At 71.8% G+C, this 56,127-nt stretch carries 55 protein-coding genes, 2 pseudogenes and 1 riboswitch (1 of these 58 only partly in view); of the genes and pseudogenes, 28 read left to right on the top strand and 29 right to left on the bottom strand.

The features are described 5' to 3' along the window. The 3 genes from IE145_RS29220 to IE145_RS29210 form a co-directional block, all read left to right on the top strand. On the top strand, positions 1 to 672 hold the 3' portion of the coding sequence (locus IE145_RS29220) for an HD domain-containing protein (protein WP_189528433.1). Its footprint begins 21 nt before the window's first position; only the last 672 of its 693 coding nucleotides appear in the window; its start codon lies beyond the left edge, outside the window; the stop codon is at positions 670 to 672. A gap of 174 nt (positions 673 to 846) precedes the next feature. Further along, the gene (locus IE145_RS29215) at positions 847 to 2,091 is read left to right on the top strand and encodes a PQQ-binding-like beta-propeller repeat protein (protein WP_189528432.1); all 1,245 of its coding nucleotides are present in this window, start codon (positions 847 to 849) and stop codon (positions 2,089 to 2,091) included. 119 nt (positions 2,092 to 2,210) lie between these two features. Beyond that, positions 2,211 to 3,506, top strand: a complete 1,296-nt coding sequence (locus tag IE145_RS29210) for a Cmx/CmrA family chloramphenicol efflux MFS transporter (protein WP_189528440.1) — start codon at positions 2,211 to 2,213, stop codon at positions 3,504 to 3,506. Here IE145_RS29210 and IE145_RS29205 read toward each other — a convergent pair. Together IE145_RS29205 and IE145_RS29200 are read right to left on the bottom strand one after the other, a co-directional pair. Then, positions 3,439 to 3,729 carry a DUF4031 domain-containing protein gene (locus IE145_RS29205; RefSeq protein ID WP_189528431.1) on the bottom strand — a complete coding sequence of 97 codons (291 nt, stop codon included), beginning with the start codon at positions 3,727 to 3,729 and terminating at the stop codon, positions 3,439 to 3,441. The genes IE145_RS29210 and IE145_RS29205 overlap by 68 nt on opposite strands. Then, a complete protein-coding gene (locus tag IE145_RS29200; protein WP_189528430.1) occupies positions 3,726 to 4,097 on the bottom strand; it encodes a DUF8819 family protein in 372 nt (123 codons plus the stop codon). The genes IE145_RS29205 and IE145_RS29200 overlap by 4 nt, the downstream gene beginning before the upstream one ends. A 104-nt stretch (positions 4,098 to 4,201) precedes the next feature. Here IE145_RS29200 and IE145_RS29195 point away from each other — a divergent pair, with 104 nt between their 5' ends. The 4 genes and pseudogenes from IE145_RS29195 to IE145_RS29180 all read left to right on the top strand — a co-directional run. Beyond that, on the top strand, positions 4,202 to 5,119 hold the full coding sequence (locus IE145_RS29195; RefSeq protein WP_030718487.1) for a MurR/RpiR family transcriptional regulator: 918 nt from the start codon (positions 4,202 to 4,204) through the stop codon (positions 5,117 to 5,119). Between the two features lie 70 nt (positions 5,120 to 5,189). Continuing rightward, entirely contained in the window at positions 5,190 to 6,170 is a 981-nt protein-coding gene (gene murQ, locus IE145_RS29190) for an N-acetylmuramic acid 6-phosphate etherase (RefSeq protein WP_189528429.1), read from the top strand. 49 nt (positions 6,171 to 6,219) lie between these two features. Further along, on the top strand, positions 6,220 to 7,776 hold the full coding sequence (locus IE145_RS29185; protein WP_189528428.1) for a PTS transporter subunit EIIC: 1,557 nt from the start codon (positions 6,220 to 6,222) through the stop codon (positions 7,774 to 7,776). Positions 7,777 to 7,962: 186 nt separating this feature from the next. Further along, positions 7,963 to 8,586: pseudogene (locus IE145_RS29180) on the top strand (NADPH-dependent F420 reductase); the annotation flags it as partial. 12 nt (positions 8,587 to 8,598) lie between these two features. On the opposite strand, the gene IE145_RS29175 reads toward IE145_RS29180, so the two are convergent. Continuing rightward, positions 8,599 to 9,210, bottom strand: coding sequence for a Uma2 family endonuclease (locus tag IE145_RS29175; RefSeq protein ID WP_189528426.1), 612 nt, complete (start codon positions 9,208 to 9,210; stop codon positions 8,599 to 8,601). Positions 9,211 to 9,463: 253 nt separating this feature from the next. Here IE145_RS29175 and IE145_RS29170 point away from each other — a divergent pair, with 253 nt between their 5' ends. Together IE145_RS29170 and IE145_RS29165 are read left to right on the top strand one after the other, a co-directional pair. Then, the gene (locus tag IE145_RS29170; RefSeq protein ID WP_189528425.1) at positions 9,464 to 11,266 is read left to right on the top strand and encodes a PP2C family protein-serine/threonine phosphatase; all 1,803 of its coding nucleotides are present in this window, start codon (positions 9,464 to 9,466) and stop codon (positions 11,264 to 11,266) included. Beyond that, positions 11,263 to 11,724 carry a response regulator gene (locus IE145_RS29165; protein WP_189528424.1) on the top strand — a complete coding sequence of 154 codons (462 nt, stop codon included), beginning with the start codon at positions 11,263 to 11,265 and terminating at the stop codon, positions 11,722 to 11,724. The genes IE145_RS29170 and IE145_RS29165 overlap by 4 nt, the downstream gene beginning before the upstream one ends. Here the strand turns inward: IE145_RS29165 and IE145_RS29160 are convergent. Continuing rightward, a complete protein-coding gene (locus IE145_RS29160) occupies positions 11,690 to 14,116 on the bottom strand; it encodes an ATP-binding protein (protein WP_189528423.1) in 2,427 nt (808 codons plus the stop codon). The two genes, IE145_RS29165 and IE145_RS29160, sit on opposite strands and share 35 nt — an antisense overlap. A gap of 124 nt (positions 14,117 to 14,240) precedes the next feature. On the opposite strand from IE145_RS29160, the gene IE145_RS29155 reads away from it, so the two are divergent. The 3 genes from IE145_RS29155 (at position 14,241) to IE145_RS29145 (ending at position 16,289) form a co-directional block, all read left to right on the top strand. Further along, the gene (locus IE145_RS29155) at positions 14,241 to 14,411 is read left to right on the top strand and encodes a DUF5670 family protein (protein WP_010071635.1); all 171 of its coding nucleotides are present in this window, start codon (positions 14,241 to 14,243) and stop codon (positions 14,409 to 14,411) included. Between the two features lie 207 nt (positions 14,412 to 14,618). Beyond that, positions 14,619 to 14,972 carry a PRC-barrel domain containing protein gene (locus tag IE145_RS29150; RefSeq protein WP_189528422.1) on the top strand — a complete coding sequence of 118 codons (354 nt, stop codon included), beginning with the start codon at positions 14,619 to 14,621 and terminating at the stop codon, positions 14,970 to 14,972. Positions 14,973 to 15,245: 273 nt separating this feature from the next. After that, entirely contained in the window at positions 15,246 to 16,289 is a 1,044-nt protein-coding gene (locus IE145_RS29145) for a LacI family DNA-binding transcriptional regulator (protein ID WP_189528421.1), read from the top strand. Positions 16,290 to 16,410: 121 nt separating this feature from the next. Here the strand turns inward: IE145_RS29145 and IE145_RS29140 are convergent, their stop codons facing one another. Continuing rightward, positions 16,411 to 19,236 carry a glycosyl hydrolase gene (locus IE145_RS29140; protein ID WP_189528420.1) on the bottom strand — a complete coding sequence of 942 codons (2,826 nt, stop codon included), beginning with the start codon at positions 19,234 to 19,236 and terminating at the stop codon, positions 16,411 to 16,413. A gap of 235 nt (positions 19,237 to 19,471) precedes the next feature. Here IE145_RS29140 and IE145_RS29135 point away from each other — a divergent pair, with 235 nt between their 5' ends. The 7 genes from IE145_RS29135 (at position 19,472) to IE145_RS29110 (ending at position 26,187) form a co-directional block, all read left to right on the top strand. Beyond that, positions 19,472 to 20,776 (top strand): ABC transporter substrate-binding protein, encoded by a 1,305-nt coding sequence (locus tag IE145_RS29135; RefSeq protein ID WP_189528419.1) that lies wholly within the window; start codon positions 19,472 to 19,474, stop codon positions 20,774 to 20,776. Between the two features lie 286 nt (positions 20,777 to 21,062). Further along, positions 21,063 to 22,043 (top strand): carbohydrate ABC transporter permease, encoded by a 981-nt coding sequence (locus IE145_RS29130; protein WP_032781992.1) that lies wholly within the window; start codon positions 21,063 to 21,065, stop codon positions 22,041 to 22,043. Then, positions 22,040 to 22,954: a carbohydrate ABC transporter permease gene (locus tag IE145_RS29125; RefSeq protein WP_189528418.1), complete on the top strand. Its 915-nt coding sequence runs from the start codon at positions 22,040 to 22,042 to the stop codon at positions 22,952 to 22,954. The genes IE145_RS29130 and IE145_RS29125 overlap by 4 nt, the downstream gene beginning before the upstream one ends. 56 nt (positions 22,955 to 23,010) lie before the next feature. Next, entirely contained in the window at positions 23,011 to 24,441 is a 1,431-nt protein-coding gene (locus IE145_RS29120) for a GH1 family beta-glucosidase (protein WP_189528417.1), read from the top strand. A gap of 130 nt (positions 24,442 to 24,571) precedes the next feature. Further along, positions 24,572 to 24,946: a hypothetical protein gene (locus IE145_RS29115; protein WP_189528416.1), complete on the top strand. Its 375-nt coding sequence runs from the start codon at positions 24,572 to 24,574 to the stop codon at positions 24,944 to 24,946. 41 nt (positions 24,947 to 24,987) lie between these two features. Then, the gene (locus IE145_RS33800) at positions 24,988 to 25,110 is read left to right on the top strand and encodes a hypothetical protein (protein ID WP_268246827.1); all 123 of its coding nucleotides are present in this window, start codon (positions 24,988 to 24,990) and stop codon (positions 25,108 to 25,110) included. Between the two features lie 510 nt (positions 25,111 to 25,620). Further along, positions 25,621 to 26,187, top strand: coding sequence for a DoxX family protein (locus tag IE145_RS29110; protein ID WP_189528415.1), 567 nt, complete (start codon positions 25,621 to 25,623; stop codon positions 26,185 to 26,187). A 27-nt stretch (positions 26,188 to 26,214) separates the two neighbouring features. Here the strand turns inward: IE145_RS29110 and IE145_RS33565 are convergent. The 5 genes and pseudogenes from IE145_RS33565 to IE145_RS29090 form a co-directional block, all read right to left on the bottom strand. Continuing rightward, positions 26,215 to 26,388 (bottom strand): annotated as a pseudogene (locus IE145_RS33565) (DinB family protein); the annotation flags it as partial. 43 nt (positions 26,389 to 26,431) lie between these two features. After that, complete coding sequence (locus IE145_RS29105; RefSeq protein ID WP_189528414.1) at positions 26,432 to 26,593, bottom strand: hypothetical protein; 162 nt, start codon at positions 26,591 to 26,593, stop codon at positions 26,432 to 26,434. After that, positions 26,590 to 27,729, bottom strand: coding sequence for a methyltransferase domain-containing protein (locus IE145_RS29100; protein ID WP_189528413.1), 1,140 nt, complete (start codon positions 27,727 to 27,729; stop codon positions 26,590 to 26,592). Before IE145_RS29100 ends, IE145_RS29105 begins: the two co-directional genes overlap by 4 nt. Before the next feature lie 775 nt (positions 27,730 to 28,504). Beyond that, positions 28,505 to 29,365 (bottom strand): helix-turn-helix domain-containing protein, encoded by an 861-nt coding sequence (locus IE145_RS29095; protein WP_189528412.1) that lies wholly within the window; start codon positions 29,363 to 29,365, stop codon positions 28,505 to 28,507. Then, positions 29,362 to 30,105 (bottom strand): DUF6879 family protein, encoded by a 744-nt coding sequence (locus IE145_RS29090; RefSeq protein ID WP_189528411.1) that lies wholly within the window; start codon positions 30,103 to 30,105, stop codon positions 29,362 to 29,364. Before IE145_RS29090 ends, IE145_RS29095 begins: the two co-directional genes overlap by 4 nt. Before the next feature lie 524 nt (positions 30,106 to 30,629). Here IE145_RS29090 and IE145_RS29085 point away from each other — a divergent pair. Both IE145_RS29085 and IE145_RS29080 read left to right on the top strand, forming a co-directional pair. Continuing rightward, entirely contained in the window at positions 30,630 to 31,805 is a 1,176-nt protein-coding gene (locus IE145_RS29085; RefSeq protein WP_189528410.1) for a MarR family transcriptional regulator, read from the top strand. Positions 31,806 to 32,142: 337 nt separating this feature from the next. Continuing rightward, on the top strand, positions 32,143 to 32,607 hold the full coding sequence (locus tag IE145_RS29080) for a MarR family winged helix-turn-helix transcriptional regulator (RefSeq protein ID WP_189528409.1): 465 nt from the start codon (positions 32,143 to 32,145) through the stop codon (positions 32,605 to 32,607). Positions 32,608 to 32,624: 17 nt separating this feature from the next. Here IE145_RS29080 and IE145_RS29075 read toward each other — a convergent pair whose 3' ends face one another. After that, complete coding sequence (locus IE145_RS29075) at positions 32,625 to 33,071, bottom strand: anthrone oxygenase family protein (protein ID WP_189528408.1); 447 nt, start codon at positions 33,069 to 33,071, stop codon at positions 32,625 to 32,627. A 91-nt stretch (positions 33,072 to 33,162) separates the two neighbouring features. Here IE145_RS29075 and IE145_RS29070 point away from each other — a divergent pair, with 91 nt between their 5' ends. Further along, on the top strand, positions 33,163 to 33,741 hold the full coding sequence (locus IE145_RS29070) for a TetR/AcrR family transcriptional regulator (RefSeq protein ID WP_189528407.1): 579 nt from the start codon (positions 33,163 to 33,165) through the stop codon (positions 33,739 to 33,741). Positions 33,742 to 33,823: 82 nt separating this feature from the next. Here IE145_RS29070 and IE145_RS29065 read toward each other — a convergent pair whose 3' ends face one another. The 13 genes from IE145_RS29065 to thrC all read right to left on the bottom strand — a co-directional run bounded on the left by IE145_RS29065 (position 33,824) and on the right by thrC (position 46,610). Further along, a complete protein-coding gene (locus tag IE145_RS29065; protein ID WP_189528406.1) occupies positions 33,824 to 35,056 on the bottom strand; it encodes a mannosyltransferase family protein in 1,233 nt (410 codons plus the stop codon). A 132-nt stretch (positions 35,057 to 35,188) separates the two neighbouring features. Then, positions 35,189 to 35,665, bottom strand: coding sequence for a hypothetical protein (locus IE145_RS29060; protein ID WP_189528405.1), 477 nt, complete (start codon positions 35,663 to 35,665; stop codon positions 35,189 to 35,191). Beyond that, a complete protein-coding gene (locus IE145_RS29055) occupies positions 35,658 to 36,158 on the bottom strand; it encodes a SigE family RNA polymerase sigma factor (RefSeq protein WP_065487879.1) in 501 nt (166 codons plus the stop codon). The genes IE145_RS29060 and IE145_RS29055 overlap by 8 nt, the downstream gene beginning before the upstream one ends. 221 nt (positions 36,159 to 36,379) lie before the next feature. Beyond that, on the bottom strand, positions 36,380 to 38,242 hold the full coding sequence (locus tag IE145_RS29050) for an ABC transporter ATP-binding protein (RefSeq protein WP_373296647.1): 1,863 nt from the start codon (positions 38,240 to 38,242) through the stop codon (positions 36,380 to 36,382). Continuing rightward, a complete protein-coding gene (locus IE145_RS29045; RefSeq protein WP_189528403.1) occupies positions 38,178 to 38,675 on the bottom strand; it encodes a lasso peptide biosynthesis B2 protein in 498 nt (165 codons plus the stop codon). Before IE145_RS29045 ends, IE145_RS29050 begins: the two co-directional genes overlap by 65 nt. Then, entirely contained in the window at positions 38,672 to 38,923 is a 252-nt protein-coding gene (locus tag IE145_RS29040) for a lasso peptide biosynthesis PqqD family chaperone (RefSeq protein WP_189528402.1), read from the bottom strand. Before IE145_RS29040 ends, IE145_RS29045 begins: the two co-directional genes overlap by 4 nt. Further along, positions 38,920 to 40,956: an asparagine synthase-related protein gene (locus IE145_RS29035; RefSeq protein WP_189528401.1), complete on the bottom strand. Its 2,037-nt coding sequence runs from the start codon at positions 40,954 to 40,956 to the stop codon at positions 38,920 to 38,922. Before IE145_RS29035 ends, IE145_RS29040 begins: the two co-directional genes overlap by 4 nt. Positions 40,957 to 41,006: 50 nt before the next feature. Continuing rightward, complete coding sequence (locus IE145_RS29030) at positions 41,007 to 41,138, bottom strand: keywimysin-related RiPP (protein WP_107403431.1); 132 nt, start codon at positions 41,136 to 41,138, stop codon at positions 41,007 to 41,009. A gap of 525 nt (positions 41,139 to 41,663) precedes the next feature. Beyond that, entirely contained in the window at positions 41,664 to 42,173 is a 510-nt protein-coding gene (locus tag IE145_RS29025) for a hypothetical protein (protein ID WP_229825932.1), read from the bottom strand. 180 nt (positions 42,174 to 42,353) lie between these two features. Then, positions 42,354 to 43,976, bottom strand: coding sequence for a chaperonin GroEL (gene groL / locus IE145_RS29020; protein WP_003967345.1), 1,623 nt, complete (start codon positions 43,974 to 43,976; stop codon positions 42,354 to 42,356). 399 nt (positions 43,977 to 44,375) lie between these two features. After that, a complete protein-coding gene (locus IE145_RS29015) occupies positions 44,376 to 44,582 on the bottom strand; it encodes a cold-shock protein (protein WP_003967346.1) in 207 nt (68 codons plus the stop codon). 418 nt (positions 44,583 to 45,000) lie between these two features. After that, on the bottom strand, positions 45,001 to 45,279 hold the full coding sequence (locus IE145_RS29010) for a MoaD/ThiS family protein (RefSeq protein ID WP_189528400.1): 279 nt from the start codon (positions 45,277 to 45,279) through the stop codon (positions 45,001 to 45,003). Positions 45,280 to 45,314: 35 nt separating this feature from the next. Further along, entirely contained in the window at positions 45,315 to 46,610 is a 1,296-nt protein-coding gene (thrC, locus tag IE145_RS29005) for a threonine synthase (protein ID WP_189528399.1), read from the bottom strand. Positions 46,611 to 46,628: 18 nt separating this feature from the next. Continuing rightward, positions 46,629 to 46,756, bottom strand: a riboswitch (SAM riboswitch). A 153-nt stretch (positions 46,757 to 46,909) separates the two neighbouring features. On the opposite strand from thrC, the gene IE145_RS29000 reads away from it, so the two are divergent. Continuing rightward, the gene (locus tag IE145_RS29000) at positions 46,910 to 47,860 is read left to right on the top strand and encodes a glucosyl-3-phosphoglycerate synthase (RefSeq protein WP_189528438.1); all 951 of its coding nucleotides are present in this window, start codon (positions 46,910 to 46,912) and stop codon (positions 47,858 to 47,860) included. Positions 47,861 to 47,952: 92 nt separating this feature from the next. Continuing rightward, positions 47,953 to 49,344: an alpha,alpha-trehalose-phosphate synthase (UDP-forming) gene (locus IE145_RS28995; protein WP_189528398.1), complete on the top strand. Its 1,392-nt coding sequence runs from the start codon at positions 47,953 to 47,955 to the stop codon at positions 49,342 to 49,344. A gap of 88 nt (positions 49,345 to 49,432) precedes the next feature. On the opposite strand, the gene otsB is transcribed toward IE145_RS28995, so the two are convergent. Beyond that, positions 49,433 to 50,284: a trehalose-phosphatase gene (gene otsB, locus IE145_RS28990; protein ID WP_189528397.1), complete on the bottom strand. Its 852-nt coding sequence runs from the start codon at positions 50,282 to 50,284 to the stop codon at positions 49,433 to 49,435. 170 nt (positions 50,285 to 50,454) lie between these two features. On the opposite strand from otsB, the gene IE145_RS28985 reads away from it, so the two are divergent. Genes IE145_RS28985 through IE145_RS28975 form a run of 3 tightly spaced genes read left to right on the top strand, consistent with a single transcriptional unit; the run spans position 50,455 to position 52,844 of the window. Then, a complete protein-coding gene (locus IE145_RS28985; protein ID WP_189528396.1) occupies positions 50,455 to 51,399 on the top strand; it encodes an ABC transporter ATP-binding protein in 945 nt (314 codons plus the stop codon). Next, entirely contained in the window at positions 51,396 to 52,394 is a 999-nt protein-coding gene (locus IE145_RS28980) for an ABC transporter permease (RefSeq protein ID WP_189528395.1), read from the top strand. The genes IE145_RS28985 and IE145_RS28980 overlap by 4 nt, the downstream gene beginning before the upstream one ends. Positions 52,395 to 52,439: 45 nt before the next feature. Then, on the top strand, positions 52,440 to 52,844 hold the full coding sequence (locus tag IE145_RS28975; protein WP_189528437.1) for a GntR family transcriptional regulator: 405 nt from the start codon (positions 52,440 to 52,442) through the stop codon (positions 52,842 to 52,844). A gap of 69 nt (positions 52,845 to 52,913) precedes the next feature. Here IE145_RS28975 and IE145_RS28970 read toward each other — a convergent pair whose 3' ends face one another. Next, the gene (locus IE145_RS28970) at positions 52,914 to 53,225 is read right to left on the bottom strand and encodes an alpha-amylase inhibitor (protein ID WP_189528394.1); all 312 of its coding nucleotides are present in this window, start codon (positions 53,223 to 53,225) and stop codon (positions 52,914 to 52,916) included. Positions 53,226 to 53,481: 256 nt separating this feature from the next. Here IE145_RS28970 and IE145_RS28965 point away from each other — a divergent pair, with 256 nt between their 5' ends. Continuing rightward, the gene (locus IE145_RS28965) at positions 53,482 to 53,691 is read left to right on the top strand and encodes a hypothetical protein (RefSeq protein ID WP_093444886.1); all 210 of its coding nucleotides are present in this window, start codon (positions 53,482 to 53,484) and stop codon (positions 53,689 to 53,691) included. A gap of 14 nt (positions 53,692 to 53,705) precedes the next feature. Here IE145_RS28965 and IE145_RS28960 read toward each other — a convergent pair whose 3' ends face one another. The 3 genes from IE145_RS28960 to IE145_RS28950 all read right to left on the bottom strand — a co-directional run. Then, positions 53,706 to 55,565: an AfsR/SARP family transcriptional regulator gene (locus tag IE145_RS28960; RefSeq protein WP_189528393.1), complete on the bottom strand. Its 1,860-nt coding sequence runs from the start codon at positions 55,563 to 55,565 to the stop codon at positions 53,706 to 53,708. Further along, complete coding sequence (locus IE145_RS28955; protein ID WP_229825931.1) at positions 55,566 to 55,781, bottom strand: acyl-CoA carboxylase subunit epsilon; 216 nt, start codon at positions 55,779 to 55,781, stop codon at positions 55,566 to 55,568. Then, positions 55,778 to 56,127 (bottom strand): carboxyl transferase domain-containing protein (locus IE145_RS28950; protein ID WP_308427839.1); only part of this gene is annotated, 350 nt, incomplete at its 5' end. The genes IE145_RS28950 and IE145_RS28955, both read right to left, overlap by 4 nt.

Genomic DNA, 56,127 nt, shown 5'->3' with positions numbered 1-56,127 from the left:
CCGCCCCACGGCTCCGACGGCGACGACGCCGGTCTCCGGGACCGCTGGCACGACACGCTGGTGGCCGCGCGCGCCGGGGCGGAAGGACCCGATCCGCTGCCGTACGCCGAGAACCTCCTCGCCCGCTGGGCCGAACCGCAGCGCCGCTACCACACGACCGCCCACCTGAGCACGGTCCTGGACCGGGTCGACACCCTGGCCGGCCACGCCGACGACGTGCACGCGGTACGGCTCGCCGCCTGGTTCCACGACGCGGTCTACCGGCCCGACCGGAGCGAGAACGAGGAGCGCAGCGCCGCCCTCGCCGAGCGCGCGCTGGCCGAGGCGGGGGTGCCGGACGCGGCGGTGGCGGAGGTCGCCCGGCTGGTCCGGCTCACCGTCACGCACGACCCGGCCGAGGGCGACCGCAACGGCGAGGTGCTGTGCGACGCCGACCTGGCGATCCTGGCGGGCGGCCCGCAAGAGTACGGGGCGTACGCGGCGCAGGTCCGGGAGGAGTACGGCTTCGTCCCGGACGAGGCGTTCCGGGCGGGCCGCGCGGCGGTGCTGCGGCAACTCCTCGGCCTGCCCCGGCTGTTCCGTACCCCGCACGGCGCGGCGGAGTGGGAGGCGCGGGCCCGGCACAACCTGGCGACGGAGCTGGAGCTGCTGACCTCGTCCGGCACGGCCTGACCACGCGTCCCGCCCCGCAAATGTTCCGGTTCGTTCACGGTGTCGTCCCGGTCGCGCCCTCGCCCGACCGGTGAAGCCGATCGACCGCTAACGTCTCGCATCGCAGATGCACACACTCCACAAAGACAACCCGTTTATCTTTCCGCTCACACAACTCCACGGGGGTAAGGCGAAATGTCCCAGGGACTCGGTATGAAGGTCGGCAGAACTTCCCGGCGGCGAATACTGCGACTGGCCGGGGGCGGTCTCACGATGGCGGTGCTCGGGGCCGGCCTGACCGGCTGCGAGGACGAGCTCGAGACCGGTGGCGAGGGCAGCACGCCGCCGCCGCGCGGCAAGTCCCCCGAGAACGGCGGGGGCGACCAGGGGGGCAAGGACGGCGGGGCCCCCGCACCCCTGTGGACGAAGTCGACCTCGGCGCAGACGTACGGGGACAACGACGAGCTGGTGACCGTGGACGGCGTGGTGATCGCGAGCGGCGATCCGCTGGCCGCGCTCGACGGCGCGACCGGCAAGGAGCGGTGGTCGCTGCCCGGCGGCGCGGTGCCCGGCGCGCCGCTGCTGCTCGGCAACGGCACGCTGTACCTGGCCAGCGGCAGGTACGACGGCAACGTCATCGGCTACGTACCGGGGTCCGGCAAGGAGACCTGGCGCAGCCACCTCGGCAAGGAGTACCGGCAGCCCAGGCCGATCGCGGTGGACGGCGAGCAGGTGTACGTCATCGCCGAGATCCTGGAGGCGGACCACTCCTCCCACTCCAATGTGATCGCCGCGCTCAACAGCACCACGGGCAAGGTCGCCTGGAAGGAACAGCGGGACCTCGGCACCGAGCAGAACGGCATCCACGCCGCCGTACAGGGCCGCTATCTCGTCTACACCGACTTCAAGAACAACCTGACGGTCCGCGACACCGCCACCGGCAGGCAGGTGTGGACGCAGAAGACGACGAAGACGAGTTACGGGCCGTTCGTCGTCCACCAGGACCTGGTGATCGTCCCGCAGGGGCAGCGGCTCCAGGCCTTCGCGCTGGCCGACGGGGCCGAGAAGTGGTCCGTGGAGGCCGGAGAGTTCTCCCTGTTCCGCGAGCCGAGCCTCGTGGAGGACGTGCTGTACATCGCGGACAGCGGCCGCACGCTGTGGGCCCTCCAGCCGGGGACCGGGAAGAAGGTCTGGCAGTCCACGGCCCTCAAGGACGCGGGCGCGCAGGTGCCCCGGCAGTTCGTGAAGGCGGGCGGCACCCTCTACGCGGCCACCGACCTGGACCCGCAGGGCGGCATCCACGCCTTCGACCCGAAGACGGGCGCCCTGCGCTGGACGTTCAACGACAGGACCGGCGACCACCACGCCTGGCTGGTGGCCACCGACGGGAAGCGCGTCTACGCCCTGCACGGCAAGAAGCTGCACGCCCTGCCCGTGTGACACCTGGCCCGTGTGACGGGGGTGTGAACGGGCCGGCCCCCTCCCGGCGCCGGGGAATGCGGAGGCGTTCCCCGGCGTTGGGACGAGTCATGCCCGACTCTCCCTCCCGCCGCGCACCCATGCCCCTGGCCGTATACATTCTCGGCCTCTCGGTCTTCGCTCTCGGCACCAGCGAGTTCATGCTGTCGGGCCTGCTCCCGCCGATCGCCGACGACATGAACGTGTCGATCCCGCAGGCCGGGCTCCTCATATCCGCGTTCGCGATCGGCATGGTGGTCGGCGCCCCGCTGCTGGCCGTCGCCACACTGCGGCTGCCGCGCCGCACCACCCTCATCGCGCTGATCTCGGTGTTCGGCCTGGGCCAGATCGCCGGTGCGCTGGCGCCGACGTACGAGGTCCTCTTCGCCTCCCGCGTCGTGAGCGCGCTGGCCTGTGCGGGATTCTGGGCGGTCGGCGCGGCCGTGGCCATCGCGATGGTCCCGGTGAACCAGCGGGCGCGGGCGATGGCCGTGATGATCGGCGGTCTGTCCGTCGCCAATGTGCTGGGCGTGCCGCTGGGGGCCTTCCTCGGTGAGCACCTCGGCTGGCGCTCGGCGTTCTGGGCGGTGGGCGCGGCCTCCGCGGTGGCCCTGGTCGGCGTGGTCACCCGCATCCCGCACATCCCGCTGCCCGAGAGGAAGCCCGAGCTGAAGCGGGAGCTGACGATCTACCGGGACCGGCAGGTCTGGCTGGCAATCGTGATCACCGCCCTCGCGGCGGGCGGGGTGTTCTGCGCGTTCAGCTATCTCGCACCGCTGCTGACGGACGTGGCGGGTCTCGGTTCGGGCTGGGTGCCGTGGATCCTCGGCCTGTTCGGGGCGGGTGCGCTGATCGGCACGATGATCGGCGGCCGGGTCGCGGACGCGCACCTCTTCGGGGTGCTGCTGAGCGGGATCACGGCGTCCACGGTGTTCCTGGTGGCGCTGGCCCTGCTGGCGTCCAGCCAGGTGGCGGTGGTGGCGCTGTCCTTCCTGCTGGGCCTGTCCGCCTTCTTCACGGCCCCGGCGCTGAACGCCCGGATGTTCAACGTGGCCGGGGCCGCCCCGACGCTGGCCGGGGCCACCACGACGGCCGCGTTCAACCTGGGCAACACGAGCGGCCCGTGGCTCGGCGGCACGGTGATCGACCTGGACTTCGGCTTCGCCTCCACGGCCTGGGCGGGCGCGGCGATGACGGCCCTGGCCCTGGCGGCGGTGGGGGCGGCCCTGCGGCTCCAGCGCGGCGGGACGGGCGGGACCGGCGGGCCGCGGTCGCGGTCCCGGCTGATCGCGAAGAGCACGGCGGCGAAGAAGGCGGGCGCGGGCGGCGCTACCCGGGCGGCGGGGGCCCCGTCGGCGCCGGGCGCCCCTTCGGCCGCCTCAGTCCGGCGGCCGTGAGGCGCCGGACCAGCTCCTTCGAGCCGACCTCCCGGGCCCCGGCCCGTACCGCGTCCGCGTAGTGCGCCTCCGGTACGTCGTAGTGGTCGCGCTCGAAGGCGCGCGGCGGGCAGCCGATCGCGGCGGCGAAGGCGTGCAGCTCCTCGAACGAGACATCGCTCACCAGGTGTGACCAGAGGCGGCCGTGACCGGGCCAGGTGGGCGGGTCGATGTAGAGCGTCACCGCCGCAGCACCTCGCCCAGCGCCCCCACCGGCGCCACCATCACGGCCGCCTTGGTGCAGACCCAGTGCGGGTCGGGCCCGAGCTCCGGTTCGACGTCCAGGGCGTGCGGCTCGTCCTCCGGCGAGCACGCGGGGCACAGCGGCCACCGCCCGTACCGCTCCAGCAGTGCGTCCTGGAGGTCCTGGGCGACCAGACCGGCGACGAACTCCGCGCCCTCGGGCCACTGCTCCACCCACCACCGGCGGTGCGTCACCGCGTCCTCGACCAGCGAGACGATGTCCGCCTCGGCGACGTCGGCCGCCGCCAGGTCGGCCATGACGAGGGCGCGGGCGGTGTGCAGGGACTGCTCCAGGGCGTTCAACTCCATGCACCCATTGTGCGCCCGCGTGCAGCGGGCCCGTCCGAGGATCCCGCCAGAGGTAGGGACCAGAGGGGGTTGACGGCTCACGAGGTTGAAAATATCTTTCAGATGTGACCAGTGATGTGAAGGAAATTTTCAGCAGCGACTCGCCGCCGGCCCCCGCGGCCCTCGCCGCCAAGGTCCGGACCCTCGCCCCCTCCATGACCCGTTCGATGCAGCTGGTGGCCGAAGCCGTGGCGGGCGACCCGGCCGGCTGCGCCGCCCTCACCGTCACCGGCCTCGCCGAGCGCACCGGCACCAGCGAAGCCACCGTCGTCCGCACCGCCCGCCTCCTCGGCTACCCCGGCTACCGGGACCTGCGCCTCGCGCTGGCCGGTCTCGCCGCGCACCAGGAGTCGGGCCGGGCCCCGGCCGTCACCGCCGACATCGCGGTGGACGACCCGATCGCCGACGTGGTCGCCAAGCTCGCCTACGACGAGCAGCAGACCCTCGCCGACACCGCCGCCGGGCTCGACACCGTACAGCTGGGGGCGGCCGTCGCCGCCGCGTCGACCGCCCGCCGCATCGACATCTACGGCGTCGGGGCGTCCTCCCTGGTCGGCCAGGACCTGGCCCAGAAGCTCCTCCGGATCGGGCTGATCGCCCACGCCCACATGGACCCGCACCTCGCGGTGACCAACGCCGTGCAGTTGCGCAGCGGCGACGTGGCCATCGCGATCACCCACTCCGGCTCCACCGGTGACGTGATCGAGCCGCTGCGGGTCGCCTTCGACCGCGGGGCGACGACGATCGCGATCACCGGGCGGCCCGACGGGCCCGTGTCGCAGTACGCGGACCACGTGCTGACCACCTCCACCGCGCGCGAGAGCGAGCTGCGCCCCGCCGCCATGTCCAGCCGGACGAGCCAGCTGCTCGTCGTGGACTGCCTGTTCATAGGCGTCGCGCAGCGGACGTACGAGACCGCCGCGCCCGCCCTGGCCGCCTCCTACGAGGCGCTGGCCCACCGCCACACCCCGCGCACCCGCTGACCGCCCCCGGCCCGCCCCACCCCCGTACGCGTACGAGACCGAGCACCCCGAGAAAGCTGAGCCGCACCTCATGACCTCCACCACCGACGCGAACACCGACACGCCCGGCGCCACCGGGGCCGCCGGGACCTACGGCGAGCTCCGTGCCCAGCTGGCCACCCTCACCACCGAGGCGTTCCGCCCCGAGCTGGCCGAGATCGACCGGCTGTCCACCGAGGAGATCGCGCGGATCATGAACGGCGAGGACGCCACGGTCCCGGCCGCCGTCGCCGAACGGCTGCCGCAGATCGCCGCGGCCATCGACGCCACCGCCGAGCGCATGGCGCGCGGCGGCCGGCTGGTCTACGCGGGCGCGGGCACGGCGGGCCGGCTCGGGGTGCTGGACGCCAGCGAGTGCCCGCCCACCTTCAACACCGACCCGGCCGAGGTCGTCGGACTGATCGCGGGCGGCCCCTCCGCCATGGTCACGGCCGTCGAGGGCGCGGAGGACAGCAAGGAGCTGGCCGCCGCCGACCTGGACGCCCTAAAGCTGACCGCCGACGACACGGTGGTCGGCATCTCCGCCTCCGGCCGCACCCCGTACGCGATCGGCGCGGTCGAGCACGCCCGCACGCGGGGGGCCCTGACGATCGGCCTCTCCTGCAACGCGGACTCGGCGCTCGCGGCGGCGGCCGAACACGGACTGGAGGTCGTCACCGGCCCCGAGCTGCTCACCGGCTCGACCCGGCTGAAGGCGGGCACGGCGCAGAAGCTGGTCCTCAACATGATCTCGACGGTCACGATGATCCGGCTCGGCAAGACGTACGGGAATCTCATGGTCGACGTCCGCGCCTCCAACGAGAAGCTGCGGGCCCGCTCCCGGCACATCGTCTCCCTGGCCACCGGCGCGTCCGACACCGCGATCGAGGCCGCCCTCACCGCCACCGACGGCGAGGTCAAGAACGCGATCCTGGTCATCCTCGGCCAGGTCGACGGCCCCACCGCCGCCCGGCTCCTCACCGAGTCCGCCGGCCACCTCCGCGCCGCGCTCGCGGCCGTACGCACCACCTGACCCACCCGGGTACCCCGCCCCACCCCCCGCACAGCAAGGCACCAGCACCATGGCCACTGAAGACAAGAACCGCGCCACCGCGGCCGCGATCCTGCCGCTCGTCGGCGGGGCCGCGAACGTCGCCTCCATCGCCCACTGCATGACCCGGCTCCGCCTCGGGCTGCGCGACCGGTCCCTCGTCGACGACGAGGCGCTGAAGGCCCTGCCCGCCGTGATGGGCGTCGTCGAGGACGACACGTACCAGATCGTGCTGGGTCCGGGCACGGTCGCCCGGGTCACCCCGGAGTTCGAGCAACTGGTGGAGGAGGCCCGCGAGGCCGCACCCCCGCGGACCGCCGTCTCCGCCGACGACCTGGCGGCGCAGGGCGCGGCGATCAAGGCCCAGCAGAAGGCGAAGAACGCGACCCCCTTCAAGCTGTTCCTGCGGAGGATCGCCAACATCTTCGTGCCGCTGATCCCGGCGCTCATCGGCTGCGGGATCATCGCGGGCCTCAACGGTCTGCTGGTGAACCTCCAGTGGCTGCCCGCCGTGACGCCCGCGCTGGCGGCGATGGCGTCGGGCTTCATGGCGCTGATCGCGGTGTTCGTGGGCTACAACACGGCGAAGGAGTTCGGCGGTACGCCGGTCCTGGGCGGTGCGGTGGCGGCCATCATCGTCTTCCCGGGCGTCGCGGACATCGACGCCTTCGGCCAGACGCTCTCGCCCGGCCAGGGCGGTGTACTGGGCGCCCTGGGCGCGGCGGTCCTCGCCGTGTACGTGGAGAAGTGGTGCCGCCGGTGGGTGCCGGAGGCGCTGGACGTCCTGGTCACCCCGACCCTGACGGTCCTGATCTCCGGTCTGGTGACGATCTTCGGCCTGATGTTCGTGGCCGGGGAGATCTCCTCCGCGATCGGCACGTTCGCCGACTGGCTGCTCTCCAACGGCGGCGCGGGCGCGGGCTTCGTCCTCGGCGGCCTGTTCCTCCCCCTCGTCATGCTGGGCCTGCACCAGGCGCTGATCCCGATCCACACGACCCTCATCGAACAGCAGGGCTACACGGTCCTGCTGCCGATCCTGGCGATGGCCGGGGCGGGCCAGGTCGGCGCGGCGATGGCGGTCTACTTCGGCCTCCCGCGCAACGAGTCGATCCGCCGCACGATCCGGTCGGCGCTCCCGGCGGGTCTGCTGGGCGTCGGCGAGCCCCTGATCTACGGCGTCTCGCTGCCGCTGGGCCGGCCGTTCGTCACGGCGTGCGTGGGCGGGGCCTTCGGCGGCGGCTTCGTCGGCCTGTTCAACCAGCTCGGCGACACGGTCGGCTCGACGGCGATCGGCCCGTCCGGCTGGGCCCTGTTCCCGCTCCTGGACGGCAACCACGGCCTGGGCTCGACGATCGCGATCTACGCGGGCGGCCTGCTCGTGGGGTACGTCGCCGGCTTCCTCGCCACGTACTTCTTCGGCTTCAGCAGGGACCTGCTGACCGAGTTCAACGTCTCCCAGGAACCGGCCCCGTCCACGGTCGCGGCCACGGGCGGCCCGACGTCGGCGACCACGCCCGGCACCCCCGGCGGCCCGGACTCCGGCGGCACGGACCCGGGCTCCCCGGCGAGGACCCCGGCGGGGGTCTGACCTCCGTCCCGAGCCCGCTCCGCGCGTTCCCGGCCCGCCGCCCCACCCCCGGGGCGGCGGGCCGGGGCGCCTTCCGGACCACGCCTTCCGTCCCACGCCCCGCGTCGTGCGGCCTACACCTCAAGGGCCGCCCCACCCCGGTCTCCGGCCCGATCCGCCCCGGGTACCCCGCCGCCTAGCGTCGTCCACATGCGAATCGGACTGCTCGGCACCGGAAATGTCGCCCGCGCCCTCGCCGACGGCTGGCGCGCCGCAGGGCACGACGTCCTCCTCGGATCGCGTCATCCGAAGGAACGGACCGACCTCGGCCTGCCCGTCGCGGGCCTCGACGAGACGGCCGCCCACGCGGAGGTCCTGGTCAACGCGACGCCCGGGGGCGTCTCCGTGGACCTGCTCCGCTCGATCGGGGCCCCGGCGCTGGCCGGCACCCTGCTGATCGACGTGGGGGTCGGCCTCTCCGACGACTTCAGCGCCCTCACCCACCCCAACAGCAGCCTGGGCGAACTGATCCAGGAGGCCTTCCCCCTGACCCCCGTCGTCAAGACGCTCTGCACGATGGACTCGACCACGATGGCCGCCCCGGGCGAACTCACCGAACCGGGCACGGTCTTCCTCTCCGGCGACGACCCCGAGGCCAAGGCCGCCACGGGCCGACTGCTCACGGACCTCGGCTGGCCGGCCTCCTCCCAGCTGGACATCGGCGGCATCACGACCGCGCGCGGCCAGGAGCACTTCGCGTTCCTCTTCATGGGGATCGCGGGCGGGGTGAACTCCCACACCTTCAACATCAAGGTGGTCACCCGTCCGTAGTCGCCCGCCGGCTCACGAGGCGCCCGGGAACTCCCCTGTCGGCAGCTGTACGTCGAACGGGGACGGCACCGTCAGCGGCTTGCCGAACGGCACCGCGTCCGTGTGCTTGAAGGTGCCGTCCTCGTTCGGCTCGGTGAAGAGGGTGACCATCGGCCCCCGGGTGTCGAATCGGTCGATCAGCAGATACATCGGGACGCCGGCCCGGGCGTACGCGCGGTACTTCTTGGTGCGGTCCTCCCGGGCGTTGCCCCGCGAGGTGATCTCGACGACGAGCAGCGCCTCCGAGGCGTCCATCGGGTCGCTGGTCTCCGGATCGGCGGCGGCGATCAACTCGGTGGGCATGACGACCAGATCGGGGACGTACAGCTTGCCGAGCGGCGCGATGTGGATGCCGAGGGTCTGGTAGATCTCCAGATCCTCGGGCAGCGTCGCGTAGAGCCTGCGCTGAACCCTGGCAGCGATCCCGTTGTGGTGTGCGTGCGGCGGCGGTACCAAAACGATCTGCCCCTCGTCGATCTCGGCGCGCCACCCCTCGGGCACGTCCAGCTCACGCCATGTCTGCAGGAGGTAGTCCCACGCGCGCCCATCCGATGCCTGGCCGTTCTCGACAAACGCTGCGGTCATCGCGGGTCCCTTCTTCCGTGGCCTTGCCGAGCAGGCCAGATCGGGGTTTCACGGCCGCCGGCCGTTCCCTCACAGCGTCCCACGAACGAGTGGCCGCGCGCAGGCAGCACGGCCTCGCCGCCCGCTGCCGGCGCCCCCGCCCCCGCCCCCGCCCCCGCCCCCGCCCCCGCCCCAGGCATGAAATCCGGCCCCCCGGTCATACTGGCCCAGGACAGGCAGCAGACAGCACACGACGGCACCGGAGGGCGGGGGCATGGTCGACGACGACACGTGGTCCGGCGCGTTGCACCGGCTCTGGCAGGCCGCTTCGCGGGCGGAGGAGGTCTCCGCGCTGGCGGACGACGTCTACGCCCCGCTCCTCGCCACCCCGGGCGTCCACCTCGTCGTGGGCACGCGATGGGACGAGTACCGGACTCTGCGGTACATGCGGGCCCTCGGGGCGGACGGCGATGCCCCGGTGATCGTCGCGACGGCCCGTTCGATGCCGGGAGCCGCCTCGCGTGAACCGGACGGCGCACCGGTCGTCACCCGGTCCCCGGCCGGCGAGCTCGACGACGCGGCGTGGCCGGAGGCGGAGTTCCTGCGGGAGTCGCCGGGGGCGTCGGTCGTGGCGTGCACGTTCCGGCTCGACCGGAACGGCTGGGCGGGGCTCAGCGTCGCCGTGGACGCCTCGGCGGACACGGAGAGCGTCGCGCGCCGTCTGGAGCAGGCCGTCGACGTCATCGTCGCCTGCCACACCGGCATACTCCAGCGCGGCCGCGAGGCCAGACGGAGCGCCGATGACGCCCTGCTCGCCGAGGCGTCGCTCCAGATGGACTCGTCGCTCGACGTCGAGGACACTCTCAGACGGGTGGCCCGGATCGCCGTCCCGGCCGTCGCGGACGGCTGCCTCGTCCACCTGCTGCGCAAGGACGGACCCGAGTTCGTCGCCGCCACCCATGTCGCCGTCCAGCAGCAGCGCGCGCTGGAGGAGACGGGCCGCGACGACCCGTGGCTGGCCGCGCTCCTCGTCCGCCGCGACGACGGCGACCAGGCCCTGTTTCTGAGCGGCGCCGCGCTCGACGGGTCCCCGTTCGCCGCTTCCGGCCCCGCCGGGGCCGGGCGGCACCCCACGGTGGTCAGCGTCAGCACCCTGCACGCCCGTGGCCGCGTCGTCGGCAGCATCACCTTCATCTACCAGCGCCCCGCGGACCGCCTGCCCGACAGCACCTTCCTCGACAGCCTCGCCACCCGCGCCGCCCTCGCGATCGACAACGCCCTGCTGTACGAGCTGCGCCGGCACGCCGTCCTGTCGCTCCAGGAGCATCTGCTCCCCTCGCGGCTCCCGGCCGCCGCAGGCTGGGACCTGTCGGCGAGTTACGAGGTCGGCGACCCGATGCTCGACGTCGGCGGCGACTTCTACGACGCCGTGCCCCGCCCCGACGGCTCCATCGCCCTCTTGATCGGCGACGTCTGCGGGCGCGGCGCGGAGGCCGCCGCCCTCACCGGCCTGGCCCGGCACACCCTGCGCACGCTCCTGGAGGAGGGCACCGCCCCGGGCACCGCGCTGAGCCGCCTCAACCGGTCCCTGCGCCAGGAGGGGGCGTCCCGCTTCCTCACCGCGGTCGTCGTGACGATGACGCCCCGGACCGACGGCACCGTGCTCCTCACCACGTGCAGCGCGGGCCACCCCCGGCCGTTGGTGCTCCGCGCGGACGGCTCCATCGGCGAGGTGGTCTCGGGCGGGCTGCTCCTCGGCATCCTGGACGACGTCTCGTACGAGAGCCACGAGGACTTCCTCGCCCCGGGCGACACCCTCGTCCTGTTCACCGACGGGCTCACCGAGTCCCGGGAGGCGGACGGCACGTACTTCGAGAGCGTCCTGCCCGGACGCCTCTCCGCCCTGCGCGGCAGCGAAGCCGCCCAGGTCGCGGAGAGCCTGGCCCGGCAGGCCAGGGCCTTCCGCGCCTCCGGGCAGGACGACATCGCCCTGCTCGTGGCCCGCTGGAACGGCATCACGCACTCCGAGGGCCTGCTCCCTCTGGAAACCATGCTCGAACAGGCGGCGTTGCGATGACCGGTGGCGGACTGATCCTGGTGGTCGAGGACTCGGAGGAGGACACCGAGGCCATCCAGCGCGCCCTGTCCCGCTCGCATCCCTCCCTGGACCTGGAGTTCGCCCCGCGCAGCGAGGACGTGCTCCCCCGGCTCCTGGCCCCGGCCGCGCGCACCCCGGACCTGCTGCTCCTCGACCTCAACATGCCGGGCACGGACGGCCTGACGCTGCTGTCGAGTCTGCGCGCCCACCCCGCCTGCGCGTCGCTGACCGTGGTGGTCTTCACCTCCTCCACGGCCTCCGCGGAGGAGGACGCCTGCTACGCGGCGGGCGCGGACAGCTACATCTACAAGCCCGTCAACTTCGAGCTGTTCCAGACCGTTCTGCAGGGCGCGGTCGACTTCTGGCTGCCGGGCGCGACTGACGACTCGGCCGACGCCTCAGTCACGGCCGCCCCTCCGGCGGCTCCTCCAGCGTGAACCAGACAGCAGTGCCGGGACCTCCGCCGCAGTCCGCGTCCGGCGCGGCGGCCGGGCTCTCCAGCCACAGCCTTCCCCCGTGCCGTTCCACGATCCGTTTGACCACGGCGAGACCGACGCCCGAACCGCCGCCCCGCTCGTCGCGGCGGTGCAGCCGGCGGAACAGCTGAAGGACGTCCGCCTGCTGCCCGGCCGGGATCCCGATGCCGTTGTCCCGGACGACGAGAGCCGTCACCGCACTCCCGTCCGCCCCGTCGCCCTCACCCGCGCCCTCCTCAGGAGCCCGGCCCGGCGCGGCGATCCGTACCGCTTCCACCCAGACCCGCCGGTCCCCCGCACCCTCGTCCGCCGCGTACTTCGCCGCGTTCACGAGCAGGTTCTCCAGCACCTCCCGCAGCCGCTCCCGGTCCGCCCGCAGCCGGGGCAGAGCGGCCCGGCGTACCAGCGTCACCCCCTGCTCGGCCAGCCTGCCCCCGGCCACCACCAGAGCGTCGTCCAGCACCTCGTCCACCGACAACACCTCCCGCTCCAGGCCCACCTGCCCCAGGCGCGAGAAGTGCAGCAGCGAGTCCAGCAGCCCGTCCATGCGCTGCGCGAGCCGCCGCACGGTGGTCAGCCGGCGCAGCGACGTCGTGTCCAGTACGGCCCCGGCGTCCTCGACGATGAACGCGGCCGCGTTCGAGATCCCCCGCAACGGCTCCTTGAGGTCGTGCGCCGCCGCGTGCGCGAACGAGTCCAGGTCCTCGTTCGTCCGGGCCAGTTCCGTGTTCCGCGCCTCCAGCGCCACCACCTGGCGGGCCAGCAGCCCCGAAACCTCCCGCCACAGCTCCCCGGCGACCACCCGCTGGACCGGAGTCCAGGGCGCGCTCCGCCCCCGTACGGTCGCCCGGTAGACCGCCGCCGAACCGCGCGGGGTCAGCCGCTCGCCCCCGGGCCCCGTACGCACGGGGCGGGACGGGTCGGCGGCCCACTCCCGGGGCGCGGGGCGCTCACGACGCCACCAGGCCAGCAGATCGCCGTCCCTGTTGAACGGGAGAAGGAGCAGACCGGCCGGGACCCCTTCCGCCTCGGCCTCCTCCGGTCCCAGGCCCAGCACTTCGGGCAGCCGGTCGCTGCTCCACACCTCGCCGACGGCCCCGTCCTGCGCGAGCCGGGCCAGCAGCCCGGGCAGCGCCTCGGGCAGCGGCGCCCCCGCCACCGACATCTCCGTCCCCCGCAGCAGCACCGCTCCGTCCGCGTCGAGCAGTTCGGCAAGCCCGGATCCGGTCCTCATCAGCGCGTCCGGCGCCCAGGACGTCAGCCGGGCCAGCAGGGTCGCGAGCGCCCGCCGGTTCCGGGCCAGCTCGTCCGCCTCCTCGCGCCCGGCGACGGCCGCCAGTTGCAAGGACAGCGCGATCCCGAAGAACTCGCACGCCGCCCGCACTTCGGGCGACAGTCGCCTCGGTTCGTCGCCGTGGCAGGCGATCAGCCCCCACAACTCGCCCTCGTGCAGCAGCGATACGGACATGGACGAGGCCACCCCGATATTGCGCAGGTACTCCAGGTGGTAGCCGGAGACCGTCCGCAGCACGGACGCGGAGAGGTCCAGCGGCTCCCTCGTCTCCTCCCGCACGGCGGGCACGAGCCCCGCAGTGCGGTCGTCCACGTCGCCGATGACCCGGATCCAGTTGCGGGCGTAGAGGCGGCGGGCCTGCGGCGGGATGTCGGTGGCCGGGAACCAGAGCCCCAGCCACGGTTCGCGCCCCTCGCCGCAGGTCTCCGCGATCACCTGGCCGGGTCCGTCGCGGCCGTCGAAGCGGTACGCCACCACGCGGTCGTAGCCGGTGAGCACCCGGATCTCCCGGACGGCGGCCGCACAGCACTCGGTGACATCGTCCGCCCCCTGGAGCTTCTGGAGGGCGCGCCGCACCCGGGGGTAGAAGTTCTGGAACACGAACGGCCCGTCCTCGGACCGGGGTTCGAACTCCAGAACAAGCAGATCCCCGTTCCGGTGCACGGTCACGTCGAACAGCCGGGCCCCGCCCGCACCCTCCAGGGTCAGCGGCAGCACCCCGGAGGACGCGGGCCCTTCCTGCGGGGCGACCCTGCCGGAGTCCGTCACCGCCTCCGCGCTCTTCCGGGCCTGTGCCCACTGCTCGTCACCGATCAATTCCGTGACCGGCCGGCCCAGCAACTGCCCGGCCGCGCGACCCAGCACCTCGGCCGTGTTCCGGCTCACGGTGTCCACGACGGCGTCGTCCCAGCGCGCGGCGATCAGCGCCCCGTACGACTGGACACCGCCGAGCAGATGAATCGGCTCGCGCACGCACTGCGACAGGTCGAACTCCTGGCTGACCCCGGCCTCGGCCGCGACCGCCCTGGGGGTGAGCCACCCCTGTACGTCTTCGGACACCGTCTCTTCTCCGTCCCTCGGCTGCGCCCTTCCTATCACCCGGGCCACGGACAAAAATCACCCGGGAATCCACGCGTGTAGGAAAAGCATCAGCGGGAACCTGAATTTCCGGAGGTTGATAATCATGGTTCCCCTGCTTCTCGTTCTTCTGCTCGCCCTGGTTCTCTTCGGCGCCGGATTCGCGGTCAAGGCTCTCTGGTGGATAGCCGTGATCGTCCTGGTGCTCTGGCTCATAGGGTTCTTTGTCCGCCCCGCCGCGAGTGGCGGCCGACGCGGGCGGTGGTACCGCTGGTAGCCGCACCGGGTGTAGGCCGCCTCGCCCCGGGCACACGAAGCCCAGCGGGAACATCGGCGAAGCGTCGGTGATCCGCCACGGGAAAACCGAAGGATCAGTGAAAGAACGCCGGTAGAACACCGAAGGAACACCGGCGGAGACGTCGGCGGAAACGCCGACAGGAACACTGGAAAGAATGGCCCGGAGACCTTCACGAAAGGAGCCACAATGAGCGACTCCCTGTGGGGCTACCGGCCGTCGTGCGGCCATACCGCGGGAATCGATCTGACCGGCTATTCGGTCGAGGCGACCGACGGCAGCATCGGAAAGGTCGACAAGCATTCCGACGAGGTGGGCTCGGCCCATCTGCTCGTCGACACCGGGGTCTGGATCTTCGGCAGGGACGTCCTGCTGCCCGCCGGCACGGTGAAGCGCATCGACACGGAGGACCGGAAGGTCTACGTCGAGCTCACCAAGGAACAGGTCAAGGACTCCCCGGAGTTCGACCGCCACCGGCAGACCGAGGACCCGGCGTACCACGAGCAGCTGTCCGCGTACTACCTGGCGTACCGGATCATGTGACGGACACCGGCGTACGCCCCCGAACGGCGGCGGGTCCGACCCCGAGGAGGGGTCGGCCCCGCCGCCTCACGCGCGGGGCAGGGACCCCCACTCCTGGGAGCGCTCTCAACACTGTCGGCGCCCGGCGCTAGGCTGTAGGCGATCCGGCGACGACACCGAGCACGCACCACGCACACGTACGCGCAGACGCGGAAGCGGACGCAGAACCAGCCGCAGACGCAGACGCACGCACCGGCTCGCGTATCGCCGCCCCGTCGACAAGGAGCGACCGCCTTGCCCGAGCAGTCCACCGGGTCCCGGCCCACCCTGGAAGCCGTCGCCGCACGCGCGGGGGTGTCGCGGGCCACCGCCTCGCGGGTCGTCAACGGGGGCGACGGCGTCCGCAAGCCGCTCGTGGACAAGGTGCTCCAGGCCGTCGAGGAGCTGGGCTACATCCCGAACCACGCGGCGCGGACCCTCGTCACGCGGCGTACCGGCGCGGTGGCCGTGGTCATCGCGGAGCCGGAGACCCGGTTCTTCTCGGACCCCTTCTTCTCCCAGCAGATCCGGGGCATAAGCAAGGAGCTCACCGCCCACGACACCCAGCTCGTCCTGCTGCTGGTGGAGGGGCCCGGGGACTTCGACCGGATCGCCCGGTACCTGGCGGGCGGGCATGTCGACGGGGCGCTCGCGTTCTCGCTGCACACCGACGACCCGGTCCCCGCGATGACCCGGCGGGCGGGCATCCCGGCGGTGTACGGCGGGCGGCCCAGCTGGACCGCCGACCCGGGCGACCAGGCCGTTCCGTACGTGGACGCGGACAACCGGGGCGGGGCACGGATGGCCGTGCAGTATCTGCGCGACCTGGGGCGCCGGCGCATCGCGCACATCGCCGGGCCCGCCGACCAGACCTCGGCCATGGACCGGCTGGACGGCTACCGGGACGTGCTGCTGGACGTGGACCCGACGCTCGTCGCCGACGGGGCGTTCACCGTGGAGAGCGGCGCCCGGGCGATGGCGGAGCTGCTGGAGAGGCGGCCCGACCTGGACGCGGTGTTCGTCGCCAACGACCTGATGGCCTCGGGCGCGCTGCGGGTCCTGCGCGAGCGGGGGATCTCCGTGCCGGAGCAGGTGGCGCTGGTGGGCTTCGACGACATGGAATCGGTGGCCACGGAGACCGATCCGCCACTGACGACCGTCGGCCAGGAGATCGAGGCGCAGGGGCGGCTGATGGCCCGCCTGCTGCTGCGCGCCCTGGACCGGGAGCGCACGGGCAGCGGGGACGTCCCGGAGTCGGTGATCACCCCGGTCACGCTGGTACGGCGGGCCTCCGCCTGAGGAACCGGAGACCCGCCGCGCCCTACGTCATCCGTGCCGGCCGTCCCCCGGGGGCCGGCCGGTACGGATCACCGCCCGTCGGTCGGCGGCCGGTCGACGACCGGCCGCCGGCCGACGACGGTCACTGGTACGGAATCCGCAGCACGGCCGCGTCCGTCCCGGTCTGCACCTGGGACGTGCCGTTGCCGAGCGCGTTCCAGATCTCCAGCCGGACCGTGCCGTTCTTCAGCTCGCCCAGGCTGCCGGTGGCCGCCTTGACGCCCGCCGCCTGGGTGTACTCCTCCCACCCGTTCACCGGGTCGGTCGCGAAGTAGCGGAAGGTCTCGGCCCGGTCGAACGTGCCGTCGCCGGTCAGGTCGTAGCTGACCCGGACCTGCGGGGCGAGCCCGACCTTGGTGCCCGCGTCCACCCGGAGGCGGAACGCGGTGGCGGCCCCGGCGGTGACCTTGCCGTTGACCTTCTTCACCTCGTAGACGGTCGGGCGGTAGGGGGTGCCGTCCCGGTTGACGCCGTCGGCCGAGGCGATGGTGTCCGCGCCCGCCGGGTCGGTGGTGGCGGTGGTGAGGACGCCGCCGGTCTTGAGGCGGAAGGTGTTCCCGTTGCCCGGCTCCCCCGGCTCCTCCGGGTCCGGGTCGGTGCCGCCGGGGCCGGTGCTCGTGGCCGTCGAACGGGCGGGCACGGACAGGGTCTTGCCGTCGGAGAAGGTCACCGTACGGGCGCTGGAGCCGTGGTTGTGGGCGGTGTAGGTGCGCGTCCCGTTCTTGGAGAAGACGGCGGAGGTGGGGATGTCACCGCTGACCGTCATGTCGGGGGCGCCGACCGCCGCGAGGGTGTTGATCCAGTGGTAGGTGTGCGCCTTGGACTCGCCCTGCTCGGGGGTGTAGTTCCCGTTCGCCCCGTCCCACTTGGCCTTCGCGGACGCCGGGTCGGCGAGCGACTCGAACTCCCAGAGCAGGTCGCGCCACTCCTGGGCGGGCCCGCCGTTCTCGCGCTCCATCTCGGCGATGTTCCGCTTGACGGCGGCCTTCTCACGGGCGAGGTGGAGCGAACCGCCGGTCACCGGGAGGACGTTGATGCCGTGGATCTCCTCCGGGTTGGCGGTCCACCAGGTGGAGTACGCGCCGCCGCTGCCCCAGACCATGCCGACCGTGTCGTGGCCGAAGGGGGCGGGGAAGACCTGCTGCGAGGCGTCGAACCAGTACTGGGTGATCGCCTCGGACTCGGTGGTCAGCAGGTAGCTGCCGAGGTCGCGCAGGGCGGTGTCACCGGTGGCCGAGCCCCAGAGCACCAGACCGGCGCTGAGGTTGATGGACTCCGAGGAGGACTCCTGGTTGTTGCCCGCGGCGAAGCCCTGGTGGCCGGAGGCCCAGCTGTGGCCCGCGTACACGTCGAAGCCGCGCAGGAAGGGGTAGGCGGAGTCGGTGCGGCTGGCGTTGGCGGTGTCCCGGATCAGGTGCTTGACCATCGTGCCCCAGGCCGAGTCGGCCGCCCAGGCCTGGTCGTACTGGGCGATGATCGCCGCCGCGTAGACGTAGTAGCTGTAGTGGAAGTGGTGGTCGTTGAGCTCGGTGTCGCTGCCGTACGAGGCCGGGTACCCGGTGAGGGTCTTCCAGTCCTTGTCGTAGCTGAACTCGCTGGCCCCGCCCGCCGTGAACCACTCCTGGAGCCGGCCCTTCATCAGGCCGAGGAGCTTGTCGCGGGTGGCGGTCTGGCCGATCTGGTCGGCGACGGGCACCAGCTGGGCGAGGCGGCCGAGCGCCTTGCCGGTCCAGTAGGTGTCGGTGGCCCCCGAGAACGGGTCGGAGGCGTTCGCGACCTCGTTGAGATAGCCGGTCAGCCGGGCCTTGTCGACGCCGCTGGAAGCGGGCAGCGCGGGCACGACGCCGTTGTTCTTCTGGCTGGTGGTGAAGGTGGCGGACTCGCGCACCTTCATCGTGCCGCGAGGCGACACGTACGTGTACGGGGTCAGCGCGTCGGAGGTGTGCAGCCACTGGTGGCGGTAGAGGGCCTGGAGCGTGCCGCGCTCGGTGCCCTCCTTGGCCTCGGTGGTCAGGCTGTAGGTCGCCCGGACGTTGCCGCCGGTGGTCTGCCAGGCCACCTGGGAGCCGGTGACGAAGCTGAAGGCGTACTTCCGGTAGGTGGCGAGCGCGTCCGTGGAGGGCAGCACGGCGAGCGAGAAGTAGTCCTTTGAGCCGAGGCCGGCGGTGATCGTGGAACCGGAGACGTTCCAGTCGCTGCCGGTCGGCGCGAAGAGCGCGTAGTGGTGTCCGGCCACGGTGATGCCGAGGACGTTGCCCTGGTCGGAGAAGACGGTGGGCGCGGAGGCGGTCGTGATCCGGGCGTCGCCGCCGGAGCCCTTGGCGTACACGAAGGGCATGCCGTGGCCGATGGTGGCCCGGAAGGTGCGCGATCCGTCGGCCCAGTAGGGCGTGACCGTCCAGTCGGACCAGGCGTCGGCCTTGGTGTCGGGCGAGTTCAGCCCGGAGAGCCCGACGGTGAGGTCGGCCTTGTGGGCGTACTCGTACTGGCGGCCGTCGCCGACGATCGCGGGCGTGGTCGGATAGCCGACCTCCAGGCCGGAGGCCTTGGCCTGGTACGTGAGCGGGTGCCCGTACATGGGGGTGCTGTACGGGTTGTCGCCGTAGCGCTGGAAGGCCAGCGAGGACCACCAGTCGTTGGTCGGGACCGGCTTGTCCCGCACGGCGGAGGTGATCTTCGGGGTGACGGGCGCCCCGGTGTTGGTGGTCGGCCCCTGGGTGCCGGCCGGGCGGGAGTCGGTGTAGCTGCCGGCGCCGGCGGGGATGGTGGCGGCGGCAGCGGGAGAAGCGGCGGGACCCAGGCCCACGGCGGCCACGGCGATCGCGAGGAGCGTCGCGGCCGCGGGTCTGGGGGTGACTCGGGGAACGAGTCCGGAGAGGGAGGTCAGCACGAGCAGCACCTCGATCATGGGGGGCGAAGAGCGCGTTCGAGAGCGCTCTCAAGTGCCAAGGAACGTAAAACTCCTGAAACGTAAGTGTCAAGAGAACTAACACGGGCGGCAGTTGGTGGGCGCTCCGATGTCACCCCAAGCTGTTATGCGTTCGAGTCTTGACGGGGCGGGGGCGGTGGGAGACGCTCCAGACGCAGGTTTTGAGAGCGCTCTCAAGGCGCTCGGTTCATCCCGAAGCCAAGGGAGGCTTCCCATGCCCATCGCCCGAGCCGCCAAGAGAGCCACCGCCCGCCTCGGCGCGGTCGTCCTCGCCGGGGCCCTCCTCGCCGCCTGTGGATCCAGCGACTCGTCGGACTCCTCCGACAGCGCGGGCGGGAAGGTCACGCTCAACGTCGACCTCTTCGGGTCCTTCGGCTTCAAGGAGGCCGGGCTCTACGAGGAGTACCAGAAGCTCAACCCGAACATCACGATCAAGCAGAGCGACACCCAGGACGAGGCGGACTACTGGAAGTCGCTCCAGACCCGGCTGGCCGGCGGCGGCGGCCTGGCCGACGTGCAGGGCGTGGAGGTGGGCCGCATCGCGTCGGTCACCCAGCAGCAGTCCGACAAGTTCCAGGATCTGAAGGAGTTCGGGGCCGACAAGCTCAAGGACGAGTTCGCCGAGGCCAAGTGGTCGGCGGCGACCACCGAGGACGGCAAGATCCTCGGCCTCGGCACGGACGTCGGCCCCGAGGCGATGTGCTACCGCACGGACCTCTTCAAGGAGGCCGGGCTGCCCACGGACCGCGAGGAGCTGGCCAAGAAGTGGGCCACGTGGGACGGCTACCTGGAGCTGGGCAAGGAGTACAAGAAGAACGCCCCCGCCAAGAGCGCCTGGCTGGACAGCGTCGGCTCGCTCTACGGGATCATGATCGGCCAGGAGGAGGAGCGTTACTACGACGCCTCCGGCGAGCTGATCTACGACAAGAACCCGGCGGTCAAGGAAGCCTGGGACACCTCCGTGGAGGCCGCCGAGGCGGGCCTGAGCGCCAAGCTCGACCAGTGGTCCCCGCAGTGGAACCAGGCGTTCGCCGCCGGCTCCTTCGCCACCATCCCCTGCCCGGCCTGGATGCTCGGCTACATCAAGGGCCAGGCCGGCGACGGCGGCCAGGGCAAGTGGGACATCGCCAAGCTGCCCGGCGGCGCGGGCAACTGGGGCGGCTCGTACCTCTCCATCCCGCGCGCGGCCAAGCACAAGGAAGAGGCGTACAAGCTGATCGAGTGGCTGACCGCCCCCGAGCAGCAGGCGAAGGTCTTCCAGAAGCAGGGCAACTTCCCGTCCTCGACGGGTGCCATCGAGAAGATCGCGGACGCGAAGGACGAGTACTTCTCGGGCGCGCCGATCGGCCAGATCTTCGGTGACGCGGCCAAGGAGGCCCCGGTCCAGGTGCTGGGTGTGCACGACCAGAACGTGATGCAGCAGATCACGAACGCGCTGAGCGAGGTCGAGCGCAAGGGGACGTCGTCGGAGAAGGCGTGGGGGACGGCGAAGAAGGGCGTGGACAACGTGATCGGCTGACCGTCCGGTCCGCGCGGTCCCGCGAGGACCACGTGATCGGCTGACAGCCCCCGGGGCCGCATGATCGGCTGACCCGCCGACCCGCCCGCGCGGTCCCGCTCCTCCCCGCCCGTTCCTGGGGCCGGCCCACCGGTGCACACCACGGTGGCCCGGCCCCACCCCCGCTCCACGCTTTCTGCTCCCTGCCTCCTGCTCCGCCGAGACTCCCCGCTCCCCGCGACTCCGCGCTCCCCACGACTCCTCGCTCTCCGTACCAGCCCGCCCCCCGACCCCGAAGGGCCGCACCGTGTCCCTCACCGCCACCGCGAAGGCCGGGCCCCGCAGCCCCGCCGGAACCGGTCCCGGCCCCGACGACGGCCGGGGCGCCGCGCTCCGGCGCACCTGGCGCAAGGCCTCCCCGTACGCCTACATCGCCCCCTTCTTCACCCTCTTCCTGGCCTTCGGCCTCTTCCCGCTCCTCTACACCGCGTTCGTCTCGCTCTACCGGGTCGAGCTCCAGACGAGCGGCGAGATGGAGTGGCGGGGCATCGCCAACTACACGGCGCTGTTCACCGACGAGTACTTCTGGACCTCGCTGCGCAACACGTTCACGATCGGCGTGCTGTCGACGGTCCCGCAGCTCGCGATGGCGCTGGGCCTCGCGCACCTGCTCAACTACAAGCTGCGCGGCCGGACCTTCATCCGGACCGCGATCCTCCTCCCGTACGCGACCTCCGTGGCCGCGGCCACGCTCGTCTTCGCACAGCTCTTCGGCAAGGACTTCGGGCTGATCAACTATGTGATCGGGCTGGTCGGCTTCGACCCGGTGGACTGGCAGACGGGCACGGTGGCCTCGCAGATCGCGGTCTCGACGATCGTGATCTGGCGGTGGACGGGATACAACGCGCTGATCTACCTGGCGGGCATGCAGTCGATCCCGCACGAGCTGTACGAGGCGGCGGAGATGGACGGGGCGTCGCGCTGGCGGCAGTTCCTCCACGTCACGCTGCCCGGGCTGCGCCCCACGATCGTCTTCACCGTCATCATCTCGACGATCGGCGCGACGCAGCTCTTCGGTGAGCCGCTGCTGTTCGAGGGGTCGATCTCGGGCGGTATCTCGCACCAGTACCAGACCCTCGGCCTGTACATGTACGAGCAGGGCTGGGGCTTCTTCCACCTGGGCCGGGCCGCGGCCATCGCCTGGGTGATGTTCGTCCTCATCGTGGTGCTCGTCGGGGTCAACGCCCTGATCGCGCGCCGCCGCGCACGCAAGGAGGCCGGCCGATGACCGCGCTCGCCGCACCGCCGACCGCGCCCGAGAAGGGCGACCCGCCGCAGACCCCCCCGTCGGGCAGCCGGATCGGGCGGGGAGGCGCGGGCCGCACGATGAAGGGCGGCTGGCTCTCCTACCTGATCCTCGGCTTCGCCCTCCTCATCTCGGCGTTCCCGTTCTACTGGACGATCGTCACGGCCAGCCGGTCCAACGCGGACATGGCGAAGGTCCCGCCGAGCCTGCTGCCGGGCCCGAACCTGATCAAGAACTTCGAGCAGGTCCTCGAAGAGGCGGACATCGGCAAGGCTCTGCTGAACTCGCTGATCGTGTCGGGTTCGATCACGATCGGCACGGTCCTGTGCTGCACGCTGGCCGGATTCGCCTTCGCCAAGCTGAAGTTCAAGGGCCGCAACGCGCTGCTGACGCTGACGATCGGGACGATGATGATCCCGCCGCAGCTCGGGGTGATCCCGCTGTTCATGCTGATCGCCGAACTCCAGTGGGTGAACCAGCTCCAGGCGGTGATCCTGCCGGGTCTGGTCTCGGCCTTCGGGGTCTTCTTCATGCGCCAGTACCTGGTGCAGTCGCTGCCGGACGAGCTGATCGAGGCGGCCCGGGTGGACGGCGCGTCCACCGCGCGCATCTTCTGGTCGATCGTGATCCCGATCGCCCGGCCGGGGATGGCGGTGCTCGGGATGCTCACGTTCATGACGGCGTGGAACGACTTCTTCTGGCCGATCATCGCACTGTCCTCGCAGGAGCCGACCGTGCAGGTCGCGCTGCGCCAGCTCGGCGGCGGTTACGTCAACGACCAGTCGGTGATCATGGCCGGCACGCTGCTCGGCACGCTGCCGGTGCTGCTGGTGTTCGGCCTGCTGGGCCGGCAGATCGTCGGCGGCATCATGCAGGGCGCGGTGAAGGGCTGACCGGACCGCCCGCCCCCCTCTTTCTCTGTCCCCCCTCACCCTGGAGTGTCCGTCTCATGACCGCTGTCGATGAAGCCCGCCCGGCGACCTCCCCAGACGCCCGACCCGAGACCGGTACGGTGCTCCGCTTCCCGGCCGGATTCCGGTGGGGCACGGCGACCGCCGCGTACCAGATCGAGGGCGGGGCCGCCGAGGACGGCCGTACGCCGTCCATCTGGGACACCTTCAGCCGGACGCCCGGCAAGGTGCGCAACGGCGACACCGGTGACATCGCCGCCGACCATCTGCACCGGATGCCGGACGACGTACGCCTGATGAAGGAACTCGGCGTCACGGACTACCGGTTCTCCGTCTCCTGGCCCCGGGTCCAGCCGACCGGCCGGGGCCCGGCGGTGGAGCGCGGCCTGGACTTCTACCGCCGCCTGGTGGACGAGCTGCTGGCGGCCGGGATCAGACCGGTGGCGACGCTCTACCACTGGGACCTGCCGCAGGAGCTGGAGGACGCGGGCGGCTGGCCGGAGCGGGACACGGCCCACCGGTTCGCGGAGTACGCGGGCCTGGTGGCGGGAGCGCTGGGCGACCGGGTGTCGACGTGGACGACGCTCAACGAGCCCTGGTGCGCGGCGTTTCTCGGGTACGGGAACGGGGTCCACGCCCCGGGCCGGACCAGCGACCTGGCGGCCCTGCGCGCCGCCCATCACCTGAACCTGGCGCACGGTGCGGGGGCGAAGGTCCTGCGGGACCGCCTCCCGGACACGGCGGAGATCTCCCTCACCCTGAACCTCCACGCCCTGCGCCCCCTGACGGACACCGAGGCGGACCGGGACGCGGTGCGCCGGATCGACGCGGTGGCGAACCGGATCTTCCTGGACCCGGTGTTCCACGGGCGGCTGCCCCAGGACCTGGTGGCGGACACGGCGGCGGTGACGGACTGGTCGTTCGTGAAGGACGGGGACCTGGAGGTCACGTCGACGCCGATCGACTCGCTGGGCATCAACTACTACTCGCCGAGCGTGGTGTCGGCGGGTACGTCGGAGTCCCCGTCGCCGTGGGCGGGCGCGGAGCAGCACGTGGCGTTCACCCCGGCGGCGGGCCCGCGCACGGCGATGGACTGGCCGGTGGACGCGGACGGCCTGTACGAACTGCTGACCCGCCTGCGTGACGAACTCCCGTCCGTGCCGGTCATGGTGACGGAGAACGGGGCGGCGTACGACGACTACACGGACCCGGAGGGCGAGGTGCACGACCCGGAGCGGGTGGCGTACCTGGACGGGCACCTGAGGGCTGTACACCGGGCGATCGAGGACGGGGCCGACGTACGGGGCTACTTCCTCTGGTCGCTGCTGGACAACTTCGAGTGGGCGTACGGCTACAGCAAGCGGTTCGGCATCGTGCACGTGGACTTCGCGTCGCAGCGCCGGACGGTGAAGGACAGCGCGCGGTGGTACGCGGACGTGGTCGCGCGGGGCGGGCTGGAGCGGGGCTGATCGCTGGCCGAAGGACCCGCAGCCGGACCGGTGCACAGTCCCGGGCCCCACTCCGGCTGCGGGTAACGAAAGCGGTCCTCGGCTGCGATGATCTCGCCTCGTGACAGGTGAGAGCCGGACCGGGGGCGACATGGCACGCATACTCAGGGCAGCACTTCCCGTCGTCGCTCTGGTGGTGCTGGGCACGGGATGCTCCGCCGCGTCCGGCCAGGATGAGCAGCGGCTGTCGGAGCGCCGGGAGAACTACTGCACGCAGCTCGGTAGCTGGCAGAAGACGCGGAACGCCGCGGAGGAGGACCCTCCGGATCCGAACGAGTACGACGAGGTCGGCGCCGCCGCCGAGGACGTCCTCCTCGCCGTGCGACCGCTCCGGGACGAGCCCGCCGGCCACGGACGCAGTCTGGGCGAGGCGACGGCGGCAGCGACGGGGAACAGCGATCCCGAGGCGGAGGGGCTCGCCGTGAACTACTGCGGAGAGGTCGGCTTCGAGACGCTGACGCGCTGAGGACGAGAGGCGGCCGCGGAGGGAGCCGGGCACACGGTGACGTGCCCGGCTCCGCCGCGTACCCGGCCCGCGACACCGGGCACCGCCCGGCCCTGGACGCCGAGCGCTGCCCGACCCTGGACGCCGGGCGCTGCCCGACCCTGCCCCTGATCCCTCCTGCGTGACTCCCGATTCGCCCCGGTATCGACTGGGCGGCTTTCGGCCGGATGGAAGATCGAGGAGGGGCGGGAGACGGGCGAGGAGCAGCCCCGGCCGACCACGGGGCCCGGGAATGGCCGAGGCCCCGGCCACCTCGATGAACCGAGGGCGAATCCGGCGGGGCACTGCGGAAGCCTCATCCCACCCCGTACGGCGACCACACGAGCAACCGCTTTCACCCCCCGAAGCAACATGGCGCGATTGCGCCCCCTACGACGGGCACCGCGGAACACGCCTCTTGACGACCGCCCAACCCCCGTCCGTATGGTCTAGACCAAGCAGCAAGGGCGGTCGGCCCGTCGATCACGCACCGGCCCCAGCCCTGCTTCCCGCCCCACCTCCAGGCGCCCACCGGCCCCGCACGGTCCACGCACCCCCCCCCTCGCCCCCCCCGGACGCCCCAGGTGCCCGACAAGCCGCACGGGTCCACCCATGCACGTTTTCCCACCCCCCACGGACATCACGGGAGATCGCACATGAGCAGCCACACCGTAGAGCCGAGCCTGCCCCCGGCCGGCGAAAACCCCGAATCACCGCCGAACGAACCCCAGTTGGAGGTAGCCGCCCGCCCTCCGGCCTCCCGATTTCCGCGTCGGATCGCCGAGCTGGTCGACACCCACGCCCTCACTCTGCTGCGGGCGACGGTCGGCATCGTCTTCGTCGGCTTCGGCGTCCTGAAGCTGTTCCCCTCGGCCAGCCCGGCGGAGCAACTGGCCGTGGACACAGCCACGAAGATGACCCTGGGCCTCGTCCCGGAGACCGTGCTGCTGCTCTCCCTCGCAGCCCTCGAAACGGCCATCGGCATCGGCCTGATCGCAGGCCGTCGCCTGCTGCGCCCCGCGCTCGTCGCGTTCTTCCTCCACATGGGCGGCGTGTTCTCGACCCTCTTCCTCCTCCCGGACGCTATGTGGCAACCCCACTCGCCCGCCCCGACGATGGAGGGGCAGTACGTCGTCAAGAACGTGGTACTGGTGGCCGTCTGCCTGGTCGTGGCCGCACATGAGTGGAGCGGCGGGGACGGCCGCCGGTGCCGAGGGCGATGACCGGCACAGTCGGCGGCACACGCGCCCTCAGTGCCGCGAAGCCGCGCGCATCAGGCGCAGCTGCCCGATCTCCGCGACGTTCTTCATCAGCTCGGCGTTCAGCCAGGCGATCGCGTGTCCGACGGTGTTGTCCGGTGGGGTCTGCCACGGCAGCGTGGAGACGGCATCGAGATCGGCGTCGGTGAGTCCGTCGAGGACGGCCGACTACGGGGAGCGCAGGTCCTGGAGCGGTGCCGCGGCCCCCTCAACCTCGACCGCGGGCTTCCTCGGCCTCCCCGAGGGCACCGAAAGCGGCGAGGGCGGCGAGGGCGGCGACGAGAGCAGACCCGGCAAGGGCGGGGTCCGAGGCGCCCACGGTGGACAAGCCGGTCGTCACGCACTGGTCGCCCCAGTGCGACGAGGTCACCCCCCGGATCGTCTGACGCCGGGACGCGCAAGCCGGTCCCTGGCGGGCCGGATGACCTCGCTCGGGTCGCGCAGCCATACCTGCTGCCCCCGGTCGGTCACGGTCAGCCCGAACCGGTCGGCGTCGGGCCGGCCCTCCGTTTCGTACTCCCACCAGACCTGCCCGATCTCCTCCCACAGGAACCCGGGCCCGTACTGCCACACCTCCTCACCGGTGGCGGCAGTGGCTGCGGCTCCGTCCTCACGGGTCACCCACACCTGAACGCCTCCGTCGGTGCCTTTGTGGATGAGCCGGACGCCGGGGAGCCGAGCTCCGGCGTACAGGGCGAACCCGAGATCGAGGAGCCGGGCGGGGTCCAGGCCGGCTGCCCGGCACCGCCCATTTCCGCGTACGGCGTGGAGGTCGGGCACCCGGTGGGCACGCATCGGCATGTACATCGCCCCGCCACAGAACGGACCGGACGCAGTGCCGTCACCCCGGACACGGAGCCGGACCAGCGCCCCCGACCAGAACCCCCGCGCCAGCGGGGCCACAACGATCCCGCCGGGCCGGACCTGCCGCAGCAACGCATACGGGACGTACCGCAGCGCGCAGGTGGCGATCAGCCGGTCCACCAGGCCCAGGCCGGGCCACGGCTGCTCACCGTCCCCGACCCGCAGATGCGGCCGGTACCCGGACCGGGCCAGGGCCCCGGCCGCCTGCCGCGCCACGACCGGATCCAGCTCCACGCTGTGGACCAAATCGCCACCGGGGCGTTCGCAGAGCAGCGCGGCGACGTACCCGGTGCCGGTACCGATCTCCAGCACCCGCTGCCCGTCCTCGACATCGAGCAGCCCGAGCATCCGGGCCACCATCGACGGCATCGAGTTCGACGACGTCGCCACACCCGGCCCACCCCCGACCCCGTCGTCGAGCTGCGTCACCACCGGCTCATCACTGTTCACCAACGCCAGCCACGCATCCGCCCCCACCACCGGCTCACACCGGTCAGGGAGTTGTCGCCAGACCTCGGCCGGCACGAACCGGCTGCGCGGCACAGCCTCAAAGACCTGCCGCCACCGACCCGTGAACAACCCACGATCAGCAAGCTCCCGCACCAGGTCCGGATACGTCGGTGCCTGCGGTACGCCGCTCACGACTGCGACACGAACTGGGGCCGGCTGTCGTCCGGCGACGGCTTCGGCTCCTGCGGCGGAGTCCACGGCCTGTCCGACGGCGACCCGCCATGCTTCCCGGCCTCAACCGGAACGGGGGTAGCGGTCATCGTCCATCTCCTCTGTTCGATACCACTGACTGGCCTACGGGGCGGCCGCGCCCCAAGTTGAGGGGTCATCAGGTGTTCCGGCGAGCGGTGGCCACCGCGTGACACGGGCAGGCGCACTCCGGCAGGCGGCACAGGGCGTGCACGTCGGCCAGGTCCGTCACCTGCGCACTGCGGCAGACAACGCCGCACGGACCATCCGGCCCCGCCGACAGGGCGTCCAGGGCAACGACCGCCCCTCCAGCAGAATCAGCCCCATCAGCCGCAGTGATCGGATCACCACGCCACAACAACGTCACCCCGCGCTCGACGCAGTAGGCCCCCGCCCCGTCCCCGACGGGAACCTCGTGCGTGGCCCGCTTCTCCTCGTAACACCTCATCCGCGGCGCGCCTCCCGCCAGGCCCGTCCCAACCGTGCTGCCGCCGGACAGGAGACCCCTGCACGACAGGCGGCGCAGATCGTGGTGTGGCCAAGGAGTATGCGGTAGGCAGCTTCGGACCTCGGCGAGGGCAGGGTCAGCGCACTCATGGCTCTTCCTCCGGGCGGGTGTGGGCAGGAGTGGCACGCGTCGGCGTGGCCATGACCAGCACGTTAGAGAGCTGCGGAGAGGACGCGCTGGGCGATTGCGCCGGGTTGCGAATCCCGGTCGTCATGTTGGGCGCAGTTGCTCAGTCGAGTCCAGTGATGCCCGCGCGCGGCCGATCAAGCGCCGCGCCTGCGGCCCCCGGACTGCGGCTTCGGCCATGAGATCCCACGCACGCTCATACAGCGCGACGTTCTCCTCGTCGTCGAGCCACATCTCGGTATTGATCGTCTCGACGATCACGCGACGCCGGTCGTAGATCCAGAACCCGTGGCCCGGCGCACGACGCAGTTGCGCACCGAGGGGGGGGACGCTGATCTCGACGGTGTCCAGACCGATCAGCCCGGCCAGGCGGTCCAGTTGTGCGGCCATGACCTCTCGGGGGCACGTCAGTACGTACAGCGCCGCTTCCCACACGACGAACCGGAAGAACCTGCCGGCCTCGTACAACGCCTCTTGACGGCGCAGACGTGCCCGGACCGCTGCCTCGATGTCCCGAGGGATTCCGCGGAACTCGGCGTTCGCCTCGAACGTGTGGCGCGCGTAGTCCGCAGTCTGAAACAGGCCCGGGATGCGGGACACCTCCACACCTCGAATGAGGCGCGTAGACGTCGTCACGGTCACGGCCAGTTCTTGACGTGCCCGATGACCACCGGCGAGCTGCCGACGCCACGACCGGTACTGCGATTCCAATCCGACGAGTCGCCCCCGTAGCTCGGTTGCCGCGTCGGGCCGCCCCACCGCCCAGGACCACTCCATGAGGTCACTCACGGTGGGAGTCTGCTTCCCCGTCTCCAGGCGCGAGACCTTCGAGCGTTGCCAGCCGAGCGCCTCGGCCACTCCCTTGCCGTTGAGACCGGCTTCGCTGCGTAACTCGCGGAGCCGCGCTCCGAGAGCGACCCGGGCGGTCTGGAAGTCGGTGCTCACCCGGTCGAAGCTACCGCCTCGGCGAATTCCGCGGTGCGCGTCGCGTGGTGCCAGGCCGCGTCTCGCGCCTGGCAGGCGAGAGCGACCTCGGCCGGGTCCTCACTCAGGACGACGCCGAGGGTCGTGTCGTCCTCGTCGAACACGAACCGGGCGACCAGCCGGGAGTCGAACAACCAGAAGTCGTGGTCCGGCAGGCCGAGTCGGACCGCATCGGCCCGTGGCAGGTTACGGATGTCCTCACCGGCGGCCACATTGCTGTGACCGCTGGCCAGAAGGAACTGCTGCCCCTCGGTCAAGGGCTGGTCGACCAGCCGTACCCGCTCGAACCGCTTCTCTTGCGCTGTCTGTGCCCGGACGTTCTCACGCCAGGCGTTGTCCGGCTCGGTCGAGACGTCTGCTCCGCCTTTCCATCGTTCCCACTTCGGACTCTTGCGGTCGGAGGCGTATCCGCGCCGCGTCTCCAGCCGAAACGCGGTGTGTTTGAACTCGCGGAACAGCGAGGCGATCTCGGAGAACGGCACCATCGCGGAATCCGTGGTGCGTGGGGCGAAGCGGACCAGGAGGTCACGTGGCACCAGCACGACCGTCTCGCTGTCCTTCACATCGCGGAGCTGCGCGAGTTGTTCGGGGTCGGTCACGCGATCGCCCTGAACGACGATGTCGGTGGTGCCCTCGACCTCGTAGAGCGTGGGGCAGTCCCCGTCGTCGCTGGTGGTACCGAGGAACCTGAGGCGTGCCATAGTGCCCTCCCTCTAAGCCGGCTGAGCATCCAGAATGCGGCGAATAGCGCAGTGTCGCCGACCGATTGCGCAGAATTGCAGATCCTCATCGAGACAGAGCAGTTGCGCGCAACCGACGACACCGGTCAGGCGACTCTGCACACGAAATCCAACAGCACAGGTACTCCTGGGCCGGGTCGGCATGGTGTCCCGGGTCGCGAGACCCGGGCTTCGGAGATGGGCAGGTCACTCTTCCGGGGGTACGTGAACGGGGCTCCGGCCCGAAGCTCGGGTGCCGAGATCCGGGCACCGGGATGCGAGACCCGGGGTTCGAGCGCCTTCTTCAACCGGCCGGTAGAAGAGGGGGGTTGGGAAAACCTCCCCGCCCTCCCCACCCCGTCACGGCCAGCCGGTATGACTAATCGTGACAGCTTGCGGCACAGCGTGACCGCCGCCTACGGTGCGAGAAATGAACGACCCCGACACGGTTTCGCCGACCGAGCCGGGGTCTGACCGCAAGATCGATCCGCTTGAAAGGCGATCCCGTGGCTACCCAGCACCTTAGCTCCGCCCTGCCCGTCCCCGCAGTCTCCGCCGCATACCCGACGGCCAAGCCCGGCTACGGCAAACGCTCCGCGCCCGACCAACAGCCGCGAACGCCCGACGACTTCGCCCTGCTGCCGACGCGCGAGCGGTACGTCGCCGGATTCGTCGACCGCCTCCCCGACGGGGCCGCCATGAGCATCAAGCACCTGGCCAAGCAACTCCCCCTCTACGGACAACAGGCCATCTCCACCGCCCTCAACGCCCTCTCCGTCGCCGGACATCTGCGGCGCATCCGGTGCCCTGTCGGCGCCGGCGACGAAACCCGCTGGGTGTTCCGCACCTTCTGGTCCCGCACCGCACGCGACAACGAATGGTGGGCGGTCTACCTCGCCACCGAAACCGCCGCCCGGACCGCAGCACCCGCCTCCGCCCCCGTACCCGTACCCGCACCCGCACCCGCACCCGCAGCGGCTGCCCCCGACACGGCTCCGCCGCCGCACCGGGCCCCGGACGAGGAACCCCCGCCACCCGCAGAGCCGCAGGGTCCGCCGCCTGCCGGACCGGCCTTCGAGCCCGCCCCCGTACCGCGCCAACGCACCCCGCACCAAGCCCCGGCCCCGCACCAGACCCCGGCCCAGGCTCCGGCCCCGCACCAGACCCCGGCCCGGGCCCCGGACGCCCAACCCGCAGCACCCACCCGGGAAGCCGCCCCCTCCCCCGCCTACCTCGCCCTCGCCCGCCTCGGCCGCGACGACCACCGCCTGGCCCTCTCCGCCCACGACTGCGCCGCCCTCGAACCCCTCGCCACCCAATGGCTCGAACGAGGCGTCACCACCGACTACCTCACCAGCACCCTCACCGCAGGACTCCCCGCCCAGGTCGACTCCCCCGTCGGACTCCTCCGCCGCCGCCTCACCGACAAACTGCCACCCCGGATCCCGGCCACCGCGAGCACCCCACCCGACGCCCCCGCCCCCACCCCCGCCCGACGCCTCCTCGTCGAATGCACCGACTGCGGCCGCCCCGGACAGCCCGAAGCCCTCCCCGACGGCCTCTGCCGCCCCTGCCGCCAGACCCATACCGCCCACGGCAGCACCGCATCCCCCGACCCCACCCAGATCGCCGCTGTCAAAGCCCACATGGCCAACCTCCGCGACCTCCTCAAACCCGTCTGAGGTGCGGGTACTCTCTGGCGATGCCCCATCAGTCAGTAGCAGCGGAAGTCAGTCTCGCGGGCGTGATGGCGCACTGCGGCGGGAGCCCCGTGGGAGCGGTTCGCGCCCTGGTTCGGGTGACGCTGTGCTCGACCCCGCGTCATCGCGGGTCGCGCCGGTGACCGCGTACGCTCACGCCGCCGCATCCGCATGGCGCGCCTCGGGGGCCACTCGGTCGGCCTGCGTCACGTCCGCGATCCGCGGCGCCACGGTCGCCCCCAGGGGGGCCGGCCGCAGCGTGGTCGGGGTACGCAGCGCTTCTTGTCAGAGAAGTGAAATGAGCCGGTAGGTTGGTTACATGTCAACGAACGAGACGGCTCCCCCGGCCAACTGGCTCACCTCCGACGAGGACCACACCTGGCGGGCGTATCTCCGCATGGTGACCGCCGTCCAGGTCGGCGTCGCACAGGACCTGGCCGCACTCGGCCTGTCCGAGCCGGACTACGAGGTGCTCAGCACCCTGTCCGAGCGCGAGGACGGCACCAGCACGCTGCACGAACAGGCCGCCAAGATGGGCTGGTCGCGCAGCCGCCTGTCCCGGCACGCCTCCCGCATGGAGGCCCGCGAACTCATCCGCCGCGCCCCCGACCCCACCGACGGCCGGGGCTGCCTGCTCGTCCTGACCTCGGCGGGCTGGGACGTGCTGCGGGATGCCGCGCCCTCCCATGTCACCTCCGTACGACGGCACTTCGTCGACCGCCTGTCACGGGAGGAACTCGCGACGCTGGGCCGGATCGCACAGAAGCTCAGTGCCGGCCGGTAGGAGCGGTCAACGGCCCCTCAGGCGAGCGCCGCGACCAGCGAAACGAAGGCGGCGATGAGGACGGCCACGCGGACGTAGTGGTAGCGGTCCCAGCGGTTCATCTGCTCCCTCCAGTCCGCGGGCCGGTCCTCCGGGGTCCACGTCTTGCCCCGGTCGTTGATCGGGACGAGCAGCAGAAGCGACATGACCACACTGAGGAGCAGCAGCGCGCCGGCCGCGATGACCAGGCCGACGCCCTTCTCCCCCCATCCCGCCACGGCCCAGATCGCACTCAGGGCAAGTGAGCCGATGTACCAGAACGGCATCAACGCCCCCAGCATCCGGCCTCCGTGGCTTCGCCCGAGCTGGGCACTGTCGTCGGGGAGCGCGTCGAGGATCCGGTTGATGACGAAGGCGACGGAGAACTCCACCCCCACCAACAGTCCGACGATCACGGTGGTGACGACCCCAAGTACGTCGAGCATGATGACCCCTCCCGGAATCTAGCGGCGCTAGATGACAGTGCAACGCTAGACCTGCCACTGCTCGATTGTCTAGCGATGCTAGGGTCGAGGCATGTCGGTACAGGAACGCAAGGAACGGAAACGGGCGGACCGCGAGCGCCTCATCGTGGCGACGGCTCGCGAACTCGCCGAGCAGCAGGGCTGGGACGCGGTCACCACGCGCCGGCTCGCCGAGCGCATCGAGTACAGCCAGCCCGTCCTCTACAGCCACTTCCGCGGCAAGCGCGAGATCATCGGCGCGGTCGCCCTCGCAGGCGCCACCGAGATGGCCGCTGCGCTACGGGCCGCCGGCTCCGGCGCGGACGACCGCCGCGCCCGGGTCGCCGCCCTCGCCCGCACGTACCTGGAGTTCGCCGAACGGAACCCGGCGGTCTACGACGCCCTGTTCCAGCTCGACGGCGGCCTGGCCTTCGCGCGCGAGGACACCCCGGAGCCGCTGAAGGACGCCTTCGCCGCACTGCTGGAGACGCTCGGCGAGGTCGCCGGGGAAGGCGTGCACCCGGGGCTGTTCACCGAGCTCTTCTGGTCGGCCCTGCACGGGCTGGCCACCCTGACCCGGGCGGGGCGGCTCCTGCCGGAGGGCGCCGAACAGCGACTGGACCTCCTGGTGGAACGGCTCGCCGCGCTCTGACCCGCACCCGCACCCGAACACGTACCCGTACGCGTGTTCCGACTGTGCGTCACGCCCCGGAGATGGACCGGCCCCCGCCTCATCACCCCGCCCATCTCCCCGTCAGGAACGTCAGCGCGACGAGCGTCGTCACCGGGGCCGCCACGCACAGGTACGCCGTCCTGAACCACGGCCGGCGCAGGCTCAGCGCCGCCAGGCCGATCCACAGCGGCCACCACAGCAGCGTCGCGCGCGGGACGGACGTGTACCAGTACGACGTTCCCAGCGCCCACAGGCTGAGGACCACGTACACCGCTTCCGGCCAGCGACGGCGACGCACCAGCAGCGCCACCAGGGCGAGCCCCACCACCATCGCCGCCAACTCCGCCTGGAACATGAACGCGTAACCCGTCGACTGCGTACCGCCGAACGCCCCGGCCCAGGTGTTCGCCCACGCCTCCCACGGGGTGTGGAACGTGCGGTACCAACCGCGTTCCTGCGCGTGCTTCCAGGCCATCCAGTCACCGGTGTGCGCATGCAGATACCAGCTGTACGCGGCCGGGGGCAGCGCCGGAAGCAGCGTCCAGCCCGCCGCCCGCCACCGGGCCCTGCCCTCACGTGCGGCCAGCAGGAGCAGCAGCCCGATCGCCGCCGCGAGGAACAGGCCGCTGACGCGCACCGCCGTCCCCAGCATGGTCAGTACGGCGGCGAGCGCCCATCGGTGCCTCATCGCCGCGAGCCAGGCGGGCAGCGCGAACGCGAGGAACAGCGCCTCCGTGTATCCCGCCGCCAGGAACACCGCGCAGGGCGAGAGCAGGAAGAGGACGACCGTACGGTGGCCCGCCCCCTCCTCCGGCAGATACGCCCGCGCGACACGGGCCAGGGCCAGTACGGCAACGGCCCCCGCGACGAACGAGATCAGCAGTCCGGCCGTCGTCCAGTCGGGCACCACCGTGTGCACGGCGCGGAGCAGAAGGGGGTAGCCGGGAAAGAACGCCTCCCGGTTGTCCCAGCCGCTCGTCCACGGTCCCGCGCCCGCCGGGAAGTAGCCGTCGCGGGCTATGTGGAGGTAGTGGTTCGCGTCCCACTGCTGGAACGGCGCCAGGACCGGGGCCGCCTCCCGTACGCCGGACTGCGCGGGAAACAGCCAGCGGGCGCAGTGGGCCGTGATCCACAGGGAGACGCGGGTCAGGAGATAGAGCCCCAGGATGCCGCGATCGGCGGGGGCCAGGCGGAACCGGGCCAACCGGGGCCCCGCAGGTCGGGGTTCGGGCTCCCCGGGTTCGGGGGCAGGACGGACAGGAGACGGCCGCAGCCCAGGGGAGAGCGTGGACAACGCAGGCACCTTTCGGGCACGCCTCGCGGGTAGGTCGGGGCGCGCCGGATCGCCCGGAAAGCCGCCGGGGCACGGAGGGGGAGGAGGAAGCGGGGAAGGAAGGAAGGGAAAGGGGGAGGCCGTGCGGCGACGTCAGGGCGTCGACGCGCTCCCATCGGTTGTCGCCGATGCCGTCGGTGGCGTCGTGCTCGTACGCGTCGGCGGGGGCGGCCCGCCCGGCTCGGTGGTCCGGCCCGACGGCCCCTCCGCCCCCTCCGTTCCCGCGCTCCCCGGCACCGTGGTGCTCGGCGACGGCGGCGGTGACGGCGGCTCGGTGGGCAGGCCCTCCGACGGTACGGGCGAGGGGTAGCTGGGCGACGGGCTCGTGGCCGGGGCCACCGGCTGCGGCCGCACGGGCAGCAGGCCCACCGCGACCGCGCCGCCCCCGCCGACGACCAGGCACACCCCCACCGCGAAGGCGGCCATCCGGCGTCGCTGCGCGCGCATGCCGCGCCGGGTGATGCTCGACGCGGTGTCCGGGGCGGTCCGGGCCTGTCCGAACTCACCGGCCTCCCGGAACAGGGACCGCAACGGATCCTGCGGCTCCTTCGGATCCCGCGGTTCAGACATCAGGAGCCTCCTCGATGCGGGGGTCGCGCAGCCGGTGGGCGAGCGCCGCCCGGCCACGGACCAGATGCGTCTTGATGGTGCTGGTGGAAAGCCCGGTCTCCCCGGCGATCTGCTCGACCGTGAGGTCGCACAGGTAGTGCAGGGTCAGCGTCCGCCGCTGCTGGGCGGGCAGCTCCCGCAGCGCGTCGACCAGGACCACGTGGTCCGGATCCGGCGGCGCGACGTGCTCCGCCCCACCGCTCCCCCGGCCCCACGCGTCGGCCGACCGCCGCCGGAACCGCCAACGGCTCACCGCCAGCCGCCAGGCGACCGTACGGATCCACGCCTCGGGCTGCCCGTCCCGCTCCAGCCGCCCCCGCCGGACCCACGCCTTGACGAACGCCTCCTGCACGACGTCCTGCGCCTCCTGGAGGTCGCCGGTCATCACGTACAACTGGCCGGTGAGACGTGCGACCGCCTGGGCGTAGAACTCTTCGAACTCCTCGACGGTCAAAAGTTGCTCCCGGATCTTTCGCTTCACCGGGTATACGCCTGCCGTCGGGCATCCGGTCTACAGCGCCGACCGCGCATCCGGGTGACGGTCGTCACAGTCGGCGCCCAGCCTGTCGCGCGGCACGCAGCCGGCTTGAGCACGCCCCTGGCGAGGGTTCAGCCGCCGCTCAGCCCGCCCCTGGCGAGGGCTCGGCCGACCGGAGGGCGCCCCCGGCCGCCCCCTCACCGCCCGTCCGCCGCCAGCTGGGTCGTCGCCAGCTCGCGGTACAGCTCGTCCCCGGCCATCAGCTCCTCGTGCGTGCCCGCCGTGCGCACCCGGCCCTCCTCCAGGACCACGATGCGGTCCGCGTGCCGGACGGTGGACAGGCGGTGCGCGATCACCAGCACCGTCGTCCGCTCGGCCAGTTCGAGGATCACATCGCGCAGCGCCTGCTCGTTGACCGCGTCCAGTTGCGAGGTCACCTCGTCCAGGAGGAGCAGCCGGGGGTGGCGCAGCAGGGCCCGGGCGATGGCGATGCGCTGGCGTTCGCCGCCGGAGAGGGTGACGCCCCGGTGGCCGACCGCCGTGTCCAGGCCCTCCGGCAGCCGCTCGACCAGGGCGTCCAGCCGGGTGCGGGCGACCGCGGCCGTCAGCTCCTTCTCCTCGGCGTCCGGGGCGGCGAAGAGGAGGTTCTCCCGCAGCGTCCCGGCGAGCACCGGCGCGTCCTGCTCCACGTACGCCAGTGAGCCCCGCAGCTCGGCCAGCGGCCAGTCGCGGATGTCCCGGCCGCCCACGGTGATCGTGCCGGCCTCGTGGTCGTAGAAGCGCTCCAGCAGGCTGAACACCGTCGACTTGCCCGCCCCGGACGGGCCCACCAGCGCCACCATCCCGCCGGCCGGCACGTCGAACGTCACCCCCTGGTGGGCGGGGGCGCGCTCGTCGCCGTAGTCGAAGGTCACGTCCTGGAAGCCGACCCCGAGCGGGCCGCCGTCCTCCTTCGTCGACGCGCCGGGTTCCTGCGCCGGTTCGCCCGGCAGCGACTCCACCTCGTCGATCCGGCGCACCGCCGCCAGCCCGCTCTGGAGGCCCGTCCAGCCCTCGACCAGGCCGCCGATCGGGCCTATCAGGTAGAAGAGGTACAGCAGGAACGCGATCAGCGAGGAGATCTCCAGCGAGCCGGAGGCGACCCGTGCGCCGCCGACGCCCAGCACCGCCAGGAACGCCAGCTGGATCGACATCGTCATCGTGACCTCGGTGACCGAGGACCACTTCGCCACCGCCACGCCCCGGTCGTGCGCATGCCGCGCCGCCGCGGCGACCGCCGCCGTCTCCCGCTCCTCCGCCCCGCTCGCCTTGACCGTACGGAACGCCTGGAGCACCCGGTCCAGGGCCGCGCCCATCGCGCCCACGGACTCCTGCGCCTTGAGCTGCGCCCGCTGGATGCGCGGCATCAGCAGGGATGTCACGGCCCCGATGCCGACGACGACCACCAGTGTCACGCCGAGCAGCGTCAGGTCCATGTACGCCATGAGGGCGAGCGTGCCCAGCAGCATCAGGACGCTGTTGAACGACTCGACGAGTCCGCTGGAGAGCACCGTACGGAGGAGGGTCGTGTCGCTCGTGACCCGTGACTGGAGGTCGCCGGGCGTCAGCCGGTCCACTGCCGGGACCTTCAACCGCATGATGCGGCCGACCAGTTGGTCGCGTGCGCGCAGGACGACGCCCTCTCCCGTACGGGACATGAGGAAGCTCCCGTACGCGGAGAGGCAGGCCCCGGCCAGCACGAGCGCCGTCAGGGCGACGAGCGGGGCCACGGGCGAGCGGCCGTCGGCGAACGTGTCCACCGCGTGCTTCGCCATCAGCGGCATCGCCAGGCCCGCCCCGGACCCGGCGAACGAGAGCAGGCCCGCCCGGATCAGGACGCCCCGGTGCGGACGGACCCGGGCCAGGAGCAGACGGAGGGGGGAAGGGCCGGGCGCGGCGGCCGGGGCGGGCGCAGTCCGGTCCGGAGGTGTGTCCGGCCCCGGTCGCCCCGTGCTCTCAGGCGGTCTCCCCGGCCCCGGGCCCGGATCCGCCTGTTCCGCCCCCGCCGTCGTCCCCGCCACCGCGCTCACCCTGGACCCCCTCGCGTACCGTCACCACCATCAAAGGACGCAGATCGGCGGCCTCTGCCTGTTCCCCGACCGTACGGCCTTCCGCCAGCACCCAGGCGTGCGGGGAGAACGGCGGGGTCGCCCACACTCCCGCGCACCAGTCGGGCCAGACGCCGGACATCCGGCACGCCAGGGCGACGGCCACCGTGCGGGGCAGGCAGCCGTAACGGCTCGCGCAGCGGCGGCTGGTGGCGGTGACCGCCTCCAGCACCTCCAGCGTCTCGGCGTACGTGGCCGGGCGCGCGCCCCGGGCGCACCGGGCGAGCGTCCGGCGCAGCCGGCCGGGCTTGAGCCGGGCCAGGACGAAGGCTGCGGCGATGGCGGTGCGCAGCCGTATCCCGCCCGCCCCGGCGCCCCGGCGGGGCATCGTCATCTCGGTGGTCATGGGCGCAGGATCTTCGCCTCGACGAGCCGGCGGGTCAGCTCCGCCACGTCCGACTCGGCCTCGGCCCGCTCGACGTCGAACTCGGCGACGATCCGCTCGACGGCGGCCTCGGGGGCGCGGCCGGCCGCGAGGGTCTCGACGACGATGACGCCGGTGTCGTTCAACTGCCAGTAGCTGCCGCTCTTCTCGTCGAGGAGAACGCCGCCGTACTCGGTGGTCGTGACGGCGATGCCTTTTCCGATCTTCACAGGGATGCCTCGCTGGGGGTGGTGTGACGGGCCGGCCCGGGTGCGGGCCAGGCGTTCTCGGCCGTGCGGAGCCAGGTCTCCCCGGCCACGGTGGAGCTGATGGAGTGTTCGACCAGGACCGGCGAGAAGGGTTCGGCCGCCAGTCGGAGGAGTTGGCGGGCGTCGACCAGGCCGCGTTCGGCGAGCCGGGAGCCGGTCCACAACTCGGTGAGTTCCGGGGCGTGTTCGCGCAGGCCCTGGTGTTCGTCGGAGGCCATGTGGTCCTTCGTCGTCCGGGCCAGCAGCGCGTCCGGCACCACCCCGCGCATCGCCTCGACGAGCAGCGGTTTGTAGCGCCAGGGGCTGATGCGCTCCGGCAGGCGTACGGCGAGGGTCGCCTCCAGGATCCGGTCGTCGTAGAGGGGCGCGGCGACCGGCAGCCCGATCGTCATGCCGATGTCCTCCATGGCCTGGAAGTGCCGGGCTCCCATCCGTACGCCGTCGATGTCGACGTGCCGTCCCCGCCACGGGTCGATCGGTTCGGCGTGCTCGGCGGCGGCCCGGACCTCCTCGGCGATCAGGGTGGTCGCGTGCTCTGTCAGCCAGGGGTGCAGGGACTGCCGTACGCCCCAGGAGAACAGCGGGGTCCGGGCGACCGGCTGGGGTGCGGCGGTGACCGCCCCGGCGAGCCAGCGGGGGAACGCCGAACGGTCGAACAGGGCCTTCACCGTGGGCAGGAGCGGCCAGCCGAGCTGGTGGCGCAGGCCGCCGAGGTGGCTCCAGGCGGTGAACGGGTTGCCGTGGAAGAGGTCCTGGTAGGCGTGGGGCAGGCCGAGGAAGATCTCGTCGCCGCCGTAGCCGGTGAGGTGGTAGCGGGAGCCGGTGGCGCGGGCGCGGGCGAGGAGCAGTTCCGCGCGGGCCCGGCCCGGGGCGACGGGGAGCGGTTCGTCGTTCAACTCGGCGGCGGTGGAAGCGAGATCGGCGTAGAAGTAGGGGGCGTCGCCGGCGGGGATGATGTGGTGGTCCAGGGCTGGGGCGGGTGCGGGGGCGGTGTGGCCGTTCGGGGCCGTCGCGGTCCCGTGGCCCCCGGCCGTCGCGGTCCCGTGGCCTCCGGCTGTCGCGGGCGTGCCGCCTGCCGCCTCGACCGCTCTGCGCGCCCAGGTCTCGTCCTCGCTGTAGCGGTCCCGGGCGGCCACCGTCAGCAGGGACAGCGACGCGGGGCCGGCCTCGCGGGCGGCGAAGGCGAGGGCGGTGGAGTCCAGTCCGCCGGAGAGCTCGCAGCTGATCCGGTCCAGGCCGCCGACATGGGCCCGTACGGAGGCCGCGATGGCCTCCCCGACCCTGCGGGCCCCCTCCGCCAGGGGCAGTTCACCGGGGGGCGGCTCCCACCAGCGGTGCTCCGTGGGGCCGGGGACGGCGGCCGTGCCCGGTGCTGCGGCGGGCAGGGCCAGGCCGTGCCCGGCACCGGTCTCGTGGACGCCCCGCCACACCGGGCGGTGGCTCAGGGGGTGCGGCAGGAAGTCCAGCAGCCGCAGCGCCAGCGCGCCGTCGTCCAGGGGCGCGTCGATCAGGCGGGCCAGGACGGCGGGGCGGTCGGAGGCGATGGTTCCGGCCGCCGGGTGCCGGGCGTGGTAGATCCGGCGGAGCCCGGTGGCGGTGCCCCGGATCCAGCTCTGCCCGGACAGCCGGGCGACCACGTGGTAGAGGCCGGGCAGCCGGGCGAGGCGGCGCTCCAGGCCGGTCCGGTCGCGGGCGCCCTCCAGGATCCCGGCGAGCACGGCGTCGGGGACGCGGTCCGGGCCGATGAGGACGAGGGCGTCCTCGCCCCGGGTGACATGGCTGACCCGGCGGACCAGCGTACGGGCGACGACCCAGGGCCGGCCCGAGGAGTGGGCGACGGTCACGGTGTCGCCCGCCTCCCGGGCGGGCCCGGTGGCGTCCGGCGCGGCGGACCGCCCGGCAGCCGCTCCCGGTACGGGAAGCCGCCCGGCCGCTGCCGCTCCCGCCGCGCTGTCCGGCAGGACGACGAAGTAGTCACGCAACTGGCCGGGCATCTTCACCTTTCGGAAGTTCTCACGCGGTGCACAGGAAACGGATCGGCGGATCAGATGATCCGCCGGCTCCAGTACTCCTTGTACGAGCCGACGAAGTAGCCGGCGGTCTTCTTCGAGAAGTCGCCCTGCTGGAACATCGACGGCTTCACGTAAGCCTTCTTCTGCTGCTTCTGCGGCTTCATGACACCTTCCCTTCTGCGTGGTTGACGACCGTTATGCCCACATGGCTGCTGCATAACGGGAGTTATTGATGCGACTGGTGTTCGTCATGCGAACACCAGAGCCATCATGTCCGGCCGTTAAACCGGTACGCATGATTCCGACTTATCGCATGAAGTTGGCTGGATAGCGCGAACGGCAAGGTGCGTGACGGGCCGGTCCGGGACATCTCCGCCCGGGGCCGATCGGCCCGACGGCCGTCGTGTGCAGTCGCACACCCATCCGGTCGAGACGGCCCGGTGGACTGGACCACTGGCCGCACCCGGTCGCCGGACCGGGCAGTGAGCTGGCACGAGAGGGAACACCGGCCCCGGGAACCGGTGAACCAGCCGCGAGCGGGCCCCTGCGCGGCCCCGCGACCGCACTACCCCGGATCCCGCGGGCGCGCCACCGCCCTCGGTAGGGGTGCGCCGCAACGCACTGCCGTACGGGCGTGGCCACGGCAAGTAGTCATTCGGCCACGCCGAGGGCCCGCTCGCCCCTGTCCGCTACCCCGCGCGCAGCCGGTAGCCGCCCCAGACCGCCGTTCCCGCGCCCAGGAGCAGCGGGATCATGCCGTAGCCGACGAGCATCGAGGAGTGGGCGTACCAGCGTCCGCCGTCGAACACCTGGGTCGCGGTGATCGTTTCGGGGTCGGTCCGGCCGTCGTGGTCGGCGAAGAGGATCCTGCTGCGGCCGATCTCCGCGGGCCGGGGCACGCCGTCCACATGGGCGCGCAGGGCCTCGTGGGCCACCCGGTCGCGCTCGGCCTTGTTGGCGCGCCGCTGGGCCTCGCTCTCGCCGAAGCAGTGCCAGACGGTCCGGCCCTTCTCGGTGCGGGCGTCGTGGCAGTCGATACGGCCGAAGGTCTCCACCCGCATGCCGAGGGCGCCGGAGAGGCCCGTCCCGGTCACCACGACGAGCAGCCCCACCGCGAACAGCACGGCCCCGCCCACGACGAGCGCGACCCCCTTGAGCCGTCCTCGGCCGCCCGTTCTCCCCGCAGCGCTCACCCTCATGCCCGTCCCGCCCCCCGTGTCCGCACGATCGCGTCCTCACCCCATTGTCGCCGGACACGCCACAGGGGCGGCACCTCCGTGAAGGAGATGCCGCCCCTGTGGGACGTACCTGCGCCCGCGTCGTACGGGACGTACTCGGCGTACGCGGAACCTCGATCGGCCGGCGCGAGCCGGAACCGATCAGAAGTCCATGTCACCGCCCGGCATGCCGCCCGGAGCGGCCGCGCCGGCCTTCTCGGGCTTGTCGGCGATGACGGCCTCGGTGGTGAGGAACAGCGCGGCGATGGACGCGGCGTTCTGCAGGGCCGAGCGCGTGACCTTCGCCGGGTCGAGAATGCCCTCGGCGATCATGTCGACGTACTCGCCGGTCGCGGCGTTGAGGCCGTGACCGATCGGCAGGTTGCGGACCTTCTCCACGACGACGCCACCCTCAAGACCACCGTTGACGGCGATCTGCTTGAGCGGGGCCTCCAGCGCGAGCTTCACGGCGTTGGCGCCGGTCGCCTCGTCGCCCGTGAGGTCGAGCTTCTCGAAGACGGCCGAGGCCTGGAGCAGAGCCACGCCACCACCGGCGACGATGCCCTCCTCGACGGCGGCCTTGGCGTTGCGCACCGCGTCCTCGATGCGGTGCTTGCGCTCCTTGAGCTCCACCTCGGTGGCGGCGCCGGCCTTGATGACGGCCACGCCGCCGGCCAGCTTCGCGAGGCGCTCCTGGAGCTTCTCGCGGTCGTAGTCCGAGTCGGAGTTCTCGATCTCGGCACGGATCTGGTTGACGCGACCCTGAACCTGGTCGCTGTCACCGGCGCCGTCGACGATCGTCGTCTCGTCCTTGGTGATGACGACCTTGCGGGCGCGGCCGAGCAGGTCCAGGCCGGCGTTCTCCAGCTTGAGACCGACCTCCTCGGAGATCACGGTGCCACCGGTGAGGATGGCGATGTCCGCGAGCATGGCCTTGCGGCGGTCGCCGAAGCCCGGGGCCTTGACGGCGACGGACTTGAACGTGCCCTTGATCTTGTTGACGACCAGGGTGGAGAGCGCCTCGCCCTCGACGTCCTCGGCGATGATCAGCAGGGGCTTGCCCGACTGCATGACCTTCTCCAGCAGCGGGATCAGGTCCTTGACGCTGCCGATCTTCGAGTTGACGATCAGGATGTACGGGTCGTCGAGCGACGCCTCCATACGCTCCATGTCGGTGGCGAAGTACGCCGAGATGTAGCCCTTGTCGAAGCGCATACCCTCGGTGAGCTCCAGCTCCAGACCGAAGGTCTGGGACTCCTCGACGGTGATGACGCCTTCCTTGCCGACCTTGTCCATCGCCTCGGCGATCTTGGCGCCGATCTCGGTGTCGGCGGCGGAGATGGAGGCGGTCGAAGCGATCTGCTCCTTGGTCTCCACGTCCTTGGCCTGCTCCAGCAGAGCGGCGGAGACGGCCTCGACGGCCTTCTCGATACCGCGCTTGAGGGCCATCGGGTTGGCACCGGCGGCGACGTTGCGCAGACCCTCGCGGACGAGCGCCTGGGCGAGAACGGTGGCGGTGGTCGTACCGTCGCCGGCGACGTCGTCCGTCTTCTTGGCGACCTCCTTGACCAGCTCCGCACCGATCTTCTCGTACGGGTCCTCGAGCTCGATCTCCTTGGCGATGGAAACACCATCGTTGGTGATCGTGGGCGCGCCCCACTTCTTCTCGAGGACGACGTTACGGCCCTTGGGGCCGAGGGTGACCTTGACGGCGTCGGCGAGCTGGTTCATCCCGCGCTCGAGACCGCGCCGTGCCTCCTCGTCGAACGCGATGATCTTGGCCATGTGAAGTGGTCCTCCCGGACAGGGGTGGATTGCTCCGGACCGAGTGGCGCCCGCGACGGACGGCCTGCGCGTGCGACGGTTCCTTGCCCCGTCGCACCTGCGGGCCTCACCGGCCCGGTCCAAGTTCTGTCACTCTCACCTGGAGAGTGCTAACGCCAATGATTAGCACTCGACCCCCGAGAGTGCAAGCGCCTCTCACTGGTGCCAGCCATGCGGTCGAGGGCGCGGAGCGCGGCCGTACGCACGTCCTCGCACCCCGGGGCGCACGTACGCCCACGCACCCCGGGCGCACGCCCGTCCTCGCCCCCGGGACGCGCGTAAGGCCCGATCCCCTGATGGCGAATTCCAGGGGTCGGGCCCTACGTGCGTGAGTGGTGTCGTCGGACGACCGCGCCGAGCTCAGCCGACGGCGAGCTTGACCATGTCGGCCTGGGGCCCCTTCTGGCCCTGCGAGATCTCGAATTCAACTCGCTGACCCTCTTCGAGGGTGCGGTACCCGTCCATCTGGATCGCGCTGTAGTGGACGAAAACATCCGCACCACCGTCGACCGCGATGAAGCCGTACCCCTTCTCCGCGTTGAACCACTTGACGGTGCCCTGAGCCATGCCCAACTCCCCTATTACTGGCCCTTGCACGGGACCGCACTTCGCGGGCCCGGGTCGGAACTCACCCTCCGACAGGAGAGGGTGCGCGGCGCCGCAGCGCGTCGACCGCGGCCGAATGTATCCGCCCAACTGCCCTCTGCAACAGGTCAATCGGACGAGAATTCTGAGCACAGCGGAACACGCGAATATGCGGGTTTGCTGAGATTTACGGGCAAGTCGGGCCAGGCAAACGCCACTTATGCCGCAAGAGGTTCAGGTACTTTGGCTGCTTCTTATCGGAGCCGGGCGCATTCTCATATGCGGGCGGCACGGGCAGCGGATGGGGCTTCCCCAACTGTACCGCGCTCAACCATGCAGAATTGCCCCCTCCGCTTCTCTCGCGGAGGGGGCAACGGTCGTGCGCTGGACGGCTGTCGGATCAGCAGCCGCCGGCCACCGCGGGGATGATCGAGACGCCCGCGCCGTCGGGAGTGGCCGCGTCCAGGCCCCCCTCGAAGCGCACGTCGTCGTCGTTCACGTACACGTTCACGAAGCGGCGCAGCTTGCCCTGGTCGTCCAGGACGCGGGCGGCGATGCCCGGGTAGTCCTTCTCCAGGGACTCGATGACCTCGGAGAGCTTCGCGCCCTCCGCCGTGACCTCGGCCTGGCCGCCCGTGTACGTGCGGAGGATGGTGGGGATGCGGACCTTGACGCTCATGGTGGTGCCCTTCTTCCTTCGGTACGGGGTGGTCGTCAGGCGGTGCCGAGGCCCGCGGCGCGGAACGCCTCCAGGCTCGGCCTGATGGTGGCCGTGGCCTGCGAGGTGGCGGAGACCGCGTCGAGCGTCTTGAGGCCGTCGCCGGTGTTGACGACGACGGTGGTGAGCGCCGGGTCGATGACGCCGGCCTCGATGAGCTTCTTCGTCACGCCGAGCGTCACCCCGCCCGCCGTCTCGCCGAAGATGCCCTCGGTGCGGGCCAGCAGCTTGATCGCGTCGACGACCTGCTCGTCGGTGACGTCCTCCACCGCGCCGCCGGTGCGCCGGGCGATGTCGAGGACGTAGGGGCCGTCGGCCGGGTTGCCGATGGCCAGCGACTTGGCGATGGTGTTCGGCTTCTGGGGGCGGACGACGTCGTGCCCGCCCTTGAAGGCGGCGGAGACCGGGGAGCAGCCCTCGGCCTGGGCGCCGAAGATCTTGTACGGCTTGTCCTCGACCAGACCGAGCTTGATCAGCTCCTGGAGCCCCTTGTCGATCTTCGTGAGCTGCGAGCCGGACGCGATCGGGATGACGATCTGATCGGGCAGCCGCCAGCCGAGCTGCTCGCAGATCTCGTACGCCAGCGTCTTGGAGCCCTCGCCGTAGTACGGGCGGAGGTTGACGTTGACGAAGCCCCAGCCCTCGCCGAGCGGGTCGCCGATGAGCTCGGAGCAGAAGCGGTTGACGTCGTCGTAGTTGCCCTCGATGCCGACCAGCTCGCCGCCGTACACCGCGGCCATGACGACCTTGCCCTGCTCCAGGTCGTGCGGGATGAACACGCAGGAGCGCAGTCCGGCGCGGGCGGCGGCGGCGCCGACGGCTCCGGCCAGGTTGCCCGTGGAGGAGCAGGAGAGGGTGGTGAAACCGAAGGCGCGGGCGGCCTCGACGGCGATCGCGACGACGCGGTCCTTGAAGGAGTGCGTCGGGTTGCCGGAGTCGTCCTTCACGTACAGGCCGCCGGTGACGCCCAGCTCACGGGCGAGGTTGTCGGCCTTGACCAGCTTGGTGAAGCCGGGGTTCAGGTTGGGCTTGTCCGCGACGTCGGCGGGGACGGGCAGCAGCGGGGCATAGCGCCAGATGTTGTCCGGACCGGCCTCGATGCGCTTGCGCAGTTCCTCGGGGGAGCCGGTGGGCAGGTCGTAGGCCACTTCGAGGGGGCCGAAACAGGACGCACAGGCGAAGAGGGGGCCGAGCTCGAAACGCTCGCCGCACTCGCGGCAGGAAAGCGCCGCGGCGGGACCGAGGTCCACGGGGGCGGTGGTGGCATTACCTGCAATGGTCTGAACAGCCATGATGGCGGAGGCCCTTTCTCCTCATCTTCCTCGCGACGCATTTCGCCGCAAGACGGAATTGGCACCTTCCCCACCGTGACCTCGCGGTCGGCAGGAGGGTTGCCGGGACTTCAACGGGCCGTTCCCTCAGTCCCTCTGGATGAGCTCTATGGCGCTGGATCTTCGATCCAGGCGTTTATGTGCGCTCCGACCCCGACATGCGACGGTCATCCGCGTTGTTCAAGACTGTAACCGAAGCACCGGACCGTTGAGATAGTCGTCCGAACCGCGAGATGGATCACACACAGGGAGTGCCGACCGTGCTCGAAGAGGTGGAACGCTGGCTGACCAGGCGTTCCTGGTCGTCCGGCGACCGCCCGCTCAACCGGCTCACCGACGCCCGGGCCGCCGACCCGCGCCGTACGTCCGTGAGCGTGGTTCTGCCCGCGCTGAACGAGGAGGCCACGGTCGGGGCGATCGTGGCGGTGATCCGCCGCGAGCTGATGGAGAAGGTCCGGCTGGTCGACGAGCTCGTGGTGATCGACTCCGGCTCCACCGACGCCACCGCGGCGGTGGCCCGGGCGGCGGGCGCGCGCGTGGTCCACCGGGACGCGATCCTGCCCCGGATCCCGGCCGTGCCCGGCAAGGGCGAGGTGCTGTGGCGCTCACTCCTGGTGACCAGCGGCGAGATCGTCTGCTTCGTGGACGCCGACCTCAAGGACTTCTCGGCGGACTTCGTCTCGGGCACGGTCGGCCCGCTGCTCACCGATCCCACGGTCCAGTTCGTCAAGGCGATGTACGACCGCCCGCTCGGCGGCAGCGCAGGTCAGGGCGGCCGGGTCACTGAACTGGTGGCACGCCCGCTGCTCAATCTGCACTGGCCGCAGCTGGCCGGTTTCGTACAGCCGCTGGGCGGCGAGTACGCGGTGCGGCGGTCCCTGCTGGAGCGGCTGCCGTTCCCGGTCGGTTACGGAGTGGAGCTGGGGCTGCTCGTGGACGCGCTGCACACGGTGGGCCTGGACGCGCTGGGCCAGGTCGACGTCGGCGTACGCGTCCACCGCCACCAGGACGGTCAGGCGCTGGGCCGGATGGCGGCGGCGATCTACCGCACGGCCCAGCTGCGGCTCTCCCGGGGCCATCTGGTGCGGCCGGTGCTGACCCAGTTCGAGCGCGTCGAGGACGGTTTCGTACCGCGCACCCATGCGGTGGACACGGAGGAGCGGCCGCCGATGCGGGAGATCGCGGAGTACGCGGAGCGGTGGGCGGCGTGAGGCGTACGCGGGCGCGGTGGGCGGCGTGGTGTCGGTGACCGGTCCTCCGAGCGCGCGTTTGGCGGCTTCCGTCACGGGCTAGGTTCCGCTACATGGTCTCCGCGTACACGTCTTCCTCGAATGCCCAGGTTCTCGTCGCGTCCAACCGCGGCCCGATCACGTACACGCTCGGCGAGGACGGGACGCTCGGCGCCAAGCGCGGCGGCGGCGGTCTCGTCTCCGGGCTGAGCGCCGTCGACGACAAGCTGTGGGTCTGCGCGGCCCTCGGTGACGGGGACCGCGAGGCGGTGCGGCGCGGGATCGGCGAGCCGGGCGTACGGATGCTCGACATCGACGCCGAGGTGCACGCCGACGCGTACAACGGGATCGCGAACTCGGTGCTGTGGTTCGTCCACCACCTGCTGTACCAGACCCCTGTGGAGCCGGTCTTCGACGCGGAGTTCCGGCGGCAGTGGGCGGCGTACGAGACGTACAACCGGGCCTTCGCCGAGGCGCTGGCCCAGGAGGCGGGCCCGGGGGCGGCCGTCCTCGTGCAGGACTACCACCTGGCCCTGGTCCCCGGCATGCTCCGCGAGCTGCGCCCGGACCTGCGGATCGGCCACTTCTCGCACACCCCGTGGGCCCCGGTGGACTACTTCCGGCTGCTGCCCGACGACATCGCCGAGCAGCTGCTGCGCGGCATCCTCGGCGCGGACCGGGCCGCGTTCCTGACCCGCCGCTGGTCGGACGCGTTCATCGGCTGCTGTACGGAGATCCTCGGCGGCACGGGCCGGACCAGGATCGGGGTGCACGGGCTCGGGGCCGACGCGGACTTCCTGCGCGGCCGCTCGCACGAGGCGGACGTGGACGAGCGGATGGCGGCGCTGCGCGAGCAGGTGGGCGAGAACCGGAAGACGATCGTGCGGGTGGACCGCACGGAGCTGTCCAAGAACATCGTGCGCGGCCTGCACGCGTACCGCACGCTGCTGGAGACCCGCCCCGAGTGGCGCGAGCGCGTCGTCCACATCGCCTTCGCCTACCCCTCCCGCCAGGACCTCGCCGTCTACCGGGACTACACGGCGGCGGTCCAGTCACTGGCCACGGAGATCAACGGGGCGTACGGGACGGAGAGTTGGACGCCTGTCGTCCTCCACGTCAAGGACGACTTCGCCCGCTCGCTGGCCGCGTACCGGCTGGCGGACGTGGCCCTGGTCAACCCGATCCGCGACGGCATGAACCTGGTCGCCAAGGAGGTCCCCGTCGTCTCGGACCACGGCTGCGCGCTGGTGCTGTCGCGGGAGGCGGGGGCGTACGAGGAGCTGGGCGAGGACGCGATCGTGGTGAACCCGTACGACGTGACGGGCACGGCGGAGGCGCTGCACGAGGCGTTGACGATGAGCGGCGACGAGCGGGCGGGCCGCACGAAGCGGCTGGCGGAGGCGGCGACCGCGCTCCCGCCGCAGCGGTGGTTCCTGGACCAGCTGGAGGCGCTGCGGGAGGGGTGAGCCTCCTTTCCGCCGGACAGCCGCCGGGCCGGGGCCGCCGCCCGGTCGGGTCCACGGACGGTCCGCCGGGGCCGCCGCCCGGTCGGGTCTACAGGCGGTCCGCCAGGGCTGCCAGGAAGTCCACCACCGCGGCCGGCCCCGGTACCGACAGGTCGGCGCGTTCGGCCAGTTCGGGCACCTCGGCGCTGCCGCTGCACACCAGGAGGCCGGGGATGCCGTCCGGGCCCTCGCTGCGCAGCTTCTCCACCGCGGCGAACGCGGCGAGGTCCCCGAGGTCGTCGCCCGCGTAGATCACGGACTCCGCGTCCAGCCCCGCGACGAACCCGGCGAGCGCGACCCCCTTGTCCATGCCGGGCGGGCGCAACTCCAGCACCAGCCGCCCCGGTTCGACGATCAGCCCGTGCTGGGCGGCCAGCTCGCCGAGGGGCCCGCGCAGCGACTCGAAGGCCGCCTGCGGATCCTGGGCCCGCCGGGTGTGGACGGCGAGCGCCTGCCCCTTCTCCTCGATCCAGGTGCCGTTCCAGGCCCCGACGTCGTGGAGTACGCCCGGGAGTTCGGCGCGCACCGCCGCGACGCCCGGATGCGGGGCGGGGGCGCGGACCGTACCGGTCACGGCGTCCCAGCGCTCGGCCCCGTAATGTCCGAGCACGACGAGGTGCTCCAGACCGGGGACGCCCGCGAAGCCGCCGTAGCGCACGGCGACGCCCGCCGGGCGGCCGGTGATCACGGCGATGGCGGCGACCTTCGGCGCGAGCGCGGCGAGCGCATCGACGGTGCCGGGGTGGGCGCGGGCCTGCTCGGGGTCCGGGACGATGTCGGCGAGGGTGCCGTCGAAGTCGAGCGCGACGACCGCGCGGTCGGGCCGGGCGAGAACGGCGTCGAGCCCCTCGCGGCCGGCCGGGGTGGTCGGATTCGGAAGACGTTCCGGGTGACTGCCCATGGGGCGAGCCTAAGCCCTGGACGGAGGGAGCACGAGCGTGCTCGCCCCGGCCCCGTGGACGCACACGCACCCCGCCACCCCGGCTTGACAGTCATTCCCTCACGACTCCATGATTCCATTAATTGATTCATGGAATCACGATCACGGATCACGGAACCGAGGTGAGGCGCGTGGCAGACACGAGCACCCCGAACGCGACGTCCGGCAACTGGGCACTGGAGGCCCGCGGCCTGGGCAAGCGCTACCGGCGCGGCTGGGCGCTGCGTGACTGCTCCTTCCGGATTCCGGCCGGCCGCATCTGCGGTCTGGTCGGCCCGAACGGGGCCGGCAAGAGCACCCTGCTCGGGCTGGCGACCCGCCAGGTGCAGCCGACCACCGGCGAGCTGCGCGTCTTCGGCGTACCGGTCGACGACCCCGCCGTGCTGCCCCAGGTCGCGTTCCTCGGCCAGGACAAGCCGCTGTTCAAGCGGTTCACCGTGGCCGAGACGCTGCGCATGGGCGCCGAGCTGAACCCCGGCTGGGACGCGGCCGCGGCGGAGCGGATCGTCCGCGCGGGCAACGTCCCGGGGGACGCGAAGGTGGGCACGCTCTCCGGCGGCCAGCGCACCCGGGTGGCCTTCGCGCTCGCCTTCGGCAAGCGGCCCGACCTGCTCCTCCTGGACGAGCCGATGTCGGACCTCGACCCGCTGGCCCGGGACGAGATGAGCACCCTGCTGATGGCGGAGGCCGTCGAGCGCGGCACCACGGTGGTGATGTCCTCGCACCTGCTGACCGAGCTGGAGGACATGTGCGACTACCTGCTGGTGGTCTCCGAGGGCCGGATCCGCATGGCCGGTGACGCCGACGCGCTCGTACCGGCGCACACCCTGGTCACCGGGGTGTCCCGGGACGGCTCGCTGCCGCCCGAGCTGGCCGGCCACACCGTCGTCGAATCCCGCGTCCAGGGGCGGCAGTTCCAGGCGATGATCCGCCCCGGAGGCCCGCTCCCGGCCGACTGGGAGCGGGCCGAACCCTCGCTGGAGGAAGTCCTCCTCGCCCATCTCCGCTCCCCCGACGCGCCCTCGCTCTACACCCAGGGCGCCCGCGTCGACGCCGAAGGGACCCAGGCAGCATGAGCAGCACCACCACCCTCACCGAGAAGCCCGGGGAGCCCGGGAAGCCCTCCGAACTCGGCTCCGGACGCCGTCTGTTGCGCGGCCTCCCCTGGCTCGTCGTCCGCCAGCACCGGATCGCGCTGGCCTGCGTCCTCGGCCTCACGCTGTTCACCGCCCTCTGGATCGCGTACGAGCGCCATGAGCTGGTGCAGCTGCTCGACGCCAGGGGCTGGCCGGAGAAGGACCCCGGCCGGCCGATGGAGAACAACCGCGGCTACGAGTACATCACCAACGTCATCAACAGCCTGCCGCTGATCCTCGCCGTCTTCGTCGGCGCCCCGCTGATCGCGGGCGACCAGGAGAGCGGCACCGCACAGCTCGTCACCACCCAGTCCGTGACCCGCCGCCAGTGGCTGATCACCAAGCTGGGCCTGGCCTACGGCCTCGCGCTGATCTCCGGCCTGGCGCTCTCGGCGCTGTTCACCTGGTGGTGGAAGCCGCACCGCTCGCTCTTCCTCAGCGAGTGGATCGACGGCGTCATCTTCGACAACACCGGCCCCGTCCTCCCCGCCTTCCTCCTCTTCCTCACCGCGGCCGGCGTCACCATCGGCGCCCTGGTCCGCCGGATGCTCCCGGCCATGGTGGGCACGTTCCTGTTCACCTCGGTCACCACCGTGTTCGTCTGGGACGAGATCCGCGTACGGCTCGGCTCGCCGCATATGTTCACGTACCCGAAGGACACCGAACTCCCGGCCCGCTTCCACGACGTGCACGAGCTGGACCGCTGGGTCGGCAGCGCGGACGGCACGCTGTACGGCTGGGGCACCTGCGCCGAGGCGACCGACGAGGCGCAGAACGCGTGCATCGAGGAGCACGGCATCGTCAACGACGTGATCGAGTACCTCGACTACGGACAGATGGCGACGATGCAGTGGACCGCGGCGGGCATCCTGCTCGCGGGAACGGTCGTGCTCACGGCGTTCACCCTCTGGTGGACCTCGCGCCGCCCGCTGTGACCACGCGTCCCTCCCCTACGTAAAGTGTCGGCAATCGAGCGGAAGGTGAAGTCCGTGGTCGTGTTCCGCATCGACCGCCGCAGTGGAGTGGCGACCTACCTCCAGATCGTCAGGCAGGTCGAGCAGGCGCTGCGCATGGGCGCGCTGGAGGAGGGCGACCGGCTGCCCACCGCGGCCCAGGTCGCCGCGACCACCAAGGTCAACCCCAACACGACCCTCAAGGCCTACCGCGAACTGGAGCGCATGGGCCTCGCCGAGGTGCGCCAGGGAGCGGGCACGTTCATCACCCGCACCCTCGCCCAGCCCCAGTCCGGCCCCGGCTCACCGCTGCGCGCCGCCCTCGCCGACTGGCTGGACCGGGCCCGCGCCGAGGGGCTCACCGGGCAGGACGTCACGGCGCTGTTCCACTCGGCGTTCGAGAGCGCGTATCCGGGTGAGGCACCCGGGTGAGGCGAACGGGGGTAGCCGAACAGGGGCCCGGGACCGGTCGAGCCGCCCCGGGCCCCTGTCACCGAGGCGTCAGCAGGGGATGAGGCCCTCGAACCGGCCGGCCTTCCACACCGGTTCGCTGGTCGTGACCGTCGCGCCCGGCGCGATGGTGTGACACTTGTCAGGAACGTACGGTGCGCCGTTGAAGGAGTACTGGACATTCACCTGCTGAGTGGTGGAGCAGTGGTTGGTGATGGTGACGTGGATGCCGAGCAGCGGCGTCCAGTCGGCCTCCACGCAGCTCGGCACGGAGTGAACTTCCTCGGCCTGGGCGACGCCCTGCGCGCCCGCGAGCAGCCCGAGCGCGGCCACACCGGAAGCCAATGCATGAACCAGCTTCATTGCCTACCTCCCTTGGTTGGAGAGGCGATTGAAGGCAGGACCGGCATGAGCTCTCAACGCCGTATCAACTTTTTGAGACCCCGATCCGCTCGCGGCCACCGGACACGACGACATCAGGACCTTCCGGATACATCCTCCTCGGGGGAATTGACGCGCATAGACCGTGATTCGGCGAAATGAATATAGAGAAGGCATAGGGGCCTGCCCCATCGTGGACAACGGCCGTTCCAGGCCGACGCATGAGCAGGAGGGGAACATGGACAATCAGAGGACCACGGCCATGCAACAGCTGAACGTCGACGAGCTCCAGGGACCCACACTGAGCGGCGATATGGGTCTGCGCTGGGCCAATCTGCTGGCCATGTACATCGAGGCCGTCGACAACGGCACGCTCGCCACGCTGGAGGACGACATAGCCGTGATGGCCGCGAGCCTCGACGGGGGGCACGCGGGCGGCTGCGGCTGACACCGGGCGTACCGTCACCCCTGGTGGGGCTGCTCGCGGACGAGCAGCGCCACCAGGGGAGGAAACCGGTGGACCGACCGGCCGCCGTCCGCCGGAACGGCCTCCAGCAGCCAGGCCCCGACCAGCGCGTCCAGCAGGACCTGGGCCCGCCGTCGTGAAACGCCCAGGCGGGCCGCGGCCTCGGCCGTGGTGAAGGGGGCGGCGTCCCCGCGCGACAGGGCGCGGAAGGCGTCACGCGACGGTGGGTCGAGCTCCATGACGCTGGTACGGAGCCTGGCCCGGACATCCAGGCTTCCCTCGCACAACAGGTCCAGCCGGCTCTCCTCGCACGTCAGCCTGTCGACGAGATCGGCCACCCGCCAGTCCGGGTGGTTCCTCAGCCGGTCGGCGCAGACCCGCAGAGCCAGCGGCAGTCCGTCGCAGAGCTCCACGACCCGGCCGACCGGCCCGGGTTCGTCCGCCACACGCCGCTCCCCGACGACCCCCGCCAGCAGAGCCCGGGCCGCGGGCCCGTCCAGACGTCCGAGCCGCACCGCGTGGATCCCCTCCAGAGAAGGCATCGGGCAGCGGCTGGTGACCACGGCGTGGCTGCTGTCGCCGCTGGGCAGCAGCGGACGCACCTGCCAGTCGGCCGAGGCGTTGTCCAGCACGACGAGCACACGGCGCTGGGCGAGGAGGCTGCGGTAGAGCTGGACGCGTTCGTCGAGGGTCGCGGGCAGCTCGTGGCGGCCGGGGAGCAGCGCCCGCAGAAAGCCGCCGAGCACGTCCACGGGGTCCTTCGGCCCGCCGTCCTGTTCACGCAGGTCGATGTAGAGCTGTCCCTGCGAGAAGTCCGACCGGCAGGCGTAGCCGGCGTGGATGGCGAGGGCCGACTTGCCGATGCCCGCCGCCCCGGTCAGCATGACGCCTCGTCTGCCGTCCCGTTGTCCGCGCAGCGTCGCCAGCGTCTCGGCGAGCTCGTCCGTCCGTCCCGTGAAGTCCCCGACGTCCATGGGCAGCATGGCGGGCACGAGTCCGCCCCAGAGGTCGTCCGTCACCACCGCGTCGCCGGCCGGAGGCGGCTCCTCCGCCTCCGGGGCGTGCACCGCCACCGATGCGCGGGAGACGGGCTCCGGGAGGTTCTCCAGCAGGACGGCCCGGTGAATGTCGCGCAGGACCGCGCCGGGGTCGATGCCCAGCTCGCCCTTGAGCAGGCGGCGCCCCTCCTCGTACACGCGCAGCGCGTCGGCCGGCCGGCCGACGCGGTACAGGGCCGTCATCAACTGGCCCCGCAGGGACTCGCGTACGGGATGTTCGGCGACCAGTCCCACCAGTTCGGTCAGGACGCAGGCGTGGCGGCCCATCGCCAGGTCCGCCTCGATGCGGTCCTCCTGGACGGACAGGCGGCTCTCCTCCAGGCGCGGCAGTTCGGCGACCGCCAGGGACTCCGTCACATCCGCAAGGGCCGGTCCGCGCCACAGGGCCAGCGCGGACGCCAGCTGGCCGGCCGCCGTCGCGTACCGGCCCTCCCGCAGGCTCTGCCGCCCGCGTTCGGCGGCGCGCTGGAAGTGGTTCAGGTCGAATCCGGCCGCCCCGATGTCCAGGCGGTAGCCGCGCAGTCCGCGCAGCACGTCGAGCCCCGGCTCACAGCTCCGGCGCAGCCGCGAGATGTAGGTGTAGAGCTGCGCCGCCATGGTCGCGGGCGGCAACGGGCCCCACAGCAGCTCGCTGAGGGACGCGTCCGAGACGACGCGGCCGCGGGAGAGGAGCAGCGCCACGAGCACCGTGCGGAGTTTGGGGGCCGTCAGCGGGACCGGCACGCCGTCGACCAGCAACTCGGTCGGTCCGAGGATCCGGAATTCGACGCGCCGTTCCTCGTACTGTCTGCCGCTCATTCAGCGGTGTGCCTTCCAGGATCGGAAGGAACAGCCCGCCGGCATCCCCGGCCGCCAGGCCGCGCCGACGGGGGGCCGCTCCGGTGGCGCTTCACCCCGTCTGGACGCGAGGGTGACCAGCATGACGGTCACCGCCGCCAGTTCCTCGGGGGTGGGGTTGCCCCGGAGCACCCGTACGAGGTCGGTGGAGCCCGCTTCGGGCATGGTCGTGGTCACGTCGGCGGGTTCCCATGCTTGCGGGCGGGGAGGTCGGCATGTTTGACGCGGAGCATCGCGAGTCCGGCGATCAGCGTGGAGCGGGTGTCGGCGGGGTCGATCACGTCGTCGACGAGGCCGCGCTCGGCCGCGTAGTAGGGGTGCATCAGCTCCGCCTTGTACTCCTTGACGAGTTGCTCACGCGTGACGTCGGGTTGGTCGGATTCGGCGATCTGGCGGCGGAAGACGACGTTGGCCGCGCCTTCGGCGCCCATCACCGCGATCTCGTTGGTGGGCCAGGCGTACGTGAGGTCGGCCCCGATGGACTGGGAGTCCATGACGATGTAGGCGCCTCCGTAGGCCTTGC

It is taken from the genome of Streptomyces sindenensis (assembly GCF_014649035.1).
Taxonomy (GTDB): Bacteria; Actinomycetota; Actinomycetes; order Streptomycetales; family Streptomycetaceae; genus Streptomyces; species Streptomyces sindenensis.
This window is presented reverse-complemented; position numbering and strand designations above follow the sequence as displayed.

Bases quoted from the DNA above. Each gene is read 5' to 3' on its own strand.
- IE145_RS29215 (WP_189528432.1), top strand. From the start codon at position 847: ATGTCCCAGGGACTCGGTATGAAGGTCGGCAGAACTTCCCGGCGGCGA.
- IE145_RS29045 (WP_189528403.1), bottom strand. From the start codon at position 38,675: ATGACCACCGAGATGACGATGCCCCGCCGGGGCGCCGGGGCGGGCGGG.
- IE145_RS29010 (WP_189528400.1), bottom strand. From the start codon at position 45,279: ATGAGCGTCAAGGTCCGCATCCCCACCATCCTCCGCACGTACACGGGC.
- murQ (WP_189528429.1), top strand. From the start codon at position 5,190: ATGACCTCCACCACCGACGCGAACACCGACACGCCCGGCGCCACCGGG.
- IE145_RS29030 (WP_107403431.1), bottom strand. From the start codon at position 41,138: ATGAAGCCGCAGAAGCAGCAGAAGAAGGCTTACGTGAAGCCGTCGATG.
- IE145_RS29110 (WP_189528415.1), top strand. From the start codon at position 25,621: ATGAGCAGCCACACCGTAGAGCCGAGCCTGCCCCCGGCCGGCGAAAAC.
- IE145_RS29060 (WP_189528405.1), bottom strand. From the start codon at position 35,665: ATGTCTGAACCGCGGGATCCGAAGGAGCCGCAGGATCCGTTGCGGTCC.
- IE145_RS29125 (WP_189528418.1), top strand. From the start codon at position 22,040: ATGACCGCGCTCGCCGCACCGCCGACCGCGCCCGAGAAGGGCGACCCG.
- IE145_RS29070 (WP_189528407.1), top strand. From the start codon at position 33,163: ATGTCGGTACAGGAACGCAAGGAACGGAAACGGGCGGACCGCGAGCGC.
- IE145_RS29120 (WP_189528417.1), top strand. From the start codon at position 23,011: ATGACCGCTGTCGATGAAGCCCGCCCGGCGACCTCCCCAGACGCCCGA.
- otsB (WP_189528397.1), bottom strand. From the start codon at position 50,284: ATGGGCAGTCACCCGGAACGTCTTCCGAATCCGACCACCCCGGCCGGC.
- IE145_RS29015 (WP_003967346.1), bottom strand. From the start codon at position 44,582: ATGGCTCAGGGCACCGTCAAGTGGTTCAACGCGGAGAAGGGGTACGGC.
- thrC (WP_189528399.1), bottom strand. From the start codon at position 46,610: ATGGCTGTTCAGACCATTGCAGGTAATGCCACCACCGCCCCCGTGGAC.
- IE145_RS28995 (WP_189528398.1), top strand. From the start codon at position 47,953: ATGGTCTCCGCGTACACGTCTTCCTCGAATGCCCAGGTTCTCGTCGCG.
- IE145_RS29150 (WP_189528422.1), top strand. From the start codon at position 14,619: ATGAGCGACTCCCTGTGGGGCTACCGGCCGTCGTGCGGCCATACCGCG.
- IE145_RS29035 (WP_189528401.1), bottom strand. From the start codon at position 40,956: ATGCCCGGCCAGTTGCGTGACTACTTCGTCGTCCTGCCGGACAGCGCG.
- IE145_RS29075 (WP_189528408.1), bottom strand. From the start codon at position 33,071: ATGCTCGACGTACTTGGGGTCGTCACCACCGTGATCGTCGGACTGTTG.
- groL (WP_003967345.1), bottom strand. From the start codon at position 43,976: ATGGCCAAGATCATCGCGTTCGACGAGGAGGCACGGCGCGGTCTCGAG.
- IE145_RS29210 (WP_189528440.1), top strand. From the start codon at position 2,211: ATGCCCCTGGCCGTATACATTCTCGGCCTCTCGGTCTTCGCTCTCGGC.
- IE145_RS29135 (WP_189528419.1), top strand. From the start codon at position 19,472: ATGCCCATCGCCCGAGCCGCCAAGAGAGCCACCGCCCGCCTCGGCGCG.
- IE145_RS29115 (WP_189528416.1), top strand. From the start codon at position 24,572: ATGGCACGCATACTCAGGGCAGCACTTCCCGTCGTCGCTCTGGTGGTG.
- IE145_RS29155 (WP_010071635.1), top strand. From the start codon at position 14,241: ATGGTTCCCCTGCTTCTCGTTCTTCTGCTCGCCCTGGTTCTCTTCGGC.
- IE145_RS29140 (WP_189528420.1), bottom strand. From the start codon at position 19,236: ATGATCGAGGTGCTGCTCGTGCTGACCTCCCTCTCCGGACTCGTTCCC.
- IE145_RS28970 (WP_189528394.1), bottom strand. From the start codon at position 53,225: ATGAAGCTGGTTCATGCATTGGCTTCCGGTGTGGCCGCGCTCGGGCTG.
- IE145_RS29025 (WP_229825932.1), bottom strand. From the start codon at position 42,173: ATGAGGGTGAGCGCTGCGGGGAGAACGGGCGGCCGAGGACGGCTCAAG.
- IE145_RS28965 (WP_093444886.1), top strand. From the start codon at position 53,482: ATGGACAATCAGAGGACCACGGCCATGCAACAGCTGAACGTCGACGAG.
- IE145_RS29090 (WP_189528411.1), bottom strand. From the start codon at position 30,105: ATGGCACGCCTCAGGTTCCTCGGTACCACCAGCGACGACGGGGACTGC.
- IE145_RS29080 (WP_189528409.1), top strand. From the start codon at position 32,143: ATGTCAACGAACGAGACGGCTCCCCCGGCCAACTGGCTCACCTCCGAC.
- IE145_RS29175 (WP_189528426.1), bottom strand. From the start codon at position 9,210: ATGACCGCAGCGTTTGTCGAGAACGGCCAGGCATCGGATGGGCGCGCG.
- IE145_RS28980 (WP_189528395.1), top strand. From the start codon at position 51,396: ATGAGCAGCACCACCACCCTCACCGAGAAGCCCGGGGAGCCCGGGAAG.
- IE145_RS29170 (WP_189528425.1), top strand. From the start codon at position 9,464: ATGGTCGACGACGACACGTGGTCCGGCGCGTTGCACCGGCTCTGGCAG.
- IE145_RS28960 (WP_189528393.1), bottom strand. From the start codon at position 55,565: ATGAGCGGCAGACAGTACGAGGAACGGCGCGTCGAATTCCGGATCCTC.
- IE145_RS29200 (WP_189528430.1), bottom strand. From the start codon at position 4,097: ATGGAGTTGAACGCCCTGGAGCAGTCCCTGCACACCGCCCGCGCCCTC.
- IE145_RS29185 (WP_189528428.1), top strand. From the start codon at position 6,220: ATGGCCACTGAAGACAAGAACCGCGCCACCGCGGCCGCGATCCTGCCG.
- IE145_RS29165 (WP_189528424.1), top strand. From the start codon at position 11,263: ATGACCGGTGGCGGACTGATCCTGGTGGTCGAGGACTCGGAGGAGGAC.